The organism is Anaerococcus urinomassiliensis (assembly GCF_900128425.1).
Lineage (GTDB): Bacteria > Bacillota > Clostridia > Tissierellales > Peptoniphilaceae > Anaerococcus > Anaerococcus urinomassiliensis.
Window position 1 is genome coordinate 230,687 of the sequence record NZ_LT635782.1, and the last position, 57,671, is coordinate 288,357.

General features: G+C 32.7%; 48 protein-coding genes, 2 pseudogenes and 1 riboswitch (2 of these 51 running past the window's edge). Of the genes and pseudogenes, 40 read left to right on the plus strand and 10 right to left on the minus strand.

The genetic code is table 11. From position 1 onward, the window contains the following. The 4 genes from BQ7474_RS02125 to BQ7474_RS02140 all read left to right on the plus strand — a co-directional run. On the plus strand, positions 1 to 2,071 hold the 3' portion of the coding sequence (locus BQ7474_RS02125) for a protein kinase domain-containing protein (protein WP_073997407.1). 1,931 nt of this gene lie to the left of the window's left edge; the window shows 2,071 of its 4,002 coding nt (coding positions 1,932-4,002); the start codon falls outside the window, past its left edge; it ends in the stop codon at positions 2,069 to 2,071. A gap of 355 nt (positions 2,072 to 2,426) precedes the next feature. Then, positions 2,427 to 4,115, plus strand: a complete 1,689-nt coding sequence (locus BQ7474_RS02130) for an ABC transporter permease family protein (RefSeq protein ID WP_073997408.1) — start codon at positions 2,427 to 2,429, stop codon at positions 4,113 to 4,115. Positions 4,116 to 4,117: 2 nt separating this feature from the next. Then, a complete protein-coding gene (locus tag BQ7474_RS02135; RefSeq protein WP_073997409.1) occupies positions 4,118 to 5,254 on the plus strand; it encodes an ABC transporter permease family protein in 1,137 nt (378 codons plus the stop codon). After that, positions 5,255 to 5,911 (plus strand): ABC transporter ATP-binding protein, encoded by a 657-nt coding sequence (locus BQ7474_RS02140; RefSeq protein WP_073997410.1) that lies wholly within the window; start codon positions 5,255 to 5,257, stop codon positions 5,909 to 5,911. An 81-nt stretch (positions 5,912 to 5,992) separates the two neighbouring features. Here BQ7474_RS02140 and tpx read toward each other — a convergent pair whose 3' ends face one another. Beyond that, positions 5,993 to 6,490, minus strand: coding sequence for a thiol peroxidase (gene tpx / locus BQ7474_RS02145; RefSeq protein WP_073997411.1), 498 nt, complete (start codon positions 6,488 to 6,490; stop codon positions 5,993 to 5,995). A 227-nt stretch (positions 6,491 to 6,717) separates the two neighbouring features. Between tpx and BQ7474_RS02150 the strand changes: the two genes are divergently transcribed. Beyond that, positions 6,718 to 6,993, plus strand: a complete 276-nt coding sequence (locus BQ7474_RS02150) for a PTS transporter subunit EIIC (protein ID WP_073997412.1) — start codon at positions 6,718 to 6,720, stop codon at positions 6,991 to 6,993. A gap of 19 nt (positions 6,994 to 7,012) precedes the next feature. Here the strand turns inward: BQ7474_RS02150 and BQ7474_RS02155 are convergent, their stop codons facing one another. Together BQ7474_RS02155 and BQ7474_RS02160 are read right to left on the minus strand one after the other, a co-directional pair. Beyond that, on the minus strand, positions 7,013 to 7,864 hold the full coding sequence (locus tag BQ7474_RS02155; protein ID WP_073997485.1) for an IS3 family transposase: 852 nt from the start codon (positions 7,862 to 7,864) through the stop codon (positions 7,013 to 7,015). Beyond that, positions 7,828 to 8,394, minus strand: a complete 567-nt coding sequence (locus BQ7474_RS02160) for a helix-turn-helix domain-containing protein (RefSeq protein WP_073997051.1) — start codon at positions 8,392 to 8,394, stop codon at positions 7,828 to 7,830. The genes BQ7474_RS02155 and BQ7474_RS02160 overlap by 37 nt, the downstream gene beginning before the upstream one ends. A 51-nt stretch (positions 8,395 to 8,445) precedes the next feature. Between BQ7474_RS02160 and BQ7474_RS02165 the strand changes: the two genes are divergently transcribed. The 4 genes from BQ7474_RS02165 (at position 8,446) to BQ7474_RS02180 (ending at position 12,634) form a co-directional block, all read left to right on the plus strand. After that, positions 8,446 to 9,789, plus strand: a complete 1,344-nt coding sequence (locus tag BQ7474_RS02165; RefSeq protein WP_073997413.1) for a PTS transporter subunit EIIC — start codon at positions 8,446 to 8,448, stop codon at positions 9,787 to 9,789. A gap of 26 nt (positions 9,790 to 9,815) precedes the next feature. Next, positions 9,816 to 11,144, plus strand: coding sequence for a 6-phospho-alpha-glucosidase (locus BQ7474_RS02170; protein WP_073997414.1), 1,329 nt, complete (start codon positions 9,816 to 9,818; stop codon positions 11,142 to 11,144). A gap of 89 nt (positions 11,145 to 11,233) precedes the next feature. Next, a complete protein-coding gene (locus BQ7474_RS02175) occupies positions 11,234 to 11,881 on the plus strand; it encodes a MurR/RpiR family transcriptional regulator (RefSeq protein ID WP_159429542.1) in 648 nt (215 codons plus the stop codon). Then, entirely contained in the window at positions 11,882 to 12,634 is a 753-nt protein-coding gene (locus BQ7474_RS02180; RefSeq protein WP_073997416.1) for a MurR/RpiR family transcriptional regulator, read from the plus strand. 12 nt (positions 12,635 to 12,646) lie between these two features. Here BQ7474_RS02180 and BQ7474_RS02185 read toward each other — a convergent pair whose 3' ends face one another. Further along, positions 12,647 to 14,101: an FAD/NAD(P)-binding protein gene (locus BQ7474_RS02185; protein WP_073997417.1), complete on the minus strand. Its 1,455-nt coding sequence runs from the start codon at positions 14,099 to 14,101 to the stop codon at positions 12,647 to 12,649. A gap of 162 nt (positions 14,102 to 14,263) precedes the next feature. Here BQ7474_RS02185 and rpsL point away from each other — a divergent pair, with 162 nt between their 5' ends. From rpsL to BQ7474_RS02230, 8 genes and pseudogenes are all read left to right on the plus strand, one after another. Next, positions 14,264 to 14,677, plus strand: a complete 414-nt coding sequence (gene rpsL / locus BQ7474_RS02190; RefSeq protein ID WP_073997418.1) for a 30S ribosomal protein S12 — start codon at positions 14,264 to 14,266, stop codon at positions 14,675 to 14,677. A gap of 139 nt (positions 14,678 to 14,816) precedes the next feature. Beyond that, complete coding sequence (gene rpsG, locus BQ7474_RS02195) at positions 14,817 to 15,287, plus strand: 30S ribosomal protein S7 (RefSeq protein WP_073997419.1); 471 nt, start codon at positions 14,817 to 14,819, stop codon at positions 15,285 to 15,287. Positions 15,288 to 15,301: 14 nt separating this feature from the next. Continuing rightward, a complete protein-coding gene (fusA, locus tag BQ7474_RS02200; RefSeq protein WP_073997420.1) occupies positions 15,302 to 17,374 on the plus strand; it encodes an elongation factor G in 2,073 nt (690 codons plus the stop codon). A 19-nt stretch (positions 17,375 to 17,393) separates the two neighbouring features. Then, positions 17,394 to 18,590: an elongation factor Tu gene (gene tuf, locus BQ7474_RS02205; RefSeq protein ID WP_073997421.1), complete on the plus strand. Its 1,197-nt coding sequence runs from the start codon at positions 17,394 to 17,396 to the stop codon at positions 18,588 to 18,590. A 326-nt stretch (positions 18,591 to 18,916) separates the two neighbouring features. Beyond that, positions 18,917 to 19,299, plus strand: a pseudogene (gene tnpA, locus BQ7474_RS02210) (IS200/IS605 family transposase). 137 nt (positions 19,300 to 19,436) lie between these two features. Next, the gene (gene istB, locus BQ7474_RS02215) at positions 19,437 to 20,180 is read left to right on the plus strand and encodes an IS21-like element helper ATPase IstB (protein WP_073997422.1); all 744 of its coding nucleotides are present in this window, start codon (positions 19,437 to 19,439) and stop codon (positions 20,178 to 20,180) included. Between the two features lie 98 nt (positions 20,181 to 20,278). Next, positions 20,279 to 21,458, plus strand: a pseudogene (locus tag BQ7474_RS11135) (IS256 family transposase); the annotation flags it as partial. Positions 21,459 to 21,856: 398 nt separating this feature from the next. Then, entirely contained in the window at positions 21,857 to 22,735 is an 879-nt protein-coding gene (locus BQ7474_RS02230; RefSeq protein WP_073997424.1) for a helix-turn-helix domain-containing protein, read from the plus strand. A gap of 1 nt (position 22,736) precedes the next feature. On the opposite strand, the gene BQ7474_RS10975 is transcribed toward BQ7474_RS02230, so the two are convergent. Then, a complete protein-coding gene (locus BQ7474_RS10975) occupies positions 22,737 to 22,868 on the minus strand; it encodes a hypothetical protein (RefSeq protein WP_268873857.1) in 132 nt (43 codons plus the stop codon). 389 nt (positions 22,869 to 23,257) lie between these two features. On the opposite strand from BQ7474_RS10975, the gene BQ7474_RS02235 reads away from it, so the two are divergent. The 9 genes from BQ7474_RS02235 to pepD all read left to right on the plus strand — a co-directional run bounded on the left by BQ7474_RS02235 (position 23,258) and on the right by pepD (position 34,420). After that, complete coding sequence (locus BQ7474_RS02235; RefSeq protein WP_073997425.1) at positions 23,258 to 23,437, plus strand: hypothetical protein; 180 nt, start codon at positions 23,258 to 23,260, stop codon at positions 23,435 to 23,437. Between the two features lie 128 nt (positions 23,438 to 23,565). After that, the gene (locus BQ7474_RS02240; protein WP_159429543.1) at positions 23,566 to 24,999 is read left to right on the plus strand and encodes a radical SAM protein; all 1,434 of its coding nucleotides are present in this window, start codon (positions 23,566 to 23,568) and stop codon (positions 24,997 to 24,999) included. Between the two features lie 11 nt (positions 25,000 to 25,010). Further along, the gene (locus BQ7474_RS02245; RefSeq protein ID WP_073997427.1) at positions 25,011 to 25,841 is read left to right on the plus strand and encodes an ATP-binding cassette domain-containing protein; all 831 of its coding nucleotides are present in this window, start codon (positions 25,011 to 25,013) and stop codon (positions 25,839 to 25,841) included. After that, positions 25,838 to 27,007 carry a hypothetical protein gene (locus tag BQ7474_RS02250; RefSeq protein WP_073997428.1) on the plus strand — a complete coding sequence of 390 codons (1,170 nt, stop codon included), beginning with the start codon at positions 25,838 to 25,840 and terminating at the stop codon, positions 27,005 to 27,007. Before BQ7474_RS02245 ends, BQ7474_RS02250 begins: the two co-directional genes overlap by 4 nt. After that, positions 27,004 to 28,179, plus strand: coding sequence for a hypothetical protein (locus BQ7474_RS02255; protein WP_073997429.1), 1,176 nt, complete (start codon positions 27,004 to 27,006; stop codon positions 28,177 to 28,179). The genes BQ7474_RS02250 and BQ7474_RS02255 overlap by 4 nt, the downstream gene beginning before the upstream one ends. 260 nt (positions 28,180 to 28,439) lie before the next feature. Next, positions 28,440 to 29,924 carry an ATP-binding cassette domain-containing protein gene (locus BQ7474_RS02260; protein ID WP_143179977.1) on the plus strand — a complete coding sequence of 495 codons (1,485 nt, stop codon included), beginning with the start codon at positions 28,440 to 28,442 and terminating at the stop codon, positions 29,922 to 29,924. A 342-nt stretch (positions 29,925 to 30,266) separates the two neighbouring features. Next, on the plus strand, positions 30,267 to 31,793 hold the full coding sequence (locus BQ7474_RS02265; RefSeq protein ID WP_073997431.1) for a YfcC family protein: 1,527 nt from the start codon (positions 30,267 to 30,269) through the stop codon (positions 31,791 to 31,793). 15 nt (positions 31,794 to 31,808) lie between these two features. After that, entirely contained in the window at positions 31,809 to 33,020 is a 1,212-nt protein-coding gene (gene pepT, locus BQ7474_RS02270) for a peptidase T (protein WP_073997432.1), read from the plus strand. Further along, positions 33,020 to 34,420 (plus strand): beta-Ala-His dipeptidase, encoded by a 1,401-nt coding sequence (gene pepD, locus BQ7474_RS02275; RefSeq protein WP_073997433.1) that lies wholly within the window; start codon positions 33,020 to 33,022, stop codon positions 34,418 to 34,420. Before pepT ends, pepD begins: the two co-directional genes overlap by 1 nt. A 256-nt stretch (positions 34,421 to 34,676) precedes the next feature. Here pepD and BQ7474_RS02280 read toward each other — a convergent pair whose 3' ends face one another. Continuing rightward, complete coding sequence (locus BQ7474_RS02280; RefSeq protein WP_073997485.1) at positions 34,677 to 35,528, minus strand: IS3 family transposase; 852 nt, start codon at positions 35,526 to 35,528, stop codon at positions 34,677 to 34,679. Further along, positions 35,492 to 36,058 carry a helix-turn-helix domain-containing protein gene (locus tag BQ7474_RS02285; RefSeq protein ID WP_073997434.1) on the minus strand — a complete coding sequence of 189 codons (567 nt, stop codon included), beginning with the start codon at positions 36,056 to 36,058 and terminating at the stop codon, positions 35,492 to 35,494. Before BQ7474_RS02285 ends, BQ7474_RS02280 begins: the two co-directional genes overlap by 37 nt. 50 nt (positions 36,059 to 36,108) lie before the next feature. On the opposite strand from BQ7474_RS02285, the gene BQ7474_RS10385 reads away from it, so the two are divergent. From BQ7474_RS10385 to ribH, 8 genes are all read left to right on the plus strand, one after another. After that, complete coding sequence (locus BQ7474_RS10385) at positions 36,109 to 39,045, plus strand: Ig-like domain-containing protein (protein ID WP_143179978.1); 2,937 nt, start codon at positions 36,109 to 36,111, stop codon at positions 39,043 to 39,045. 142 nt (positions 39,046 to 39,187) lie between these two features. Further along, a complete protein-coding gene (locus BQ7474_RS02310) occupies positions 39,188 to 40,450 on the plus strand; it encodes a YkvI family membrane protein (protein ID WP_073997435.1) in 1,263 nt (420 codons plus the stop codon). A gap of 107 nt (positions 40,451 to 40,557) precedes the next feature. Next, positions 40,558 to 42,060 carry a PTS system trehalose-specific EIIBC component gene (gene treP, locus BQ7474_RS02315; protein ID WP_235821461.1) on the plus strand — a complete coding sequence of 501 codons (1,503 nt, stop codon included), beginning with the start codon at positions 40,558 to 40,560 and terminating at the stop codon, positions 42,058 to 42,060. Between the two features lie 8 nt (positions 42,061 to 42,068). Further along, positions 42,069 to 43,730, plus strand: a complete 1,662-nt coding sequence (gene treC / locus BQ7474_RS02320) for an alpha,alpha-phosphotrehalase (RefSeq protein ID WP_073997436.1) — start codon at positions 42,069 to 42,071, stop codon at positions 43,728 to 43,730. A gap of 86 nt (positions 43,731 to 43,816) precedes the next feature. Beyond that, a riboswitch (FMN riboswitch) is annotated at positions 43,817 to 43,930 on the plus strand. Positions 43,931 to 44,027: 97 nt separating this feature from the next. Beyond that, positions 44,028 to 45,101 (plus strand): bifunctional diaminohydroxyphosphoribosylaminopyrimidine deaminase/5-amino-6-(5-phosphoribosylamino)uracil reductase RibD, encoded by a 1,074-nt coding sequence (gene ribD, locus BQ7474_RS02325; RefSeq protein ID WP_073997437.1) that lies wholly within the window; start codon positions 44,028 to 44,030, stop codon positions 45,099 to 45,101. Next, positions 45,082 to 45,699, plus strand: coding sequence for a riboflavin synthase (locus tag BQ7474_RS02330; protein WP_073997438.1), 618 nt, complete (start codon positions 45,082 to 45,084; stop codon positions 45,697 to 45,699). Before ribD ends, BQ7474_RS02330 begins: the two co-directional genes overlap by 20 nt. Positions 45,700 to 45,704: 5 nt before the next feature. Further along, positions 45,705 to 46,910: a bifunctional 3,4-dihydroxy-2-butanone-4-phosphate synthase/GTP cyclohydrolase II gene (locus BQ7474_RS02335; protein ID WP_073997439.1), complete on the plus strand. Its 1,206-nt coding sequence runs from the start codon at positions 45,705 to 45,707 to the stop codon at positions 46,908 to 46,910. Continuing rightward, complete coding sequence (ribH, locus tag BQ7474_RS02340) at positions 46,910 to 47,368, plus strand: 6,7-dimethyl-8-ribityllumazine synthase (protein WP_073997440.1); 459 nt, start codon at positions 46,910 to 46,912, stop codon at positions 47,366 to 47,368. Before BQ7474_RS02335 ends, ribH begins: the two co-directional genes overlap by 1 nt. Positions 47,369 to 47,421: 53 nt before the next feature. Here the strand turns inward: ribH and BQ7474_RS02345 are convergent, their stop codons facing one another. Both BQ7474_RS02345 and BQ7474_RS02350 read right to left on the minus strand, forming a co-directional pair. Next, positions 47,422 to 48,324, minus strand: coding sequence for a diacylglycerol/lipid kinase family protein (locus BQ7474_RS02345; protein ID WP_073997441.1), 903 nt, complete (start codon positions 48,322 to 48,324; stop codon positions 47,422 to 47,424). Positions 48,325 to 48,353: 29 nt separating this feature from the next. Beyond that, entirely contained in the window at positions 48,354 to 49,280 is a 927-nt protein-coding gene (locus BQ7474_RS02350; protein WP_073997442.1) for a helix-turn-helix transcriptional regulator, read from the minus strand. A gap of 127 nt (positions 49,281 to 49,407) precedes the next feature. On the opposite strand from BQ7474_RS02350, the gene BQ7474_RS10980 reads away from it, so the two are divergent. Genes BQ7474_RS10980 through BQ7474_RS02365 form a run of 4 tightly spaced genes read left to right on the plus strand, consistent with a single transcriptional unit; the run spans position 49,408 to position 52,533 of the window. Beyond that, positions 49,408 to 49,530: a hypothetical protein gene (locus BQ7474_RS10980; protein WP_268873858.1), complete on the plus strand. Its 123-nt coding sequence runs from the start codon at positions 49,408 to 49,410 to the stop codon at positions 49,528 to 49,530. A gap of 18 nt (positions 49,531 to 49,548) precedes the next feature. Continuing rightward, complete coding sequence (locus BQ7474_RS02355) at positions 49,549 to 49,842, plus strand: lactococcin 972 family bacteriocin (RefSeq protein ID WP_073997443.1); 294 nt, start codon at positions 49,549 to 49,551, stop codon at positions 49,840 to 49,842. 59 nt (positions 49,843 to 49,901) lie between these two features. Further along, complete coding sequence (locus BQ7474_RS02360; RefSeq protein ID WP_073997444.1) at positions 49,902 to 51,887, plus strand: DUF1430 domain-containing protein; 1,986 nt, start codon at positions 49,902 to 49,904, stop codon at positions 51,885 to 51,887. A gap of 1 nt (position 51,888) precedes the next feature. Next, entirely contained in the window at positions 51,889 to 52,533 is a 645-nt protein-coding gene (locus BQ7474_RS02365; RefSeq protein WP_073997445.1) for an ATP-binding cassette domain-containing protein, read from the plus strand. Between the two features lie 106 nt (positions 52,534 to 52,639). Here the strand turns inward: BQ7474_RS02365 and BQ7474_RS02370 are convergent, their stop codons facing one another. Beyond that, positions 52,640 to 55,384 carry an ABC transporter ATP-binding protein/permease gene (locus BQ7474_RS02370; RefSeq protein ID WP_073997446.1) on the minus strand — a complete coding sequence of 915 codons (2,745 nt, stop codon included), beginning with the start codon at positions 55,382 to 55,384 and terminating at the stop codon, positions 52,640 to 52,642. 83 nt (positions 55,385 to 55,467) lie between these two features. Here BQ7474_RS02370 and BQ7474_RS02375 point away from each other — a divergent pair, with 83 nt between their 5' ends. Continuing rightward, positions 55,468 to 56,526 (plus strand): alpha-amylase family glycosyl hydrolase, encoded by a 1,059-nt coding sequence (locus BQ7474_RS02375; RefSeq protein ID WP_073997447.1) that lies wholly within the window; start codon positions 55,468 to 55,470, stop codon positions 56,524 to 56,526. Between the two features lie 68 nt (positions 56,527 to 56,594). Then, positions 56,595 to 57,671, plus strand: partial view of a nucleotide sugar dehydrogenase gene (locus tag BQ7474_RS02380; RefSeq protein WP_073997448.1) — the 5' portion only. The gene runs 81 nt beyond the window's last position; the window shows 1,077 of its 1,158 coding nt (coding positions 1-1,077); its start codon is at positions 56,595 to 56,597; the stop codon falls past the right edge of the window.

The following is a 57,671-nucleotide window of genomic DNA, read 5'->3' on the forward strand; positions in this document are numbered from 1 at the left end:
GATAGCCCAAGGATTTAAACTTCCAAGTGAAGCTGAGCTAAATTCTTATGCCTATTTTGACCAGAAATACTATATAGACTTCCAAAACAAATTCCATCCACTTATCGTCAATACCCATATAGATAGGGTCAAAAAGGGAGAAAACGACGAATTAGATGAGATTTCCGTTCATATCAACAATTTGATACAAGAAAAAACAATCTACAAGGAAAAGCAAATCAAATCAAGGATATTAAATATATTGAATAATACTTTCTGGAACGATAACAAATATCTAAAAGAGCTAAGACCCTTGTGGGTAAAACTTGTAAAATTGTCCTACAGCATAATGGAAAACGAGTATTATTCAAACAATACGTTAAATCGTTTAACCTATGAAATAGAAGAAATACTCCAAAAAGCCAAGCCGGATTTGAGTATACTTACAAATGATTACTATTATATTAAAGATGACTTAAACTTACTGATTACGAGAAATCAAACATTTGATACAAGGACAATAGATTACATGATAGTAGATTCTATACCATTTATTTCTACAAACAATATAAAGACTATCTTTAAGCCATTTTTAGATGATGATGAAAATCTTTGGGCTAATATCATTGCAGCAATCAAATTTGATCCTGAAAAACTCATATTTTTATCAGATGAAGATGTTGATAGCAACAAGATCAATAGGATAGAAAACTTTTTGAGAAATAAGAGATTGCAAAAATCTATGAAAATCGAAGTGATTCCTTATGAAAAAATGCAACTTTACAATAAGGAACATTCATTAGTTGATTTGACCTTAAATAGCCATTTAGACGGTAAAAGATCCGAATTTGCAGGTCTTCCATTTGTAGAATATATAGGATCAAACAAATGGAATGGAAGCTATAAGGCTCTGGACTTTTACAATGGCAGATCTTCTCTTACTGTTGAAGAAACTTTCTTCCTAAATAATGCTCAAGTCTATGATAATATAAGCCTAACTAATATAACTAGATTGATTAACCACTACTATGTGATTTGGAAAACATATCTGAAACTAGATTCCAATGATTGGGATCAATTTGCTAGGGCAATAAAATCTAGTGAAAATGATTATATATTATACTTAGATCAATTCGAAAAAGAAGAAAAACATTCCTTGATAGAAGTTGGGGATTTTACATTTAGAAGAAACGACGCTTCCAAATACCTTTCTCTAAAACATCTTTTGGATGAATTAGTCAAAGAAGAGATAATTTATAACTATGAATTCCCAACCAATCCTGGCAAGATAAAAATTGATTCATATAATGATCAGATGTCTATTGTCTTGGGAGAATTTATATCAAGAAATATTTGTGAATACAATCTAAGCTTTCATCTGGTAAAAACAGAAATAGCTAAGAAAAACTACAAATACTCCTATTTTGTAGTATCTGATAAACTAGCTTTTGAATACGAATACCAGGTGGAAAACCCAGAAGAGTTTGCTAATATAAGCAATGAAATAATGAATGAGTATGATTCAACAAATGAGTTAAGTAACGTTAGAATATTTAACAAAATAAATGATCAAGCATATGTTAAGGCCAAAGAAAAGTCTGTTGTATTTTCCTACGAATTTGGAGATATAGTTTTCAGGGAATTCTTTAGGAATTATAACAATAAAGGCAATATCCTCAGGGTATTTACCTACTTTGAGCTTATAAAATATGCAGATTACTTTGACGAGATAAAATTAAGAGTAAACCTGAGATGGAAAGCTTATGATGACTATAGGGAGGACAGTCTACCTATAGAAAACTTCTTGGATATAGTTTGTACAAAGGGTTTTACAACTATAATCATTTCGACCATTGAAAGACATATTAAAAATGAAGACTTATACGAAATCAATAACCACGCCAAACAGTTTGGTATGGACGCCAAGCCTGTACTAATTGCAACAAACTCTCACGATGATACAAGTCAGATTAAGATGATTGCAGCAGCTGCAGGAGTATTCTTCATAGATAGAGATATGATCAAAGATAATGGTGTAGTTGATTACATCAAAAATATTGCAAAAGGTGAGAAAGAATGGTGGGATATATAGTTTAAAAAATCTTGCCATTTAAGTGAAAATATTTGTATTTATTTTTAAATCAAATAGAGATTTGTTGATATTGAACTAAGGTATTCCTAATTATTTGGTCTAATAGATTACTTAATAAAGCCATATATAAAGTAATACATTGATTTTATTAGTAAATATGGTAAAGTCTTAACAATATATGATATTAAATTACCACTAACTGGTTCTAGAATAGGATTGTCTGGTAATGATATATTTGAATTGTATTTAATATTTTGCAATTATTTTTCACTAAAAATAAAATTGGAAGATTACTATGATTTTTATACTATAGAAAGAATAGCTATAACAATAATAAGACAAAAGGATAGGAGATATGAAGTTTAAAGATGAATTGAAATTAATTTTTAGGAAGCCTTGGAAATTTGTTATAATGCTAGTGATTTCTACTATAATTTTATTTTCCTTTTTACTTATGGTCTTTAATTTCCTTACATCTAGGAATAATTTGGATAGGATGAAAGATAATTATGCTCAAATTTCGACGATAGCTATTGCAAAACCTAGTGGAGATGGGAAGCCTGTAGAGTATACAGAGATTGATAAGGATTTAATTGATGACATTAATAAGTCTAGCCTTGTTGATAAGGTGGACATTAGAGATACCATGGCTGCTAGAATTCCTGGTGTCAATAATTCAAATATCGCCTTTGGTAGTCCATCATCAAATAGTATAGCGGTCTTTAAAGGAAAGATTGAAGAAGTAACAGACAGGCAAGATTTTGGTGCAACTGAAGGGATAAATGCTATTGTTACAATAGAAAAGATAATTGTAGCTAAAGATAGTTGGCTTAGAGAAGGGGAAAGCGTTAACTTATCTATAAATAAGAGCAAAGATGCACGTATTAAGCTTAGTAACGACAAGTCTTACGTATTTATAGGTGTTTGCGAGCCAACGAGTCTTGGATATATGCGTCAGAACCTATTGGTTAGCAGAATTAGCGAAAATTTGATGATGGAACAAGGCAAATTAAAGGAGCTTACATATTTATACACAAAGGGTGTTTTAGAAGACGAAGAAGATTTGGAAAAAGACTTTATTTCTCTTTTGAAGAATGAAATCAAAAATCAAGATGACCTTTATACTCTTAGACTTGTTTCTGATATGAATATGGTCTTGCCTGTAGCTAATGAAAATATGTTTTTACTTGAGGGTAGGCGGATTTCTGAAGATGATTTTGGTAAAGACCTTTGTTTGATCTCTAGCGATTTGGCAAAAAAACACAATTTTAAACTGGGAGATAAGATAGATATAGAATTATCGACTGATATATATAAGAGCTATAATGGTTATGTATCAGCATTTCCATCTATGCTTGATGAGGGCAAGTACGATTTTGACGAAGCTAGAGTTTTCGAAGTAGTAGGTATATATGATTTTTCAGACTTAAATATTGAAAATAGTCCTATGCTTTTTTCCTTAAATGATATATTTATTCCGAAATTTAAGGAAGAACTAAACACAAGTTTTGTCACACCTCATAACTTGTCTTTAAAAATTGGGGTGGACAATATAGCTAGTTTTGAAGAAGAACTCCTACCAGAAATCGAAAATGCTGGCTACAAAGTAGTGTCAGCTGACAACAATTGGTCTAAGGTAGAGTCATCCTTTGATCTTATAAAAAAATCCATGGTAAAGAATCTTATTTATGGATTTGCGATTGGCATAGTAGGGATATTTATTCTAGTATTTGTAAATACTACATTAAATAAAAACGAATATGTTCTAAGAAGAATTTTTGCAGGAGATAAAAACCATATAAATCAAAGTTTAAAAGTAACTTTAATGTTAGCGCTTTGCATAGGTTTGGTAATAGCCCTTGGATCTATCTTTGGATTTGCTGATAAGCTTGTATCTAATAAAGATATGATTCTTATCTTTAACAAGATTGACTATTTAATTTTACTTCTTACAGGGCTTATATTCCTAGCCCTTGCTCTAATTATTAACCAAAAGAGAATTAAAAAGTTAGAGAAAAAAGACATAGTGGAGTTGATGCAATAATCATGATTAAAACATTTTTAAGAAAACCTATTTATCTTATTCTTTATACAATATTAATATTACTTGGATTTTACGCCATGGCTGAGATTAATAATAATATTAAATCAGATAAAAAAGAGTATAAGTATATTTATGAAAACACTGAAATCAAGGGTCAAGTCAAGGAAGCTACAAGTGTAAGTGGAGAAGTAAGGCTAGACTATTATGATCTTTATCCTATGTTTTTGCAAGAGGAAATACAAGAAATCTATACCAGAGCTTTTGCCAAAGGCTTCATGGATATAGATAAAATCGCTAAGATTACCGATACTGATGAAGACGGTCGAGTAGATGTATTTGCATCAAATAATGTTGGTAAGCTAATTGAAAGAAACTTCGTATCCTATGACGGAGATACAAAGCTAAAAAAAGGTGAAGCCCTAGTATCCAAAGATCTTGCGAATAAATACGGTCTTAAAAAAGCTGAAAAATTTACACTAAAGATAGATACAGATAGCAAAGAAGACTTATATATGGATTTACTGGTCAAGGATTTTGTAAATCTCAATGAGTCGGTGATAGCATTAGATTCTGTAATTGTAAATAATAAAACTATGTTTGATGATAATCTCATGGGAAATAGCTTTTATAAAGAGGCTTATGGATCTTATTTAGGCTTTAACTTTAAAATCAATCCTAAATATAATAATGATTATGAAAGAATTAAGGAAAAAATCGATAATATTTTAGGAACTAAGTATATTGCTCCAACAAATGCTAAAGATTTTTATAATGTGATAAAACCCCTAGGAGAGAAAATAAAAGAAGAGGAGAAGTTTCTTTTCATCATAAAAATAGCGCTAGCGATTTTTTCCTCTTTGATATTGTTTCTAAAGGTGAAAGAGGAGAATGTCTCTATACTAATTAGAAAGATTTTTGGAGAAAGTGATGTAAAAGTATTTGCTTCATACTTTTTAAGTCTGGGATTGGTAGTACTTCTTATAAATGGATTAAGCTTTGCTATTGTAAATAAAATATCGTATATTTCCCTTAATGATCTTGCTATAAATCTATTGATAAATCTTGTAGTATTAATTGCTGGCTTATTTTTAATAATTTACAAAGATATTTTTATCCTATATCAGAAAACGGAGGATTAAATGAATAAATTGGAGATATCAAATGTTGGATATGTATATAATAAATCTGACAAAATTATTTTAAGAGATGTATCAGCAAGTTTTCTAGAGGGGACTGTGTCATCTATTGTAGGAGAATCTGGGGCTGGAAAATCTACACTTTTATATGTAATATCTGGCTTTAGCAAACCAAAGGCTGGCAAAATTTACTATAATGGAAAAGAAGTCGAAGATTTGAGGGACTATAGGAGAAATATAGTATCAACAATTAGCCAGTCCTATATGCTATTTCCTACAAGAACAGTTTTAGAAAATGTGATGTATCCAATGTTGCTTGATAAAATAGACAAAAACGAAGCGAGAGATAAAGCCAAAGACCTATTAAAATCAGTAGCAATAGATAATATTCATTTTGATAAATTACCCGAAAAATTATCCGGAGGGGAGAAGCAAAGAGTCGCCATAGCTAGGGCTCTTGCGGCAAATTCAAAGATAATAGTGGCAGACGAGCCAACTGGAAATCTAGACGATAAAAATTCCGAAGAAATCTATGCTATATTTGATAGGCTTGCTAAAAAAGACGGGAAAATCGTTATAATTGTAAGCCATGATAAACACCTTTCAAAAAAGGCTGATTACCAGTATGAGATGAAGGATGGGAAATTAAATCAAATATAGATTAGGTTATGGAATTACTTTTTTGTTGCGTTTCATAAAAAAAGAGCTTAAGGTTTAACACCTAAGCTCTATTATTATTTACTAGATTAGTTTTTTAACTTCTTCTAAAGCTTTGTCAAAATCAACTTCATCTGTAACTTCTGGTACGTATTCTACGTAAGCTACTTTTCCGTCTTTATCAACAACTACAACGCCACGAGCTAGCAATTTGTTTTCATCCATAAGGAATCCGTACTTTTCGCCAAATTCACGATTTTGGTAATCAGAAATCATAATTGTATTTTCTATATCTTCGTTAGTGCAAAATCTAGCTTGAGCAAATGGTAAGTCTTCAGTAATTGTAACTACATTTACACCATCTAAAGCTGCTGCTTCTTTGTTAAATCTTTTTGCTTGTAAAGCGCAAACGCTAGTATCAAGAGATGGAGCAACTGAATATACAATAACTTTTCCCTTGTAATCTTCACTAGACCATTCAGAAAGGTCGTTTTTTGTTGCCTTAAATTCTGGAGCTGTATCTCCAACTTTGATTTCATTTCCAATTAAATTTACTTTGTTTCCTGCAAATGTTATATCCATTTTTAATCTTCTCCTTTAATCTAAAAGTTTCCATTGATACTTATACCCAAATATATAAAAATATTTAAATTATTTAGGAAAATACTTTTGATGTGAAAATTCACAAAAACAAAATATTTTCGATTGGATGAACATAAATACCTAAATACCAACGTTTGTTGACAATAGTACGAGCTGATAATATTATATAAGTAAATAAAATTCGTTTTCAAAGGAGGAAAAAACATATGATGGAGAAAATCCAGAAGTTTGGTGGAGCGATGTTCACACCTGTTATGCTTTTTGCAGTGTCAGCTTTACTAATTGGCTTTGGTACCTTGTTTACAACAGAAGTAATCATGGGGCCTATAGCTTCAGAAGGAAGCTTATGGTTTGGTATCTGGGATATGATTCTATCAGGTGCCTGGGTTGTATTTAATCAACTTCCATTACTATTTGCAATAGCACTGCCTATAGGACTAGCAAAAAAACAAAATGCTCGTGCAAGTGATGTGTACCCATAAAACTGGACACAATATTTAATTAATTATTAGTGGATGCTAACCTATATTTTGTAGGCGGCATCCATTTTGTTTTTGATTGAATCCTTTCGTTGTTGTAATAGTAAATATATTCCTCTATTACTTTTGAAAATTCTTCAAAAGAGCTATAGCTCTTTTCATATCCATAATAAACTTCATTTTTTAGCCTTCCAAAGAATGTTTCCATTATGGAGTTATCATAGCAATTCCCTTTTCTTGACATGGATTGTCTTATACCATGTCTTTTAAGCTCATTTACATAATATTCATGTTGGTATTGCCAACCTTGATCTGAATGTAGAATTAAGTTATCTAGTTTTGGAAATTTATTAAATGCTTTTTCTAACATATTTGATATCTGATTTAAGTTGGGACTTAAGGATAGGTCGTAAGAAATAATCTCATTGGTATACATATCAAGTATTGGAGATATGTAGCACTTACCCCAAGAGAATTTAAATTCTGACACATCAGTAGTCCATTTTTGTAGAGGTCTATCTGCCTTGAAATCTCTATTTATTATATTATCAGCTACTTTACCTACCTTCCCCTTATATGAGTGATATTTTTCCTTAGATCTTTTTCCAAATAGTTTTAGCTCATGCATTATTCTTTGAACTCTTTTATGATTTATGACATAACCTTGATTTATCAGATCCATATATACTCTTCTTACTCCATATCTTCCTTTGTGTAAGTTAAATATTTGAGTTATTTTATCTGCAATATGACTATTCTTAATCTTTATATTATCAACTTTGTTTATTTCAAAATAGTATGTTGATCTTGGCATATCAATAGCTTTTAAAAGATATTTTAGTCTGTATCCTTCTTCTTTGAGTTCTTTGACAATCGCTGCTTTTTCGCCTTGAGTTGCGCAGCGTAACGTTCTTCTCTCAAGGCGATCTCTTTTTTTATTATTTCGTTTTCTGCTTTTATATATTCATTTTCTGCTCTAAGTTTTATTAGTTCTTCTCTTTCAGATTCATTAAGTTCTTTTGCTTTATGGTTATTATTATTTTTCATACTTGTATTTTTAGATTTACGGCCTTTCTTTTTATTCACAAGACCATTATATCCATAATTTTTATACTTGTTAACCCATGAATAAAGTTGTCCATCATTGATTCCATTTTCGATTGCTATAGATTTTATGGAATTTCCAGCTAACACTTTAGATATCATTTCTAATTTCTCATCAGCAGTCCAATTAATATTATTTCCGTGTTTTAAAATTTCTGGTCCATGAAGTTCTTCTAACTTAAACCATGTTCTAATTGAATCATGAAAGTTTTTTTCTTTAGCTCCTTCAGGTGTATCAGGCCATTTACCTTCTCTATACAATTGTACGCATTCTTTTTTGAATTCATAACTATATTTCATAAAAATACCCTCCTTACTGGTTTGTCCAGTAAAGAGGGTACATATCAAAGCATGGAAGCTTTTGTAATATACTTAGTTTTCTTAAACTATGTATCTACAATACTAAAACACTGGGGAGGCACTTTTGGTGTAGATTTTAGCCAAGAAGTAGGCGGAGCTAGCGGGCTTGCAATGATAGCAAACATAAAAACCTTAGATATGGGTATGATGGGAGCCTTAGCTATTTCAGGTATAGCTATATGGATACATAATAGGTACTTTGATAAGAGACTTCCTGAAGCTCTAGGAGTATTCAAAGGATCAGCCTTTGTACTTGGGGTTGGATTTATATTGATGATTCCTGTTGCCTTTCTTGCGGTTTTAATTTGGCCTAAGATTCAATCAGGAATGAATGTTTTTAGAGATGTGATATTAAATTCTGGAACGTTGGGAGTTGGTATATTTGTACTTTTAGAAAGACTTCTAATTCCATTTGGTCTTCATCACTTGTTATATGCTCCAATGTTTTATGATAGCTTGGTTGTACCGGGTGGTATCTATGCTTATTGGGCACAAAAGCTACCAGAGATTGCAGCGGCAACTGGTTCTCTTAAGGAGATTGCTCCTTATGCACAACTTACAGCTACAGGCTGGTCAAAAATCTTTGGTTGTGTAGGTGTAGCTTTTGCCTTTTATAAGACTGCCCTTCCAGAGAATAAAAAGAAGATAGCAGGTCTTATGATACCAGTAGCCTTAACTGCAGTCCTTAGTGGTGTCACAGAGCCAATAGAATTTACCTTCTTATTTATAGCTCCACAATTGTTTGTGGTCCATGCAGTACTTGCAGCTATACTATCTATGGTAATGAACATATTTGGAGTTGTCGGCATCTACTCTGGAGGAGTTATAGAAATGGCGTCCTTAAACTGGATACCACTTGCGGCTAACCATTGGAAAACTTACTTGTTGATGCTAGTTATAGGCCTAGTTGCTATAGTAGTTTGGTATTTTGTCTTTACTTTCCTTATAGAAAAGTTTGACTTTAAGACACCTGGAAGAACTTCTGATAAGGATAGTGCAAAACTTTACTCTAAGAAAGAATACAGAGAAAGAAATAATACAAGTAAAGATGGTGCGAAAGCAGATAAAAAATCTACTGGAGATAAATTTGAAACTATGGCCGATGAAATTCTAATTGGCCTCGGTGGTCCAGACAATATCAAGGACTTCACAAATTGTGTAACAAGACTTAGAGTCAATGTTGTTGATCCTAGCAAAGTAGAAAGTGATGACTATTTTAAGGGAATCGGAACTTATGGTACCGCAAAAAACGGTAATTCTGTCCATGTAATTGTAGGAATGGATATCCAATATGTTGCAGATGCATTTGGAGAAATTTTGGAAGAAAACGAATAAGTAGGCAAAAAGAAAAGGAGAAAATTATGGCAAACAAATATTCAATCGTAATTGCAGGTGGTGGATCAACATTTACACCAGGAATCGTAGGGATGTTACTTGATAACTTGGACAAATTCCCAATCAGATCAATCAAGTTATATGACAATGACGAAGATCGCCAAGCAAAAATTGGTGGAGCTATGGAAATTATTCTAAAAGAAAGACACCCAGAAATTAATTTCCAATATACAACAGATCCTAAAGAAGGATTTACAGATGTAGACTTTGTCTTAGCTCAACTTAGAGTTGGTAAATACGACATGCGTGATAAGGATGAGAAAATTCCACTAAAGCACGGTGTATTTGGCCAAGAAACATGTGGACCAGGTGGAATAGCTTATGGTATGCGTTCAATTGGTGGAGTACTAGAAATCATTGACTATATGGAAGAATACTCACCAGATGCATGGATGCTAAATTATTCAAACCCAGCAGCTATAGTAGCAGAAGCAACAAGAAGACTAAAACCAGAATCAAAAGTAATTAACATTTGCGATATGCCAATCGACCTAATGTATAAGATGGCAGATATGGTCGGACTAAAAGAATGGCAAGAACTTGACTTCTCATATTATGGACTAAATCACTTTGGATGGTTTACATCTATTAAAGACAAAGATGGAAATGACCTAATGCCACAAATCAAAGAGCACGTAAGTAAGACTGGATTTGCTGATGGTATAGGAAGTGGTCAACACATAGAAGAATCTTGGATGGAGACATTCACCAAGGCAAAAGATGTCTACGCCCTTGACCCAGAAACAATTCCAAACACATACTTAAAATATTACTTCTACCCAGACTTCGTACTAGAACACACAGATCCAAATCACACAAGAGTTGACGAAGTACGTGAACACCGTGAAAAAGATGTATTTTCAATGTGCCAATCAATAATCGATGCAGGAACAGCAAAAGATGTTGAAATAGAACTAGATGCTCACGCAACATATATAGTAGACCTTGCGCGTGCCCTAGCAGAAAACACAAAAGAAAGATTCTTGCTAATAGTACCAAATGATGGCGCAGTACCAAACTTTGACCCAACAGCAATGGTAGAAATCCCATGCCTAGTTGGTAAAGATGGATTTGAAAAAATCAACCAAGACTACATCCCACAATTCCAAAAAGGACTTATGGAACAACAAGTATCAGTAGAAAAACTAGTAGTAGAAGCTTGGATTGAAGGTTCTTACCTAAAACTATGGCAAGCACTAACTCTATCAAAAACTGTTCCATCTGCAAAAGTTGCAAAAGCAATCTTAGATGATTTAATAGAAGCAAACAAAGAATACTGGCCAGAACTTAACTAATAATAAATAATGGAAGCACAGATCCTATTTGCGTATAGTATATGCAAATAGGATTTTTTATTTGAGGTGATAGTATAGATATTTCAAATTTGATAAAGAAAAATGAACAAGACCTAAGTGCTACAGATATGATAATTGCTAAAGAAATTCTAGATAATGGTATAGATTATAACATGTCTATCAATGAATTAGCTAAAAAATGTTACACATCTAGAACCAGTGTTTTAAGATTTGCAAAAAAATTAGGTTTTTCGGGATATAGTGAACTTAAATTTTTTGTAAACGATAGTGACTATGAATCTAAAAACTACCAGTACTTAGAAGAAGACCTTGCCGACATATTTAAATCAATGAATAAATGTGAAAAAATAATGATTTATGGCAATGGTGGATATGAAAGTATTGTGAAATCAACTATAAAGTATTTTCTAGAGGAGCTTGGGATCCTCGCTGAAGTATATAGTGGTGGGGAAGAAATTACCGCCTTTACTGGGAAAATGTTGGAAGATTCAGGCGTTTTTATAGTAGATTTTTCAGATAATTTTCTTGCTAAGAAGCTAATGCTACAAATTGCCAATATAGATTGCCTGAAAATCAACATAGGACTTCCACAAACCAAAACATACAAGGCGGATTATAGCATATATTATAGAGATCAAAAATCCGAATTTAAATTTCTAAGCTTGTATATAAAACATTTGGAAGAATTTTTCAAAAAATATAAGAGGCATCTATAAATGATTTTAACTGAATTGGTTACAGAGTATTATGAAAAACTTAATAAAAATGATTTGAAAATTTATTCTTATATAATGATCAATAAGGCTAGGTTCATTGAAAAAAACATAAATGAACTTGGAGAAATTTTAGATTTAAGTCCTTCTTCAATAGTAGGATTTTCCAAAAAGCTTGGCTTAGATGGCTTTAGTGAGCTTAGATATGTGGTCAAATGGTCGACTTCTTATGAAGCGAAATTTGATGAAAATGAGATAGAATACACAAAAAACGATATAAATCTAACTATGTCAATGATGATGGCCCTAAATTTGAATGAATTTTATGAAAAATTATATGAGGCCAAAAGAGTATTTGCTATAGCTAGTGGTCACACACAGAGAAATGCTACTGATGAGTTAAAAAGGAATTTCCTTACCGTCGATAAATCTATATTTTTACTTGATAAGTCTACACCAAGGTCTATTACCAGCCTTATAACTAAGGATGATATACTCTTTGCTTACTCCCTATCAGGAGAAAATGAAGATATATTAGACTTCATAGATAATCTTAAGGAAAGGCCGATTATAGTATCAGTAACAAAACTTTCCAACAATAGATTATCGCAAATATCGGACTATAGTATTCCCTTTGTGACCCACGAGGTCTTTGAATATGAGAGCAGGACTAAAATTTCTCCAATATCTCAGTTTTATGTTGTGAATGATTTTTTGATCTTAAAGTATATATCATTTTTAGAAAACCACAGCTAAATGCTGTGGTGTCTATATTTTGTCCATAAAATCATTAGCAGCTAATTGGCCTGACTTTATTATCGATCTTAAGTCGTTGTTTAGAACGTCTGTACCACCTGCCCACATGCCGTTAAGGTAGAAGTTTTCCATAAGCCCATACTTTTTATTTACAAGTCTATATGATGGGTAGGCCACCCTTATAAATTTGCCATTTATGTCATCTTCTATATACTTTCTTTTGTAGAGATTAGCTAATAATTTATCGACTTTGATTGCGGCTAATAGGTTTTTCTCAAAGCCTTGGGCATTTATAATGACATCGATTTTAATTTCTTTTTCATTATCACTTGTTACTATAAATTGACCTTGTGAATCTACTTTTATATCGTCAGTAGCTCTGATAACTTTTATCTTGGAGTCCTTATAATCTTCAATAATATTTTGCATGGTGATTGTTGGAGTTTTTGTAGCTATGAATTCGATCATTTCTAGATACTTCTCGTCTACTTCTACTTTATCAAGACCATTTAAACTGTTATATATAAGAGCAGCATAGCCAGTTAACTGCATGGTGTATGTTTGGGCAAAACTTAAGCCAAGGTCATTTTCCATTAGGGCCGTGGTGTAGGACTTGATACCGGTGTTTTTGTATTTATCATAAGTTTCTATTAGGTTGTGTCCGTATTTTGAGAAATCATTTGATACTTGATCTTTGATTTTACTTAAGCTTACAAAACCTTCTTCATTCTTATTTTTTTCTATCCATTTTTCATCAATTGAACAAATATCATCATCTATATAGTAAGGTATATCTATTGGAGGAAAGCCATTCTCTTTAGTTAAAAAATATAGGGGATAGGTAAATTTTTTAAAATTTGTAAGATATCTATATATATCAATTGATGTTGGACCGGCTCCTATTATCCCGATTGTCTTTGAATCTGGGATGTTTTTGATTTTTTCATCTAATGGGTAGGGATCGTATATAAAATTGGCATTTTCTTTTAAATTGTAGGAATCTTTGTAGTAAGATTGGCCAATAGCTAGGAAGATAGAAGCAAAGTTTTCTTTTTCGACTTTTGCATCACTTACAATTTTGTATGTTGATTGTTCTTTATAGATATCTACTACTTCATTTTTGTGAATTATGACGTTTTCATTGGCTATATACTTTCCAAAGCTATCTTTTATATAATCAGCAAATATATTCCTTGGAACCATTCCTTCTATTTTCTCATTTTCTTTATTATTTTGGCTAAGCCAATTTTTAAAATGATTTGGATTATCCATATCCAAGGACATATATCTTTCGTGTACGTTTAAAACTTTGTAATCTGTATCTTTCTCATAGGCTATTCCTACTGATAGTTCTTCATTTTTTTCAAATATATGGATTTTTATATCACTAGTATAATTTTTATGACTAATAATTGTTTTTAGGATATTAGCTCCACCCACGCCAAAACCTACTATAGCTATGTTCATTATCTACTCCCTTTTTGTTTTTTGAAGTTAATTATTCTAATTATTACCCAAATTTGTATAAATTAAGTAAATTATTTGACACTAGCCTTTACACATAGTAAAGTTATTAAGTATTGGCGTGAGATTCGCCAAGATTAATTATAAAAGAAAAGGAGGTGCATTATGCCTACAATTAACCAACTTGTTAGAAAAAGCAGAAAAAGTGAAAAATCTAAATCAAACACTCCAGCTTTGGGTTACAACTACAATACTTTAAAAAGTAGAACAACTCCTAACCAATCACCACAAAAACGTGGAGTTTGTACATCAGTTAGAACTGTAACACCTAAAAAGCCAAACTCTGCTTTACGTAAAGTAGCCAGAGTTAGACTAACTAATGGTGCTGAAGTTCTTTCTTACATCCCAGGTATTGGACACAACTTGCAAGAACACAGTGTTGTGCTTATCAGAGGTGGTAGAGTTAAAGACCTTCCAGGTGTGCGTTACCACATCATAAGAGGTACTCTTGATACTGCAGGAGTAAACGGACGTAAACAAGCTAGATCTAAATACGGTGCTAAAAAAGACCAAAACTAGGATCTAAAACTTAGTGCATAATGTACCTATAATATAGAAATAAAGATTATAAATTTCGGTATATGCATGCACACTAACAACACATGATTAGTTGAGTACTAATGATATTACTTAATAATTGGTAAAGGAGGGAAGCAAAGTGTCAAGAAAGGGACATATACCAAAAAGAGAAGTAATGCCTGACGCTAAGTATAACGATAGAGTTGTAACAAAACTTATCAACAACGTTATGCTTGATGGCAAAAAAGGCATTGCAACAAAAATTGTTTACGATGCATTTGACATCGTAGCAGAAACAACAGGCAATGACGCGCTAGAAGTATTCTACCAAGCTATGGAAAATATTATGCCAACACTTGAAGTTAAAGCACGTAGAATCGGTGGTGCTAACTACCAAGTTCCAATGGAAGTTAGACCAGAAAGAAGACAAACTTTAGCTTTAAGATGGTTAGTAAACTTTTCAAGAGCTCGTGGTGAAAAAACTATGGTTGAAAGATTATCTAAAGAAATCTTAGATGCATCTAACAACGCTGGTGCAGCTGTCAAGAGAAAAGAAGAAATGCACAGAGCTGCAGAAGCAAATAAAGCATTTGCACACTACAGATATTAATTTTAGGGGGATAAATGCCTAGACAAGTAGCACTAAAAGATACTAGAAACATAGGAATCATGGCCCACATAGATGCGGGTAAAACAACAGTTACAGAAAGAATCCTATATTATACTGGTAAAATTTATAAAATTGGTGATACTCATGATGGTACAGCAGTAATGGACTCCATGGACCAAGAAAAGGAACGTGGTATTACAATCGGTTCTGCTGCAACCACAGCTTTTTGGAAAGACCATAGAATAAATATTATCGATACTCCAGGACACGTGGATTTTACTGTAGAAGTAGAAAGATCACTAAGAGTTCTTGATGGTGCGGTAGCTTTATTTGACGCAAAAAGCGGGGTAGAACCACAATCTGAAACAGTATGGAGACAAGCTGATAAATACCACATCCCAAGAATTTGTTTCATCAACAAAATGGATGCTACTGGTGCAGATTTCTTCATGTCAGTGGAAACAATTAAAGATAAGCTAAAAGCTAATGCAGTTCCACTAGAAATTCCTATAGGAGCTGAACAACAATTCCAAGGCGCAGTTGACCTTGTCAAAATGCAAGCTGTAACATACAACACTGAAGATCTTGGTGCCCACCCAATGTTTTCAGAAATCCCAGCTGAACTAAAAGACCAAGCTGAAGAATATAGAAACAATCTTCTTGAAGAATTATCAGAAGTTGATGATACAATTATGATGAAATATCTTGAAGGAGAAGAAGTAAGCGAAGAAGAAATAAATGCTGCTATTAGAAAAGGAACAATTGAACAAAAGATTTTCCCATGCTTACTAGGGTCAGCATACAAAAACAAGGGTGTTCAACCACTACTAGATGCAATCATCGACTATATGCCATCTCCAATAGATGTACCATATATCACAGGTACAGATCCTAAAGATGAAGAAGTAGTAATGGAAAGAAAACCTGGAGATAATGAACCAACAGCAGCCTTAGCATTTAAAGTTGTAACTGACCCATATGTAGGTAAGTTAATATATACAAGAATTTACTCAGGTTCAATAGAATCAGGTTCATATATCTACAATGCAACAAAAGGTAAAAGAGAACGTGTTGGACGTATCATGCAAATGCACTCCAACAAACAAGAGGAAATTCCAGTAGGTTACGCAGGAGACATCGTTGCTCTTCTTGGACTAAAAGATACAACAACAGGTGATTCCTTATGTGATCAAGATAATCAAATTATCCTTGAAAAAATGGAATTCCCAGATCCAGTAATCTCAGTTGCAATCGAACCAAAGACAAGAGCATCTCAAGATAAGATGATTATTGGTCTACAAAAACTATCTGAAGAAGATCCAACATTCGTAACAAAATCTGATGAAGAAACAGGCCAAACAATAATCTCAGGAATGGGTGAGCTTCACCTTGAAATCATCGTAGATAGACTGCTAAGAGAATTCAAAGTAGAAGCAAATATCGGTAACCCACAAGTAGCTTACAGAGAAGGTATCACAGCTGAAGCAGAAGCACAAGGTAAGTTTGTAAGACAATCTGGTGGTTCTGGTCAATACGGTGATGTTCATCTAAGAGTTACTCCAGGAGAAGAAGGCTCTGGTATTACATTCGAATCTAAAATTGTCGGTGGTACTGTACCAAAAGAATATATCAGACCAGTTGAAGAAGGTGTACGTGAAGCGGCAGCTAGCGGTATCCTAGGTGGTTACCCAATGGTTGACATGCACGTTGTTCTATACGATGGTTCTTACCACGAAGTAGACTCTTCAGAAGTAGCCTTCCACGTAGCAGGATCAATGGGTCTTAAAAATGCAGTAGAAAAAGCAAAACCAGTTCTATTAGAACCAATTGAAAAAGTTGAAATTACAACCCCGGATGAGTATCTTGGAGATGTAATGGGTGACGTTTCATCAAGACGTGGTAAAATTGATGGTATGAATCCAAAAGATGGTATCCATGTACTAGATGCCTTCATTCCACTATCAGAAATGTTTGGATACGCAACAGACTTACGTTCCAAAACACAAGGTAGGGCAACATACTCAATGCAATTTGACCACTATGCTCAAGTACCAGAATCAGTAAAAGAAGAAGTACTAAATAAATAATTAATACGAGGAGAAATAAATGTCTAAACAACAATTTGAAAGAAGCAAACCACATATTAATATCGGAACAATCGGTCACGTAGACCACGGTAAAACAACAACAACAGCAGCAATCACTCAAGCCCTAAACAAAAAATACGGCACAGGTGAATACGTAGACTACGAACACATCGACAAAGCTCCAGAAGAAAGAGAACGTGGAATCACAATCAACACATCAGTAGTAGAATACGAAACACCAAATAGACACTACGCACACATCGACGCCCCAGGCCACGCTGACTACGTTAAAAACATGATCACAGGAGCAGCCCAAATGGACGGCGCAATCATCGTAGTATCAGCAGCAGACGGTCCAATGCCACAAACAAGAGAACACATCTTACTAGCAAGACAAGTAGGCGTACCAAAAATCGCAGTATTCCTAAACAAAGAAGACCAAGTAGACGATGCCGAACTAATCGAATTAGTAGAAATGGAAGTAAGAGACCTACTAAACGAATACGAATTCGACGGAGACAACTGCCCAGTAGTAGTAGGATCAGCACTAAAATCCCTACAAGAAGGTGGCGAAGGCCCATGGACAGACAAAATCCTACAACTAATGGAAGAAGTAGACAACTACTTTGACATTCCAGAAAGAGACAACGACCAACCATTCCTAATGCCAGTAGAAGACGTAATGACAATCTCAGGCCGTGGAACAGTAGCAACAGGAAGAGTAGAAAGAGGAACATTAAAAGTAGGCGACACAGTAGAAATCGTAGGCCTAACAGAAAAAACAACAAGCGCAGTAGTAACAGGCGTAGAAATGTTCCACAAATCACTAGAACAAGCAGAATCAGGCGACAACGTAGGAATCCTACTAAGAGGAGTACAAAGAGACGAAATCTCAAGAGGACAAGTACTAGCAAGACCAGACAGCGTACACCCACACACAGAATTCGAAGGCCAAGTATACGTACTAACCAAAGATGAAGGAGGCCGTCACACACCATTCTTCAGTGGCTACAGACCACAATTCTTCTTCAGAACAACAGACGTAACAGGCGACATCCAACTAGAAGAAGGCGTAGAAATGGTAATGCCAGGCGACAACGCAACATTCAAAATCAGCCTACAAAAACCAATAGCCCTAGAAGAAGGCCTAAGATTCGCAGTACGTGAAGGTGGAAGAACAGTAGCATCAGGCGTAGTAACAAAGGTTATTAAATAATTAAGGCTCTATGTCAAATAGTGTTGGTAAATAATAATTAACCAAATACTTTTCCATGGATAGGAATTCCTATCCATGGAATTTTTTTGCGTTCACTTAAGTGAGTTGAGCGAACGAATGTGAGCGAAACAAAAAACCACCTGCTATGCAGGTGGAGGGATTAAGCTTTAGCTTCAAGACCAAAAAATTCTCACTTGTAATATAATTGTGATAACCACATGCACAATAAAAACAAGGAGAATAAATTGGACAACAATAGTTTATCACATACAAAATGGAGATGTAAATATCATATAGTATTTGCCCCGAAATTTAGAAGACAAGAAATATATGGGAAACTAAAAAAAGACATAGGTCAAATACTACGAGAACTATGTCAAAGAAAAGGAATAAACATAATAGAAGCCCAGATCATGTCCATATGCTTATAGAAGTACCACTAAAATATAGTATCTCAGAAATAATGGGATATCTAAAAGGAAAAAGTTCACTAATAATATTTGATCGACACGCAAACTTAAAATATAAATATGGAAACAGACATTTCTGGTGTAGAGGTTATTACGTGGATACAGTAGGGCGAAATGAGAAAATGATAAAAGAATATATACAAAATCAACTAAAAGAAGACTATTATGCGGATCAAATAAGTATCAAGGAATACTATGACCCGTTTACGGGAGAGTCAGTAAAAAGAAGCAATAAATAAACTGCTTAAGCAGAAGCTGAGAAAGTGGTGCATGTGGAGATAATACTCGGAGCCCCAATAGGGGCGTGCCGGTATTCGCGCCTTCTAGGCGCTGTGCAAACTACCAGCTAAGCTGGTAGTTTTGATTGGAGGCTAATATGAATATTAAAGAAGCTTCTAACATACTTAAGCTCTCTTATCTAAGAGAGTCATATGAGGATTTAATAGAAGAATCATCAAATCTAAACTTATCTAACGAAGACTTCTTAAAACTTTTCTTAGAAAGAGAGGTAGAAAGAAGAAAAAACAACGGGATAGCAAGAAGAATAAGAAATGCTAAATTTATCAACAAGAAATTCTTAGAAGACTTTGATAAAACAAAATATTCTCTAGAACTAAACAAAAAATTTGAATATCTTGAAACACTAAAATTCATAGATAACAAAGAAAACATAATCATGATAGGAACACCTGGTTGTGGAAAAACTCACTACGCTACAGCCTTAGGCATAAAAGCGTGTATGAAAGGAAAAAATGTACTCTTTACATCAGTTCCCAACTTAGTAATAGAATTACAGGAGGCAATGAGTAAAAATCAAATTACTAATTACAAAAGAAAATTTGAAAAATATGATTTAGTAATACTAGATGAGCTAGGATATGTATCATTTGATAAAACAGGATGCGAAATATTATTTAATCTCCTCTCATCAAGAAATGATAAGGGATCAATAATATTAACCACAAACCTAAACTTTGAAAGATGGGAAGAAGTATTTAAAGATCCAATGCTAACGGGAGCAATAGTAGATAGACTTGCTCATAGAGCCCATATCATGGATATGTCTAGGGAAAAATCATATAGGATGGAAGATAGCATAGAGTGGTCAAAAAATATGTAAAGACGCCTTTCCCCTAGGGGAAAGCTAGTAAAAGATATTAAGTATTTCTTTACCATAAGTGGACCATTTTTCAATAATAACTGTGGACCATTTTTCGGTTGACATTTACAACAAGAAATGGTACAAGCAAGAAAACAGTTAGATCATCTTACGGAAATATAGATCTAAACATACCAAGAGATAGAGAAGGATCCTTTGAACCACAATCATTAAAAAAATACGAAAAAGACATATCAAACATAGAAAATCAAATAATATCAATGTATGGAAAAGGAATACCCTCACCTAATAATATCTGCAGCTCGTAAACTCGCTGGATATTATTGGCTGGGGCAGACCCTGACCACAAGAGATATATCAAGTCACATCAAAGATATTTATGGATTTGGCATATCAGAAATAATGGTAAGCAAAATAACCAACAAAATTCTACCAACCATAGAAGAGTACCCTCGCCTCAATCTTTCTACAACTCATTACATTCGTTGGAAAGAATGGGCTGGGGCAGTCCCTGACAAAATAGACCATTAGAAAAAGTCTACCCTATGGTATTTTTAGACGCCATACACTATCACGTAAGAGAAAACAACATAGTAGTCAAAAAAGCAGTATACATTGCCCTAGGCTACAACCTAGAAGGATTTAAAAAAATACTAGGACTATTGGTTGGAGAAAACGAATCAAGCAAATACTGGCTTTTAGTATTAAATGGTCTAAAAGAAAGAGGACTAGAAGATGTATTAATATTCTCAACAGACAATCTACCAGGATTTAGTGAGGCTATAGAAGCAGTATATCCAAGATCAGAAATACACCCCAAAAGCGTTGGGAAAATCATGTATAATACATCAAATAAGATACTCCACAAAGTATGTATCCTACAAAGACATAAAAGAATTAATGAAAGACCTAAAAGCAGTATACAAGACACCAACAGAAGACTTAGTCTTAACAAATTTAGGAGTCTTTGAAGAAAAATGGGGTAAAAAATATCCAATGTGTGTAAGCTCTTGGAAAAACAACTGGACAGAATTATCGACATATTTTAAATATCCAGAAGGAATAAGAAAACTGATATATACAACAAATGCTATGGAAAACTCCAATAGGCAACTAAGAAAAGTGACCAAAAATAAAACCATATTTCCAAATGACTATGCTCTACAAAAAAGCTTGTATCTGGCAATGGTAGATGTCTCAAGTAAGTGGACATATAGAATACGAGGCTGGGATCAAATCTTATCCCAATTATTAATATTTTTTGAGAGGAGGTTTTAATTAAGATAAAAATTTAGTATGAAATCGGCTGCAAATTTTCATGAAAATTTGACAGTTTATTTAAGTTGTGTAGAATTAAGAAAAGCTCCATTCCTATAGGAATGGACAAACATTGATACATAAAAAATGTATCAACCCTTGCCCTTATGTCAGGATTTAGGTTGATACACAAAATTATTTACAGACCCGTTTCATAGTAAAGAGGGTACATATTAAATCTTGAATATAGTTCAAGGAAGCTGGATCTATTATGTGTTTTATGTATAATACTTACAAATCTTTTAATTAACTATAAGCTACTTATTATGTATAATATATATAAGATAGTTTGATAAAGAGTGATTAGTAAAATGAATGATTATAAGATATACTGGGCTAATTGATTATAAGGAGATATTATGTCAGATGGAAGAATGGAATTTAGTAAAATTCTTAAAGATATAAGATATAGAAACAGGCTAAGTCAAGAAGATGTAGAGTGGGAATCTGTTATAAGCAGAAAAACTATTTCAAAGCTTGAAACAGCAAATTTCAAGGAAGCGAGTATAAGTTCACTCCTAGATTTATCAAGGATCTATGGAGAAGATTTGGTTTCTTTATATCTCAAGTATTGCTTTAAGTCAGATATTTTATTTAGAGAAATAATAGAAAGTCTTGATATGTCAGCTATCTTTATGACTTATGATGAACTCTCCGTCCTAAATAAAAAACTAGAAATAATAAAGCAAGATAGATATTTTAAAATGAAAGAAGAAGACATTTTAATAATAGAATTGTTTATAGATAGGCTAAGTGATAAGAGTATGACTATGAATACTTACAAAAATAGGTATGAGGATATAGTAAAATCAAAGCCGCTCAATATTCTAGATAAAAAATACTCGCCTATTGAGCTTAGAATAGTTATAGAGATAGCTCTTAAGCTTAAGGAGTATAAAGGGATCAGTATATATGATATATTGAAAGTTTTTTCAGAAAAAACAGAGGGTTCTTACTTGAATTTGATAGTATCTAATATTGATATTAATATGCTTATCGTAGAAAGCAAATATGAGCATGCTCTATTAATTATTAACGACAAAATTAGCTTTGCCAGTGAAAAAGGATATTATGACAGTTTAATATATCTCTACTATGATAAGTTTATTTGTGAATATAGACTAGGCATAGGTAACTATAGAGAAAGCCTAAAGAAATCTTTGTTTTTGGCAAAATTATGTAAAAAAGATGCATTGAAAAATTTAATAGAACAAAAAAGTAAACATCTTAATAAGTAGACTAACTTTCACTAAGTGGATTATCACTGCATGGAACTATTATAATATCTTTATCTTCTTCGGATGCATATACAGAGTCGATAAATCCTATACAAAGAGCTAAAGCTAGTAAAGTTGTAAAAATTTTTTTCATGAAAACCTCCTAATTGATTTAAAATTATTTTAATAAATTTGCTGATAATTTAATATCCAACTTGAGGGGTGGACAAGATAATAAGAATATGTTATAATACATGAATTTATAGATTATTTAAAGCTATGTATCATAAATTAGATTTTTTGTCAACCCCACAAGTGAGGTGTTAGTTGAATGAAGAATTTATTATAATGAAATTGTAAATTAATTTACCGCTATGTATTATAATACGAGGCTACTTAATTGGTATCGGAAAAAGTTGTCGACATTACTTTTCAGATAAAATGTTGTTACAGTAGCTATTTCTTACATAATAAAAGTTAAATTTCTATTAAGAATTATTTCTAATTATATAAGAAGTGGTTTAAAAATCTAAGGAGGTAGAAATGAAGCTAGTTAATGAGCCAAGAAACCGTGGAGGGGCTACACCTTCTGCAGGATGTGTTTGTTATAATTGGGATAATCACAAAGAAACAAAAGGATTTACTTCCTGGTTTAGGTGCAATTGTGGTTGCATGAACCATGATAATAGGATGGTAAATAGACAAGACGCTAGAACATCTTAATTAATATGGGGCTGTTGCAGGATTTTTCAAAAATTCCTTATTTAAAATAACTTTTAAGATTATATAAGTATGGAATTATTATGAATAGTTTTGCGGCAGCCATTTTTAAATCAGAAAGGAAACATAATATGAGTAGTAGATTAGGTACTGTGTTTTGTACTAAAAATAACAAATATTTCTATGATTCAGGTACAGGTAGAGTAATTAATTGTAGTGACACTGAGGCCTATGAGCTTGGTAAATATTTGGAAGGAAAGCTTAGTATAGAAGATTTAGATTCCTATATAAGAAAGTTTGTAGAAGATAATAATTTATTAAGAAAACCTATATATCAAAAATTTGATATTCCATCGAAAGAAGAATTTAAAAATCTCCTTAAGGAAAGTTGCGAACAAATTATAATAGAACTTACTGAAGATTGTAATTTGCGATGTGGCTATTGTATATACAATGAACACCACCCTGATTTTAGAGGATTTGCAAAGAATTCTATCAATTTCAATACAGCCAAGGAGACTATAGATTACCTATTAAAGGACTATAAAGGAAATAAATTTAATTTAACATTTTATGGTGGGGAACCACTTATAAAATTTAATTTAATGAAAAAGATAATAGATTATACAATTGATACTTATAAAAATATCAAAATATCAGTTTCCTTTACTACTAATTTAACTTTATTAACAGAAGAACAAATAGAGTACTTTAAAAATATAGATGCCTTTAGAGTATCCCTTATGGTAAGTTTAGATGGACCTTCAAGTATCCATGACAATTATAGAAGAGATATAAAATCTCGACCAACTCATAATATTGTCGAATCTAATTTTAAAAAGCTTGTTAATAAATTCTATAATAAAGAGAAAAATAGAACGATATCTATAAACTGTGTACTTACACCTCCGTATAATGTAGATAAATTCGATGAGCTTGATAATTATTTTTATAATACATTGAAGATACCTAAAGATATGAATTTAAATTATACATATGTTGATTCTGGAAATATGATTTATGATATTGATCAAGATTATGAATATAAAAGTCTAGAAAACTATCAAGTTGATAAGGTTAAAGATGACGAAAAAAATTATTATCCGTATCTGATTGCGAAAAAAATATACAGGATGAACAATAGAAGAGTTACTCAAGATAAGGATCTTATCGAAACAATAGGGTTACACGGAAATTGTATCCCTGGTAACAGAAGACTGTATTTACAGACTGATGGAAACTTTAGGATTTGTGAGAAAACTGGTAATGCAGTAAGTATTGGTGATTATAAAAATGGTTACTATTTTGATAAGATTTATAAATATTATTACGAGGATTATGTCAAATATTTCAAGAATCTCTGCTCTAATTGTTGGGCAAGTGACATGTGTGATATATGTTACGATTTAGTAATGGATGAAAAAGGGATAAAAGATAATCTTGATGAAGAACTATGTCCTATGGTTAGAGAATATTTAAAGGAAGACTTAAGTCAATATTTTGAGATTATCGAGCACAATCCTAATTATATTGAGGAAATACTAGGAAAATATAGTTTTTCTTAGGAGGAGTTAAGATGATTAAAATAAATAATTTGACAAAGTCCTATGGCGATAAAGTCGTCTTGGATGGGATAAACTTGGACTTAGGTAAGGGACTTTACGGTCTTCTTGGTGAAAATGGGGCTGGAAAGTCTACTTTGTTTAAAACTCTGATAGGTTATGAAGGAGTTGATAGTGGAGAAATAAAGCTTGGTTCTCAAAAAATTGGCTTTCTTCCCCAAAAATTTATAGGTTACCCTGACTTTTCTGTGGATGATTTTCTATCCTACATGGCGGACCTAAAATCAATTAGCAAAGAAAATATGACAGGCGAAATACAAAATGTCAAACAGATCTTTAATTTAGATGGATTTTCTAAGAAAAAACTTAAAAAATTATCTGGAGGCCAGCTTAGAAGGGTGGGTCTTGGCCAGGCCTTTTTAAATAATCCTGACATAGTATTGCTTGATGAACCCACTTCCGGTCTTGATCCAAGCGAGAGGATTAGGCTTAAAAACTTCATTGTAGAGATGAGCCACGATAGGCTTATAATCCTATCCACCCATATAGTTGATGATTTAACTTCCATAGCCAAGGAGATTTTAATTCTTCATAATAATAAAATTGCGATGGATGCTAGCGAAACTTCCTTAATTCAAAACTTAGAGGGCTATGTTTGGGAATGTCCTTATGATTTGTATTTGAAGAACCAATCACAAAACGATATCCTTTCAAAGGTCTACCAAAAAGAATCTAAAGATTTTATCAGGCTTATTAGTAAAGAAAAACCATTTGAGATGGCAAAGGCCATAGAGCCTAACTTGGATGATGTATTTTTAGCAGTTATAAAGGATTTTGACCTATGATTTATGAGTTAAAAAAGATTTTTTCAGGCCTTTTAGCTAAATTATCTGTAATATTATTAATAGTATTTATTTTTGCTATTAGTATATTTGCTTTTTCGAAATTTGAAGCAGACGTCGGGACCTATAAGGGAAAGGCTGGTTTTAATTATGAAGCGGGTTTAGAAGAAAAATATGAGGGAGAGATTGATTCTAATTTAATCAATACTTTTATAGACAGCGCAGACTTAAGTGGGGGAAAGGATAAGGCCTTAATATCTATGTATACAAAATTTCCAAGCCTATCAAATACCATTTTAAATGCCTACGAACCTCTCCAAGGTGGAAATACTAAGGCATTAGAGAATCTACTTGAGACTGGTGGTTCAGATTTTTATGATAGAAATGTCATGAATATAGAATCCCTGCTTGATGAAAGATTAAATACAACCATGCCAGAAAAAGAAAAGGCCATGGTCATAGAAAGGGCAAGCAAGATAGACAAACCCTATAAGTTTGAATATTTTGGAGAGTGGAATCTAATATATGATGTTTTTTCTGTGATAATACTAATAAGCTTTATCATTATTATTTTTCAAATATCGTCTATCTATAGTGTAGAAGCTGAAAACTCAATGGAAATTCTCCTAAGGTCTTTGGGAGGTAACCAAGTAAGGAAAATTATCTATAGGAAAATTGCGGCAACTTTTGTCCTTGTTACAAGTGAGGTCCTTATAGTATCAATAATTTTTACTTTGGTGAGTTTATATTTTACTGGTCTAAGAGGATTTAATACCCCTGTCCAGCTTTTCTATTTTAACAGTATTTACGATTATAGTTTTGGTCAGACTTATATCCTAATTATTTTAGGATTTTTATTAGGATCCTTAGCCATAGCCATGATGACTTTCCTAATAAATAGGTTTGTAAAAAGGTCCTTCCAAGCCTTTATATTAGCTTTGGCTGCCTTATTATTGCCGAAACTTTTAGGTTTTATTACGGCTAACAACAATATTTTCCTAAAAATCCTAAAGTCTATGCCAATAAACTTGATTCAAATTGGAGAGATGGTGAAATCACTTTATTTGGGTCTTTTTGGTAACTTGCAAATATTTAGTATCTACTTACTTTCTATTTTTATAATAGCCTTGACAAGTCTAATCCTAATATTAAAGGAGAGAAAGCTATGAAGTATGAATTTAAAAAAATATTTTCAAACCCTATCTTAATCCTACTTACAGGTCTAGTATTTTTTCTAACTGTGGGAGCTTGCTTATATAATATTTCTGATAGGAGGGTTGAGGTTTTTGAAGACGGAGAAAAAAAGGTCTTAGAGGGAAGAGCAGCCCTTGATTATTTATACAAAAATAGTGAAAGAACTGTCCTAGATGAGAAAACTATAGAAAATATCTTTACTAAATACGACGGTAAATCCTACGACTATGTGGCAGAAAGTTTCGCAAAAACAGATCCTAGTCTACTTTCTCATATATATTCTATTTATAAGAACCAGATGTTTGATGAAGAAGGCATCCTCCATAAGTCAAGGGTTTCTACCTTTGATATAGGGAAAGTGAATAAAGATTATACTATGGGATATATAAAGGAAACTCATATGTATACTGAAAAAGAATTGGCAAATACTGATAAGAAGCTCAGCAAGATAAATAAAAAAGTAGAACACGGCTTTACAGGTCATTTCAGAAACTTTTTTAACACATCTTATATAGGCTATTTTCTCTTTGCCTTTTTGGTTATAGTCATATCAGTCTACCTTGTATCTTTGGAAAACTGGTATGAGACAGATATAATCTTAAAGTCAATAAAAAACAAGGCGACCTTAAGGGTGGGAATAAATAAAATTGGGGTGATTTTTATCTTTGTAAGCGGGATTTTTATCTTAATAAACTTAGTCATGGTGGGGCTTACTATCGCACCCTACAAATTTTCTAATTTAGATATGATGATTCAGTCATCTGTAGCCTTATTAGATTCAAATATGGACCTAAATTATGGAGAGCTTATAGCTTTGATGATGGGCCTAACCTACATATCGACTCTAAGCCTAAGTATTTTTGCTGGATTTTTAGCAAGCCTAGTAAGAAGTTCTAAAGTATCTTTACTAATAGTCTTAGCAACGATAGGGATTTTATTTCCAAGATATTCCAATCCTTTGATAGATAAGATAGTTTCAATCCTACCCCAAGCAGGAATATTTTCTCCAAGATACCTAACAAACTTTTATTCTTATGAAGTCTTTGGGGTAGAAATTAGCAATGTAAATCTAATAATTATTACAAGTTTGATTTTAATCTTTGCTTCTATTGCTGGGATATTAATTAAATCAGCGAGGAAAAATTGAAAGAAAAGCTTAAAATACTGATTTATACACTAACTTATCTTGTAAAGATTGATTTTAAATATATAAGTCTTGTATTAATTAAGTCAGTCTTGTTTGGGATTAGGCCCGTGATTAATTTAAAATTAACCCAAATACTTCTTGATTCATTGACAAGGGGGCAAGAAATAGAGTTCATAAATATACTAATTTTTATAAGTGTTTTTACTTGCTTAACTGATTTAGTGGGTTTTAGTATAAAAAAGATAGAGGATTTTTCCTTGTTGGAGATTAATAAATTTATAAATATAGATATACTAAATAAAATCAAGAAATTAGACGCTAAAAAGTTAGAAACTAGTGAAACTTATGATATTATAAACAGAGTTAGGGAAGATTTTACAGTGGCCATGCTTGATAGTTTAAATATAATGTTGGATATATTTTCGGCAACCATAGCTAGTATATCCTACATTGTGATAGTTCTCTCCTACAATATTTTCTATCTATTAATTTTGATAGTGCCCATAATTAGGTTTTTAGTTGAGAAAAAATATGTTATTCTTGAATATAAAAATAGACTTAATAATACTCAGTTAGAAATTAGGAAAAACTATATATATGCTATGACAAGTGATAGTGAAAATTTTAAGGAGCTTAAGGTATACAAAGCATTTGATTTCTTTATAAGTATTTTTACACAATTATCAAATTGCATAAATAATACATATAAGAAAATCTACTATAATAAATATAGAAGTCTGTCAGTATTATCTATATTAGATAGTCTTGTCGATTTTTTTGCATCCGCCAATTTAGGTTTAAGAACGTTTAATGGAGTTATTAGTTTGGGAGATTTTATACTATATAATAATTCTATAGATAATATGAAAAATTCATTATTTACAATATTTCTTAATGGTGCACTTTTAAATAAGAACTTAGAAATTATTGAAATGGGAAAAGAGTTTTTTGAATTAGACGAAGAAATGAAAAGCTATGGTAAACATAATATTGAAGCGATAGATAATATAGTGATTAAGGATCTATCCTATTCTTATAAACAGAATAAGGTTCTATCTAATATAGATTTACGATTTGAGAAAAACAAATCTTATACAATAATGGGAGAAAATGGATCGGGTAAATCGACTCTTTTAAAAATACTTATGGGTATTTATGGGGATTATGGTGGACATATATATGTAAATGGGATTGATTTTTCTGAAATAGATATATTTTCTTATAGAAATCGCATTAATGTTATGTTTCAAAATTACATAAAGTATAGACTTAGTATCAAAGAAAATATTTTTCTAGACGAGAATGCAAAAGATGAGGAAGTCAGTAAGTATCTATCTAGCCTTGGTATGGATGGATTAATTGATGATATAAATTCAAATCTAGGTTATGAATTTGATGGAGGAAGGTGGTTATCTGAAGGACAATGGCAAAAATTAGCATTTTTAAGACTTATAAATAAAGAGTGCGATATGTATTTGTTAGATGAACCATCCTCTAGTTTGGATATTGTTTCTGAGAGAAAATTATTAAATGTACTAGAAAAAATATCTGGAATTAAAATTATGATATGTCATAGGTTCAATGAGTATATATTAAAATCTGACGAGATAATCATGCTGAAGGATGGAGAAATAATTGCTAAAGGTAACCATAATCAGATGCTTAAGGTATGTGAAGATTACAAAGACATGTATAAAATTTATATTGAGACTCGTCACTATAATAAATCCACAGATGAGTTATAATATTAGGACTATAAAAAAACTCCAACTTCTGAACTGACCCCAAAAAGTTGTACCAACCAACTTAAGGAGCTCAGTTTTTTGGCTCTATGTCAAATCGTGTTGGTAAATAATAATTAACCAAGTACTTTTCCATGGATAGGATATCCTATTCATGGAAATTTTTTAAGAAGATTCATTATACTCTAATTGCGCAATAGATACATTTTCAAGACTTTTTTAAAAATAACAAGCATGTACTCATATAGTAATGTTCATAGTAGCAACTAATTGACAAAATTTATATAAATGTTAAACTGTAATAGTGACATTTAACGTTTTCATAAAATTTTAGGAGGTTTAGTTATGAGCGAAGTTGCTAAAAAGAAGAAAAAGGAGAGAAAATTTCCTACTGCTTTTACGGTATTATTTATTGTATTAATAATTGCAGCAGTTCTTACTTATGTAATACCAGCTGGATCCTATGATAGATTACAATATGATAGCGATAACAGCCAGTTTGTAAGAATAGGAAGCGATGGAGAGGAAACAAGCTTAGAAGCTAGCCAAGAAGTGCTAGATGAGCTAAATGTAACAGTTCCATTGGAAAACTTTGTTAGGGGAGACATCAAAAAACCTGTTGCTATACCAGGTTCTTATCATCAACTTGAACAAAGTCCACAAGGTTTCTTTGATGTTGCTAGAGCGCCTATTGATGGTATAGCAGATTCTATAGGTATTATAGTCTTTGTACTATTACTCGGTGGTTGTATAGGAATATTAAATACAACTGGAACCTTTGATGCCGGTATGGCTGCCCTATCTAGAAAGACTAAGGGTAAAGAGTTCTTGATGGTAGCTATTATATCTTCACTAATAGCTCTTGGTGGTACAACATTTGGTATGGCAGAAGAAACTATTGCCTTTTATCCAATACTTATGCCAATATTCTTAGCATCAGGTTATGATGCTATGGTTACTATTGCTGCCATATATATGGGATCATCAATAGGAACTATGTTCTCAACCACTAATGCCTTTTCAGTTGTTGTAGCTAGTAATGCTGCTGGTATCAGCTTTAAAGAAGGTATGAATATTAGGATAATAACCCTACTTATTGGTCAAGCTATCAGTTTATATTATATATACAGATATGCTAAAAAAGTTAAAAATGATCCATCCAAGTCAATTATAGCTGACGAAATGCCTAGAATTAGGCAACAATATCTAGAAAATTATGACCCTGAACATACTGCACCATTTAATTTCAGAAGAATTGGTATGTTGGTTGTATTTATGCTAGCATTCCCAGTTATGATTTATGGTGTTATGAACCTTGATTGGTGGTTTGAAGAAATGAGTACCCTATTCTTAGTTGTGGGTATACTACTTATGATACTATCAGGACTAGGTGAACAAAAGGCTGTAAACTCATTTTTAGATGGTGCAGCAGACCTAGTTTCAGTAGCTCTAATCATCGGTGTGGCAAGAGCGATTAATATTATACTAGATGATGGTATGATTTCTGATACATTACTATACAATGCATCAAATATCATCAGCGGAATGAATGGAGTACTATTCTCAACAGTACAAATGGTTTTATTCTCATTCTTAGGAATATTTATCCCATCATCATCAGGACTTGCAACACTTTCAATGCCAATCATTGCACCACTAGCAGATACAGTCTCTATAGGTCGTGATGTAGTTGTTTCAGCATATAACTTTGGTCAAGGTTGGATGGCAATTATTGCTCCAACAGGACTAATCCTTGCAACACTAGAAATGGTTGACGTATCATATAATAAATGGATTAAATTTATACTGCCATTAATGGGTATAATATTAATCCTAAGCGTAGTGATGCTTGGCGTTCAAACAATGATTTAATGAAGTGGAGGATATATGTTAGAAAAATTTTTGAAATATGTAAGTTACGATACTCAAAGTGACGATAAGAATGAGTCTTGTCCATCAACTCCTGGCCAACTAGACCTTGCTAAGGTTCTAGTTGATGACCTTAAGGAAATGGGCATAGACAATGCTCACATGGATGAGCATGGCTATGTTTATGCTATTATAGAGGGAACCAATAAAGATGCTCCAACTATAGGACTTATTTCTCACATGGACACAGCCCTAGAGATAACAGGCAAAGATGTCAATCCACAAGTAGTTGAAAAATATGAAGGTGGTGACATCGTACTTAACGATAAGTACAAATTAACTGAAGAAGAATTCCCATTCTTAAAAGACCTAGTAGGTCACAAATTAGTTACAACAGATGGTACAACCCTACTTGGAGCAGATGATAAGGCAGGTATTGCCATCATCATGACAGTTGCCAAATATTTTATGGAAAATAGAGACCAAAAATTTGGCGATATCAAAATAGGCATTACCCCAGATGAAGAAATAGGTAGGGGAGCTGATCTATTTGATGTTGAAAGATTTGGTGCTGATTTCGCCTATACCATAGACGGTGGACCAGTTGGAGAATTAGAATACGAAAACTTCAACGCTGCAAGTGTTGATATCCATATCGAAGGAAAATCTGTACACCCAGGGTCAGCTAAAAATGTTTTGGTAAACGCCCTATTAGTAGCATTAGAATTAAACCAAATGCTACCAGTAAATGAGAGACCTGAATATACTGAAGGCTACGAAGGCTTCTATATGCTAGATGAAATCCAGGGTACATCTGCAGAAGTAGATATGGCTTATATAATAAGAGACTTCTTCACTGATACATTTAATCAAAAGAAAGAGATGCTAGAAAAATCAGTAGATTTCTTAAATGAAAAATATGGTAATATCATCGATATCAAGATAGAAGATTCCTACTACAATATGAGGGAAAAAGTAGAACCACATATGGAAATTATAGATCTTGCGAAAGATGCTATAGAAAAAGAAGGCATCACTCCAATAGTAAAACCAATCAGAGGTGGCACAGATGGAGCAAGACTATCATATATGGGACTTCCAACACCAAACCTATTTACAGGTGGTTACAACTACCATGGTAGGTACGAAATAGTATCTGTTGATATAATGGAAAAATCTGTAAATGTTATCAAGAACATAATCTTAGCAAATGCCAAAGGAGACAAATAATGGAAAATTTACAACCACAAAGAGTTTTTTACTACTTCAAAAAATTAATGGATATTCCAAGACCAAGTAAGCACGAGCAAGAAGTATCAGATTTTCTAATAGCTACTGGCAAAGAACTAGACTTAGAAACATACCAAGATGACTCACTAAATGTAGTATTAAAGAGAAAAGCATCAGCAGGTTATGAAGATGCACCAAAAGTAATACTCCAAGGTCACATGGATATGGTTGGATCAAAGACAGAAAACTCAGACCACGACTTTACAAAAGATCCTATCATACCTGTAATTGAAGGGGAATACCTAAAAGCAAAAGATACAACACTTGGTGCTGACAATGGTATAGCAGTAGCAATGGGACTTGCCCTACTAGAAGATGAAAACTACCAAGGACCACAAATAGAATTGCTTGTAACAACAGATGAAGAAACAAGTATGTCAGGTGCCATAGCATTAGCTGATGATGTCTTAGAAGGCGATTACCTAATTAACATAGATTCAGAAGAAGAGGGAATCCTCACAGTAGGATCTGCTGGTGGAATCACATTTTTCGTAGAGGAAGAACTAAAAGATTTAGAAGAAAAAGAAGGCTTCGAAATCAAACTAAGAGGACTTCTAGGTGGACACTCAGGTATGCAAATCCACGAAAAAAGAGGAAATGCAGTAAAAATCATCGGAGAATTACTAGCAAATATCAAAGATGAAATAACAATTGGCGAATTTAACTCTGGCAACCTAGACAATGTTATACCATCAGAAGGAAGCGTAAAAGTTTATGGAGTAGGTAAAGAAGTTCTAGAAGATGCTAAAAAAGAAATCTTAGAAAAACACACTGACCTACTAGGCAACATGGAAATTGAGATTGGCGAAACTTCTGGCAAATCTTATTCCAAAGACCTAAGTCAAAGACTAATCAAGATGATAAATGATATGCCTACAGGGGTTAACAGTCTTATGGAAGACAAGGAAACTGTAGAATCATCTGATAACCTTGCCCTAGTAAAAGAAAAAGAAGGCAAATTAGTAAGTGAAATTTCCCTTAGATCTTCAAACAACGAAAAATTGGAAGAATTAAGAGAAAAGATTGCCAAAGTTTTAGAAGAAACAAATTTTGCCTATAATATTGACTCAGAATATCCAGGTTGGGAATACAAAGAAGATTCAAAGCTTAGACCACTAGCACAAGAAGTCTACAAAGATCTTTATGGTAAGGAATTCGAAACTATCGTAATCCACGCTGGTCTAGAATGTGGTTGCTTCTATGAAAAATATCCAAATCTTGACATTATTTCCATAGGACCAAACATCACAGGCGCACACTCACCAGAAGAAAAGGTAGAAATCGCATCTGTACAAAGAGTCAACGAATACCTAAGAGAATTGCTCAAAGAAATTAAATAAAACTTTAGGATAAACTCAAATCTATTATGATTTGGGTTTATTTTAAGGCTATAAGAAAACATTTCGATAAATAAATAATTTATAAAAAATCATTATAAAAATTTGATGTTTTTTAATATAGAACGGGTATACTTTAGATGAAATTATGTGAAAATATTTCTACAAAAACGAAAGAAGGGACTATGAAAAATAATAATTCAAACAAAAAAGCTGTAACAATTTGATGTGTACCCATAAAACTGGACACAATATTTAATTAATTATTAGTGGATGCTAACCTATATTTTGTAGGTGGCATCCATTTTGTTTTTGATTGAATCCTTTCGTTGTTGTAATAGTAAATATATTCCTCTATTACTTTTGAAAATTCTTCAAAAGAGCTATAGCTCTTTTCATATCCATAATAAACTTCATTTTTTAGCCTTCCAAAGAATGTTTCCATTATGGAGTTATCATAGCAATTTCCCTTCCTTGACATGGATTGTCTTATACCATGTCTTTTAAGCTCATTTACATAATATTCATGTTGGTATTGCCAACCTTGATCTGAATGTAGAATTAAGTTATCTAGTTTTGGAAATTTATTAAATGCTTTTTCTAACATATTTGATATCTGATTTAAGTTAGGACTTAAGGATAGGTCGTAAGAAATAATCTCATTGGTATACATATCAAGTATTGGAGATATGTAGCACTTACCCCAAGAGAATTTAAATTCTGACACATCAGTAGTCCATTTTTGTAGAGGTCTATCTGCCTTGAAATCTCTATTTATTATATTATCTGCTACTTTACCTACCTTCCCCTTATATGAGTGATATTTTTCCTTAGATCTTTTTCCAAATAGTTTTAGCTCATGCATTATTCTTTGAACTCTTTTATGATTTATGACATAACCTTGATTTATCAGATCCATATATACTCTTCTTACTCCATATCTTCCTTTGTGTAAGTTAAATATTTGAGTTATTTTATCTGCAATATGACTATTCTTAATCTTTATATTATCAACTTTGTTTATTTCAAAATAGTATGTTGATCTTGGCATATCAATAGCTTTTAAAAGATATTTTAGTCTGTATCCTTCTTCTTTGAGTTCTTTGACAATCGCTGCTTTTTCGCCTTGAGTTGCGCAGCGTAACGTTCTTCTCTCAAGGCGATCTCTTTTTTTATTATTTCGTTTTCTGCTTTTATATATTCATTTTCTGCTCTAAGTTTTATTAGTTCTTCTCTTTCAGATTCATTAAGTTCTTTTGCTTTATGGTTATTATTATTTTTCATACTTGTATTTTTAGATTTACGGCCTTTCTTTTTATTCACAAGACCATTATATCCATAATTTTTATACTTGTTAACCCATGAATAAAGTTGTCCATCATTGATTCCATTTTCGATTGCTATAGATTTTATGGAATTTCCAGCTAACACTTTAGATATCATTTCTAATTTCTCATCAGCAGTCCAATTAATATTATTTCCGTGTTTTAAAATTTCTGGTCCATGAAGTTCTTCTAACTTAAACCATATTCTAATTGAAGCATGAAAGTTTTTTTCTTTAGCTCCTTCAGGTGTATCAGGCCATTTACCTTCTCTATACAATTGTACGCATTCTTTTTTGAATTCATAACTATATTTCATAAAAATACCCTCCTTACTGGTTTGTCCAGTAAAGAGGGTACATATCAATTTTGTCATTAGCTATGGTATTGGCTTTACCAATAACAAGTCATGCTGATGGAGAGAAAACAGAAGAAAATGTTCAAAATACCCCAAATTATACGGGAGTGGGTACAGAGACTAAGCTAGAAGCAGAAATAAGAGAAATTCTAGAAGAAGAACCAGAAATAACACTAAGTGTAGAAGAAGAAACTCCAGCAGTAGATTCAAAGGAAGAACTTCCAGAAGAAACATCTGCTGAAGAAACACCAGCTGATGAAACTAATACAGAGAATAAAGAAGCTGTCGAAGAAGAAAAAGAAGCATTCACACTAACAGATGCTCAAAGACAAGCACTAAAAGAAGCAGGCTACACAGATAGCGAAATAGAAAAAATCGAAGCAGAAATAGCTAATAAACTAGATGTAGACGCTAACCTTGATGCACAAGCATTAGTTGATGAAAAAGTAGCTGAAAAAACACCAGCACTAGAACTAGCTGAAGAAACTAAACCAGAAGCTGTAGAAGCAGGAGAAGAAACTGAAGCAGGAAGGGATATTTCCAATGATATCACAGAAGCAGAAATTCATGTAGGTGAAACTCAGACAACTGGAGTTTTAAATGCTGGAAATGGAGAAGGCTTACCTTGGTCTGTAGCTTTTAAGGCTCCTGATGATACGAAAGCTGGGGATTATTTTGATATAACTCTTTCAGACAATTGGTCATTAAAGGGAATCGAACCTGATACAGAAAATGCAGATCCTATAAAGATTAATGATAAAATAGTTGCAGATGGTAAGAGATTATCAAGACATCAAATCAGATATACTTTTAATGATAATATAACAAGCTTAGATGAAATAAGAGTTGCTGTCCAATACGGAGGATATGACGTAAAAGAAACAGTCCAAAACTCAAAAACCCAAACCTTTACTGTTAGTGTTGGAAACCATTCTGATTCAAAAGACTTGTATGTTGACTATGGTAAAGTAAATTATGATGACTATCAAAGGATACTAAATGGTACAAGCCAATACACACATTTTGATCCAAAAACAGGAGAATTTACCCAAGTATTTTATATAAATCCTGAATCTAGATATATAGGAAAATCAACAGGTGAAATTTTCAATGGAAGTGTTGGAGTTATAGTTGATGGAAGAGGCTTTGATGGTAATCAATCTGATGCATATTTTACTCAAGAAAATACAAGTGTTGAAGTAGTGAAGTTAGCTCCTAGAACTAATGTGCCTGATGCAGTTTATGAAAATCCAGTAGATGGAGATATTGATTCAAGCATTAGCCCAGTTATCCAAGATGGCAAAGTCTTTTTAGACTTTAATAGAAATGGCATAGATAATCCTTATATAATTACAGTTAAATCAAAAATTGATCCTAATGTTGAATATATAAATTTAGGTTCTAGAGCTACACTTTATGGTAATGGAACTTTAGATTTAGGACTTGTAAATCAAATTCAATTTAAAACGGGAAATACTGGTGGTTCAGGTGTAGAAGAAAAGAAAGGTTCATTCCAAGAACACCACATTTACCAAACAAAGAAACTAGATGGAACAATCGTAAAAGACGATGAAGTAAATAAAGATGTAACAGAAGGAACAGAAAAAGAAAACTACAAAACATCAAAAGAAGATAGAGCTGGTTACAAACTAATTGAAGTAAAATCAGTAAACGGCGGTCAATTCAACAAAGACGGAAGTCTAAAAGAAGCAGCTTACATTGCTGATACAAAACAAGAAGTAACCTACATCTATCAAAAAGAAGAAAAAGCTCAAACACCAATAGAAGAAACAGGAAAGTTCCAAGAACACCACATTTATATTACAAAAAATGAAAAAGGTGAGGAAGTTGACCGTAAAGAAGTAAACGGTGATGTGACTGGTGGAACAAAAGACATGACTTACACCACAGGCAAGAAAGAAAAAGACGGCTTTGAGTTTGTAAGAACCGAAAAACCAGTAAATGAACCAGCATACAAAGAAGATGGATCAGAAACAAAAGGCAACTACAAAGTAGGTGTAACTCAAGAGATTACCTATGTCTATGAAAAAACAGTAAAGACACCAACACCAGTAGAAGAAACAGGTAAATTTGTAGAACATCATATTTACATCACAAAAGATGAATCTGGCAAAGAGATTTCAAGGAAAACTGAAGACGGTAAAACTCAAGAAGGTATAAAAGACGAAACTTACACCACAGGCAAGAAAGAAAAAGACGGCTTTACCTTTGTAAGAACAGAAAAACCAGTAAATGAACCAACATACAAAGAAGATGGATCAGAAACAAAAGGCAACTACAAAGTAGGTGTAACTCAAGAAATTACCTATGTCTATGAAAAAACAGTGAAAAAACCAGTAGAACCATCAGAACCTGTAGAGCCAGGTACACCAGAAGATCCAGAGAAACCTGTAACTCCAGAGAAACCAGGCAATCCAGAAAATCCAGAGAAACCTGTAACTCCAGAGAAACCAGGTAATCCAGAAGACCCAGAGAAACCTGCAACTCCAGAGAAACCAGGCAATCCAGAAGATCCAGAGAAACCTGTAACTCCAGAGAAACCAGGCAATCCAGAAGATCCAGAGAAACCTGTAACTCCAGAGAAACCAGGCAATCCAGAAGATCCAGAGAAACCTGTGACTCCTGAAAAACCAGGTAAACCATCAGAACCTGAAAAACCAACAAATCCTGAGAAACCAGTAACTCCAGTAAAACCACAAGATCCACAATCACCAGTAACAGATAATAAACCAACTAAGGATGAAAAGGTAGAAAATCCAAAGACTCCAACAAAAACTATGGATACTATAAAGACACATGGATCTACTAAACAAGCTTCTAAGAATCCAAAGACTGGTTTAGGATCAAGTGTAGGAATTGCTGGAATAGCAATAAGTTCAATCCTAGCAAGTATAGGAGTTGAAAAGAAGAAAAAAGAAGATAAGTAAGAATAAATAATCTTTTTGATACAAGAAGCCATCTAATGTGTGGCCTCTTGTATTTTTTTATAATGTATGTAAACATAACATATTTATTAACAATCTTTGATATTCAGACATAATTATAGTATATTGTATACTCGGAGGAATTATGAGTAAAAAATCAATAGTTATTATGTTTGCTTATGTAGGAGTTGTTACTGGTGCAGGTCTTGCTTCAGGACAAGAGCTCCTACAATATTTTATTTCACTAGGGATACCAGGATTGGTTGGGGTATCTATAGTAGGCATACTTCACATATTGTTTGGGGGAGTATTGCTCCAACTAGGAAGTCACTACATGGCTACAGATCATTCTGATGTATTTGGAGAAATTACCAACAAATTTATTGGCAAATTTATGGATTTGGCACTTATTTTTACTTGCTTTGTTATAGGTTTTGTAATGATAGCAGGAGCTGGATCAAACCTAAATCAAGCCTTTGATATACCAAAATGGATTGGCCAGGTTGTTTGTGCCAGTATGATTATAATTGTAGGATTATTAGATTTTGAAAAAGTTTCAAAAATTATCGGTTCCTTTACCCCAATGATTTTAGTCTTTACTTTGATCGGTTCTATTTATACTTTCATAAATTACAAGCCAGATTGGTCATATTTGGATTCAGTTGCGAAAAGCCTACCATCAAACTTTAATAATGTAGTTTTTGCAATATTTAATTATTATGGTATGTGTTTGATGAGCGGAGTTTCAATGGGCTTTGTCCTAGGTGGAGAAGAACTTGACCCTAGGGAAGCTGGAATCGGCGGGCTACTTGGTGGAGCCATAGCTGGTATATTGGGAGTGCTTATTTCTTTTACTTTATTTATACGTGTAGATGAAGTTGGTAAGCTTGATATACCTATGCTAAGTGTTATCAATAGTATTCATCCAATCCTAGGCTTTTTGATGGCCCTTGTAATCTTTGGTATGATTTTTAATACTGGGATTTCACTTTTTTATGCCCTAGCTAGAAGATTTTCAAATGATAGCGAAAAAAGTTTTAGGATTATGCTTATTTCATTAACCCTTGTTGGTTTTGTATTAAGTTTTGGAGGCTTCAAAAAGCTAGTTTCCATATTTTATCCAATCATTGGTTATGTAGGAATGTTTATGATGGCCTTGTTGCTTATAAGCTGGTATAGGGAGAAATCTTCTATAAAGTACGAGAAATACAAACGTCTTGGTATCAGAAGTTATATGAGAAAAAAGATGGATGATAATGAAGATTTTTCCAAAGAAGATAAGAAAAGATTAGACAAATTAATTGACAGATCAAATATCGATAATGAACAGATGACCCAAGCAGCCGAAGATTATGTAAGAAAAGAACTTGAGGAAGAACAAGAGGATCAACAACTACAAGATGAATAGTTTGCAAACATATTTAGGAGAATAGATATTCTATTCTCTTTTTTCATACACAATAATAATTATCAAATAATTTACATCAATTTAACACGAAATTATATTGATAAATATTGTCAATTTTATATAATTGTATTATAATTATATTATTAATATATATAGGAGGAATTAAGGGAAAATATATTGATGATGCTCGTAAACTTCATGAGTATGTTGGCGGAGATTCCAATATCTCATCGGTAACTCATTGTGTTACAAGGATGCGTTTTGTTCTAAATGATCCTAAAAAAGCTGATATTGAAAAAATCGAAGCTTTGCCATCTGTTAAGGGAAGTTTTACTCAAGCAGGACAGTTTCAAGTAATTATAGGTAATGATGTTGACCAATTTTATAACGATTTTATATCTATTGCAAACGTTCACCAGGCCAGCAAGGCTGAAGTAAAAGAAGACGCTATGAAAAATCAAAACTGGCTGCAAAAAGTTGCATCAGTTTTGGCAGAAATCTTTGCACCACTTATACCAGCTATCATTGTTGGAGGTCTTCTACTAGGTTTAAGAAACATCCTAGGAGAGATTCAATTTGATAATTTAGGTGGTAAAACAATAGTAGAAAGCTCAAAGTTTTGGGCAGGAACTAATGACTTTTTATGGTTAATATGTGAGGCAATTTTTCACTACTTACCAGTTCACATTACCTGGTCAATCACACGTAAGATGGGTACTACCCAAGTTCTTGGTATTGTACTAGGTATTTGTTTAGTGTCACCAAGTCTACTTGCAAATGCTTACTCAATTGCAGGTGGTGGCGAAGTTCCAGTATGGGATTTTGGAGCTTTCCAAATTCAAAGAATTGGCTATCAAGCTCAAGTTATTCCAGCAATGCTTGCAGGATTTTCTCTTGTTTATCTTGAAAGATTTTGGAAAAAGCACATCCACCAAGCAGTTTCAATGATTTTTGTACCACTTTTATCACTGCTTCCAGCAGTAATCCTAGCTCACGTAGTTTTAGGTCCTATTGGTTGGAAGATAGGTTCTGCAATATCAAGTGGAGTTTATGCAGGACTAACAAGTGGTCTTAACTGGCTATTTGGTGCTGTATTTGGATTCTTCTATGCGCCATTAGTAATTACAGGTCTTCACCACATGACCAATGCTATAGACTTACAACTAGCCAATGACTTTGGTGGAACAATCCTTTGGCCAATGATTGCCCTATCAAACATTGCCCAAGGTTCTGCAGTTCTTGCAATTATCTACCTACACAAGGGCAACGAAGCTGAGGAGCAAATCTCAATTCCAGCAATGATTTCTGCATACCTTGGTGTAACAGAGCCAGCATTATTTGGTATCAATATCAAGTATGGTTTCCCATTCATAGCGGGTATGATAGGATCTGGACTTGCAGGAATGTTCTCAGTTTTAACCAAAACCATGGCATATAACATAGGTGTTGGTGGTATACCAGGATTCTTATCTATCAAAACAGAATCCATGATAACATTCATGATAGCTATGGCCATAGCAATAGTTGTACCATTTGTACTAACAGTGGTGTTTAATAAGAAAAAGATGTTCCAAAATAAGATTGAATTCAAAACACCAAGTTTTAAATAGGAAGCAAAATGAATTTAGGCAAAAAAGTAATCTATCAAATATATCCTAGATCTTACATGGATACTAATAATGATGGTATAGGAGACCTTAGGGGCATAGCTTCTAAGGCTTCTTATATTAGAGACCTTGGGGTGGATATGGTATGGCTCAACCCATTTTTTATATCCCCACAAAATGACAACGGTTACGATATAGCAGACTACTATCATATAGATGAGAAGTTTGGTTCAGAAGAAGACTTGGATAATCTCATCAAAGTTTTTGATGAAAATGGCCTAGGCTTAATGTTTGACATGGTATTTAACCATACGTCAACAGACCACGAATGGTTTCAGAAGGCCCTAGCAGGAGATAAGTACTACCAAGATTTTTACTACATCAGAGATGGCAAAGAAGATGGTTCACTTCCAACTAATTGGCAGTCCAAATTTGGAGGAGAAGCCTGGGCGCCATTTGGAGATACTGGCAAATATTATCTTTGCCTATATGATAAGACCCAAGCTGACCTAAACTGGCACAATCCAACTGTGAGAGAAGAATTATTTAAGATCGTAAACTATTGGATTGATAGGGGGATAAAGGGATTTAGATTTGACGTACTAAATGTCATAGGAAAAGATCAAATCTTAAAAGATTCCAATGGAAACATTGTCGAAGAAAAAGCTCTATATACTGATACACCGAGAGTTCACAAGTGGATAAGAGAACTAAACAATAATACTTTTGGTAAACATAGTGATATAATCACAGTAGGGGAAATGAGCTCAACAAATATTAGAAACTCTGTAATGTATTCATCCGATGATGACTCAGAGCTTTCCATGGTGTTTGCCTTCCACCACTTAAAGGTTGACTACGAAAATGGTGATAAGTGGACAGATGCTAGCTTTGACTTTATGAAATTAAAAGAAATATTTAATGATTGGCAAGTTGGCATGGAAGAAGGTGGAGGATGGAATGCTCTATTTTGGAACAACCACGACCAACCAAGAGCCAACAACCGTTTTGGAGATGTCAAAAACTACCCATATCAAAGTGCAACTATGCTAGCCCAATCTATCCATATGATGCGTGGAACACCTTATATCTACATGGGTGAAGAAATAGGCATGACAGACCCTAGCTATGAATCAATAGATGATTATAGGGATATAGAATCAAAAAATGCATATAAAATGCTAAAGGAAAAAGGCTTATCTGATGCTGATGCATTTAATATAATATCCAAAAAATCAAGAGATAATTCCAGAACTCCTATGCAATGGGATGATAGTGCCAATGCAGGATTTTCTAATGAAACTCCTTGGATTGCTGTCAATAACAACTACAAAAAAGTAAATGTAGAAGAGGCAAAAGAAGATCAAAGCTCAGTTTACTATTACTACAAAAAACTAATAGAGCTTAGAAAATCTGAGCTAGTAATATCTGATGGTACCTATGAGCCAATACTTGCTGACCACCCATCAGTCTTTGCCTACAAGCGTAAATATGATGATACAATTCTAGTCAATTTTAATAATTTTTATGGAGAAAAAGTAGAAATTGATTTGAAAAATGTATTAGTAAATATCGAAAATTTTGAATATTTACAAGGAAACTACCACCACAGAAAAATCAGCCAAAGGCTCAAACTTAACCCTTATGAGACGGTTTCCTTTATCAAAAGATAAGAAGTCTTGATAGCTAAAAAACAATTTTTGATTAAGGCTTGACAATATAACTTGATATGAGTTACAATAATTGTAAATAAAATAACATGATTCTTCAGGGCGGAGTGTAAGTCTCCACCGGCGGTAAAAGTCCGCGAGCGAAAGCTGATTAGGTGTAATTCCTAAACCGACAGTTATAGTCTGGATGAGAGAAGAAAAAATTTGTAGTACTCTTTTGTAGTACTCATTAATAAATCTCCGATAAGGTCCCTGAATTCAGGGGCTTTTTTCTTTGCCCTAAAGATTTAAGGAGGCAAGATGAATGATGAAAAATATATGAAACGATGTTTTGAACTGGCAAAAAAGGGAGAAGGTAGAGTTTTGAGAAATCCATTAGTCGGTGCAGTTATAGTAAAAGATAATAAGATTATTGGCGAGGGCTACCACCATGCTTATGGAAAGCTTCACGCTGAAAGGGATGCCTTTAATAACTTATCTGAAGATGCCAATGGAGCAAGCCTTTATGTAAATCTAGAACCCTGCTCCCACCATGGCAAGCAACCACCATGTGTTGACGAAGTTATAAGGCAAGGGATTAAAAAAGTATATATTTCAAACCTAGATACCAATCCTAAGGTAGATGGGATAAAAAAACTTAAAGATAATGGTATCGAGGTTATCAGTGGAGTCCTAGAAGAAGAGGGCAAGAAATTAAACGAATCATTCTTCTTTAATATGAAATACAATAGACCCATGGTTATTCTAAAATATGCTATGACCCTAGATGGGAAAATCGCTTGTGCTAATAAAGATTCCAAGCGGATTAGCAATGAAAGTTCAAGGAAATATGTCCACAGGCTACGCACTAAGTACGATGCAATTTTAGTTGGCAAAAATACAGCCATCCATGATAATCCCTCACTAAATTCAAGGATAAAAAATGGCATAGACCCTATAAGGATAATCGTAGATAGCAAGCTAGAAATGCCAAGAGATTTAAAGGTTTTTGACCTAAAATCTGATAAAAAAACTTATATAGCAAGTATAAGTGATAAAGAAAATCCCTATAAGACTGAGATAATCAAATGTAAGGGAAAAGATGGCCATGTAGATATCAATGATTTATTGGAAAAGCTTTATCAGATGAATGTAGGCTCTCTATTAGTTGAGGGTGGATCTACTATCAATAATGCTTTTTTAGAGGAAAATCTAGTAGATTGGATTTATGAATTTATTTCTCCTAAAATCATATCAGGAGAAAAATCGATTTCTCCTTTTACCGGTAAGGGATGTGAATTTATGAAAGATGCTTATAAATTTGAAATAGAAAATGTATCAATGATTGAAGGCGATGTTTTGTTAGAGGCTAAAAATGTTCACTGGAATATCTGAAGAAATTGGTGAAGTTGTAGGATTTAGCCAAAAATCCGACCATGTAAGTATTGAGGTACGTGCTTCTAAAGTCTTAGAGGGAACAAAGAAGGGCGATTCTATAATGACTGATGGAGTTTGCCTAACAGTTACCTCCTTTAGCGATAAGACCTACAGGGCCGATTTGATGAATGAATCCTTGAAAATGAGTAAGTTTGATAGGAATCTATTAGGTAAAAAGGTCAACCTAGAAAGAGCCATGAGAATAGATTCTAGGCTTGACGGTCACATAGTCCAAGGCCATGTTGACGGGGTTGGCAGAATCGTAGCTATCAACAAAAATGTCTACAGGATCAAAACAAGTAGGGATATTTCAAAATACATTGTAAAAAAAGGTTCGGTAGCCATTGACGGGATTTCCCTAACTGTATCTATGGCAGACAAGGATATATTTGAAGTATCTCTAATTCCAGAAAGCTTGGAAGCTACAACTTTTAAGTACAAAAAAGTAAATGATTTGGTAAATATAGAAACTGATATCATAGGCAGGTATATAGAAAAACTGACAAAGGATAAAGAAAGGGTGGATGAAAACTTTTTATTAGAAAATGGTTTTTAAAAATTATGGAAGAAATATTACAAGCTTTAAGAAATAACGAAATAATAATTGTAACAGATGACGAAAACAGAGAAAACGAGGGCGACCTCATCTGTGCTGGTCAAAATGTAACAGGAGAAATGATAAACTTTATGGCTTGCTTTGGCAAGGGTTTAATTTGCACACCAATAAGCCAAGAAGTTGCAGATAGACTAAATCTAGAGCCAATGGTAGCAGTCAATACAGACAATCACTCAACAGCTTTTACAGTATCAATCGACCATGTAGAAACAAGTACTGGCATTTCCGCCTTTGAAAGAGCAAGAACCATAAGAAGTCTATGCGAAGAATCTACAAAACCAAGCGATTTAAGACGACCAGGCCATGTCTTCCCATTAATTGCCAGAGAAGGAGGAGTTTTGGTAAGAGATGGGCACACAGAAGCAACAATAGACCTTATGAAATTAGCAGGTCTAAAGGAAGTAGGAATTTGTTGTGAAGTGATGGCAGAAGATGGGCATATGCTAAGAGGAGATGGCTTAGCAAAACTAGCAGAAAAATATAATTTAAAAATGACTAGTGTAGAAGCTATTCAAAAATATAAGCTAGAAAAACTTCGCCAGGAAGAAAAAACTATAGAACAAACAGATATAATCAACTTGCCAACAGATTATGGAATATTTAAGGCTATTTCATTTTTGGATAAGGAAAGCGGGGAAGAGCACCTAGCCCTAATCAAAGGCGATATTGAAAAAGAAGATGTTCTAACTAGAATTCACTCAGAATGCCTTACTGGAGATGTATTTGGATCAAGACGTTGCGACTGTGGATCTCAACTTCACAAGGCCCTAGAAAAAATTGATAAGAATGGGTCTGGAGTCTTAGTATATCTTCGCCAAGAAGGAAGAGGCATAGGTTTATATAACAAAATAAAGGCCTACAAACTCCAAGAAGAAGGATATGATACAGTAGATGCTAACATAGAGCTTGGTTTCCCAGCAGATATGAGAGACTACAAGGTAGGAGCAGAAATCCTTAGAGAGCTTGGGGTCAAATCAATTAGGCTAATGACAAACAACCCTGACAAGATTGAACAAGTTGAAGAATACGACATCAAGGTAACAGGCAGAGAACCAATAGAAATCCACTCCAATGAAACAGACAAGGTATACCTTAAGACAAAGGCTGATAGGATGGGACACAAATTAGAAGAATTTATAGGAGCAAATTAATGAGAGAATATAGTGCAGAATTAAGAAGTGAAGGTAAAAAATACGGAATTGTAGTAGCAAGATTTAACCATTTCATAACAGATAGGTTAGTTGAAGGATGCCTAGATACCTTAAAAAGACACGGAGTAAATGATGAAGAAATTGAAATTATAAGAGTACCAGGAGCATTTGAAATCCCACTAGCTGCAAAAAAAGCAACTTACAAAGATTATGATGCAATAATTTGTCTAGGAGCGGTAATCAGAGGAGATACACCACACTTTGAGTATGTATGTAGCGAAGTATCAAAGGGAGTAGCAAGTGTAAGCCTAACAACAGAAAAACCAGTAATATTTGGAGTAATCACAACAGATACGATAGATCAGGCAATTCAGAGAGCTGGTATAAAATCAGGTAACAAAGGAGCAGATGCTGCTCTATCAGCCATAGAAATGGCAAATTTAATGGATCTTATATAAAAATAAATGCTCTTGCAAATATCTTACATTGCAAGAGCATTTATTTATTTATCTTATTTTACAAAATAGGCCCAGTTGATAGCCTTACCTACGATTTTAAAATTTATGATATTGTCCATAAAAATTTCACCGTCAATATTTCCAATAAATTGTTTCTTTGAATATATTTTGCCAGCAAGGACCTTAAATTCATCAAGATATTTTGAAGATTGGTGTTTGCCCTTTTTGTATTTTAAGATTAGGAGAAGTAATTGCCATTTTGGAAACTTTCTGGTTGTGACAAAATTTATAATTCCATCGTCAATTTTCGCATCTGGAGCTGGATTAAAACCAGATCCATAATAGCCACCATTACATATAGCAGAAACAAGAAACTCATCTTTTAATTCGATTTTAGTTGAATCCTCTAAGGTTAAATTTATAGAAAGATCTTGGTAGGTCAAGTTTTTGACCCTATCACTAACTGCCTTGAGATATGCACGTTTACCCAAAGACTTATCCTTATTAAGATAATCATAAGCAGTCTGTAAAACTTCGGTATCAAAGCCAAGGCTTGTCACATTTACACAATATTTGCCATTGACTCTTATAAGATCTATAGGTCTTATACTAATATCAAAAGTATCTTCAATCTTAAAATCTTTGTAATCAAAGTTTTTTGCAAAATCATTGCCCGTCCCAGTTGGAATAAGACCAACAGCAACATCATGACCGAGGCACAAATTGACAACTTCGCTGATGGTCCCATCTCCACCCAAAGTAATAATCACCTTATCTTGGTAAGAAGAAGCCAAAAATGCCCTTACAATTTCCTCAAGATGCCCTCTATACCTGGTCTCCTTGACAATTATCTCATCTTCTCTGCCATACTTTTTATATATATCTTCTATTTGTTTTTTACTAAAATGATATTCAGTAGCTCCTGCTGTGGAGCTTATTAAAAATAGCTTTGTCATAATTATATTATTACCCTAAATTAATAATATTAACTAAATGTACATTGATTATTAATTATTTTGTTTTTAATAAGTATAATATTGTGCTTAAAAAAGTCTCTATTTCCTGAAACGAAAAAATACATTAGAGAATCGTCCAAATCAAGATAAAAATCTTTAGTACCTTTAAAATAATTTACTAGACCTCTGTAAAATACAGATTGATAATATGTTACTAGGTGATTTCGTATAGAAGAGATTTTTACTAATTGAACAAGATATTTTACTGACATATTATAATCTTCTAGATTTTCTATAGATATCATTAATATGCTATATAAGTATTTCATCTTTAAATCTGGATAAGAATCTAAATTTTCTAACATATTTGAGAGTCTATCAATTGATAGAAGTGACGCTTTAATTATATCGTCTTCATTTTTAAATAAATCAGGATAAATAGTTTGAATAACTAAAAAAATTCTATAATCTAATATTTGATTCTCTTCTGATTTTACTTTATTTATCTTATAAGCTTCATTTAGCAAGGTATGTCCGCTTCTAATGTCATTTTTTATTATATAGTCCCAGGATTTAATAAATAAGCACTTCTTATAATATATTGTATTCTTTCTGATATTATTACTTAATAGATTAGCAGTTTTATAAATTTTTACATAGGACTCATAATCTCTATTATCCATATAATATAAGAATTGGCTAAATAAAATATTTATATGCAATTCTGGGTTATTTGAACTGGATTTAATAATAGAATCAATGGAAAAACCTAGAAATTCACTAATAAGACTTGCGGTAATTAATGATGGATAATTGTATCCATTTTCGATTTTTGAAAGAGCTCTTACAGAGATTCCTATTAAGTAAGCAAATTCTTCTTGACTATATCCATGTTGTTTTCTACCAATAGATATGAAATTACCTAATTCAACAGCAACGGGATCATATGTTTTCATTTGTAACCTCGTAAAACATTTAATTATTTTAACGTATATAATTTATATTACTCTAATTTAAAAATAGAACTATAGTTCGTGTATATTATAACTCTTCTGTGATAAAGTATTCTTGAAAGGAGAAGAATTGAAAAGGTTTTTAGGTATTTTATTAATAGGAGTTATGATTGTTCCATGTGAGGATAATAAAGATAACAGTATTATCCAAGTTTTAAGTGAGAAAGAAAATATAGCTATTATGTATATTTAATAATTAAAGGAGACTAACATGAAAAAAATTAAAACTTTATTATCAGTTGTTTCATTATCAATGCTTCTAACATCAGTGGCATTTGCATCAGTAGAGGTAGATGGTGGCATTTGGTCATATGGTGGAGTTCATGAGGTAGGTAACTGGGGTGCTTTTTCTAACTACTACCATCCTAGTAGATATCATTACTCAAGAGTAGTAAGAGGGAGTGATTCCAAAGATGATACAAGATATGCAGGTGCAGGTAATACATCAGAAGCTTTTATACACACTAAGATTGGAGAAAAAGCATATTTTGACTACGGATTTTAATTTATAGTAAAATATAACTAGGCGGTTCATTTACTGCCTAGTTTTTATAAGGAGATATTATGAAAAAAATTGTAATTTTCATATCATCACTACTAACGAGTGCTCTTTTGTACTTTTTTATAAGTGGGACACAAAGTCAGATTATATTTTCGTCGTTTCCAACTGTAGATTTATACTATGTAAATCCTGAGATTGATAAGTCTGATTTTGAAGAAGATTTAGAAGCCTTGGCTAATAAAAATGATGTTATTATTGCTAAAAGGATAGTTATTCCACAAAAAAGCGGAGAAGTTAATTTTTATTATAAGACCTTTGGCGATAAGGAAGCTCCTTCTTATATAAACATTGCTTCTGATGAAGTGCTAAAGATTAACGATGACTTAGCTGCAACTTATATTATAATAGGCCAAGCTTTAAGCCAGGACGAATTATATAATTTTTTATCAACAAATGGTAACCAAACTAGAAAATTTGGAGATGGATCTTCCCTAGAAAATGTAATTGTGCTATTTGGATATCCTGCTATGTTTTTTATACTTGTGGTAAGTTTCTTTGTTATTTTAGCTATATCTATAATCAATAGACTAAATGAAACTGCAAAATATGGTATAAAACTAATATCTGGACAGAGAAAGTCAATGCTATTATTTAAAGATTTTATAGATGATTTGATCACTGTTATTTTGGCTTTTCTAATGAATGTGATTATTTTTGGCATTTTATTTAAAGTACATAATATTTTTAACGAACCTATAATGAGATATTTTTTGATCGCTCTTATAATTTACTTATTAGGTATTGTACTAGTATCATTAATAGTTTCTTTTTTATTTTTTGCTATAATTAAATATAAGAATCTTATGCAAATTATCAAGGGGAGGCTGCCAATAAAGTCGATTATGACTGTATTGGTTATTTCTCAAATCTTATCGTTTATAATAGTGGCATATCAGTTTAGACTTGCAAGTTTTTCCTATCCACAGATTAAAACTCTTGAGACTTCAGCTAGTAAGTGGGATGAATATCCTGATTTAGTAAATATTACTTTTAATTTAAATTCTCACGCAGATTCCCTTGAAGAGGATTTAAAGAGATGGAATCAATGGTATGAATACTTAGATGATACTTTTGAAGATGATAAGTGGATACTAGCTTATAGCAATATTGCTAATTATTTTGGATCGGATATTGAGGCTACTAGAGCTAAACTAGATAAGTATAATCCAGATGGAAATACCATAATTGTTTCCAATAATTATCTAGAAAAAGAACAGGTAGATCATAAAACTGACTTTTCTGATTTGAAATATGGAGAGTTTGGACTAATATTGCCTGAGAAGTTAAAGGCTAATGAAAAAGCACTTGTAAAAGTATATGAAGATTATGTTAATGAAAATTTTGGTGGTGATGGTGATTTTAAGGCAAAGGTGGAATATGTTAGTGATAATCAAAAAAGATTTATCTTCAATACAACAATTATTACAGACAAGCAGTATTTAACAGATCCTGCTATTATAGTTATAAGTCCAAAATCTACAGGAGCTAGTGATCGTAGTTTGATGTTTTGGAATAATATGATAAGTAATTTTATATTCTTTGATAACTATGAATATTGCCACAAATCCCTTGAAGATCGCGATCTTTTAAAGTGGGTTTCTTATATAATAAATAGCAGAAGTGATTATTATGAGAGATTGTCAGACGAAATAAGAGATATTAGGTTTAGCATAATTGGAAGTATTTTTACTATACTTACATCCTTACTCTTGTTTAACAGTATTGTTATAACTTACTTCAAAGAATTTAGAAGAGAAAATTTCATAAAGAGAATATCTGGCTTGAGTTTCTTTGGTATCCATAAGCGTTTTATTATAATACAGTGTATTATATTTTTCCTTAGCTTAATTGCTTCCTATAAGCTAACCGAGGACTGGCAATCTAGCCTAGGAACATTTTTAGTCTTTGTTTTGAATTCATTTATAATTTTATATGTTCAAAATAAAAAAGAGAATAAGCAAAGTATGACAATTTTAAAGGGGGAATAGGATGATAGAAATTAGAAACTTATCTAAAAGCTTTGGTGATAGAAATCTTTTTAACAATATCAATATTAATTTTTATGACAATAGGACCTATGCCATAGTTGGAGAAAGTGGTTCGGGCAAGACAACTTTACTAAATATTATAGCCAAACTTGAAGAAAAAGATAGGGGCACCATAGTATACAATTCTACTGATTTAGATAAGATTGATGAACATATATTTTTTAGGGACTATCTAGGGTATTTGTTCCAAAATTTAGGATTAATCGAAAGTGAAAGTGTAGATTATAATCTAGAGCTAGCATTTGTTGGAAAGAAGCTTAATAAAAGCGAAAAACTTAGATTAAAAAAAGAAGCTTTAGATAAGGTTAATTTATCGCATATAAAGCTAGATACAAAAGTTTACACATTATCTGGTGGCGAGAGTCAGAGAGTTGCCTTATCTAAACTTATCTTAAAACAACCTCCTATAATTTTAGCTGATGAGCCAACTGCATCAGTAGATCCAATGAATGCCGAGGAAATATTAAATATTTTATTAGCAATGAAAAGTGAAGGTAGGATTATAATAATCGCCACCCATAGCAAGGACATATGGCAAGCAACTGATGAAGTGATTTCTATAGATGAATTAAAAGGTGAAATATAAAGAAACTTTTGTAAGTTATCCAAGAAAAGACGAGGAAAATGTGGAATCTCACATATTCTCGTCTTTTTGCTTATATCTATATGCTTTTTTAGCTTATAATGGAATTTTATTCTTCTCTTAAAGCCTCGACTGGGTCTTTCTTGGCTGCCATTGATGATGGTATGATTCCTGCAATTAAGGTTAGAATTACGGAAATTAATACCAATATACCTGCAGCTTGGGCTGGTAATTTTGACGAAATATCACTTACACCAGTTAGATTTCGAATCAAATTTGTAATAGGAATATTTACTAGCATTGTGACTCCTACTCCGATAAGACCGGATAAAAGACCGACTATAAATGTTTCTGCCATAAATACTTTTCTAATATCAGACTTGCTTGCTCCAATGGATCTTAGAATTCCAATTTCTTTTGTTCTTTCAAGTACTGAAATGTAGGTTATGATTCCTATCATGATTGATGAAACTACTAGGCTTACTCCTACAAAGGCTATTAGGACATATGATATGGCATTTATTATATCTGTTACTGATTTTGTAATAAGTCCTATCAAGTCATTATAGGTAATCTTTTCATTTTCTGTCTTATCCTTATTGTAATCATCGATAAAGGCTTTGATTTGTTCCCTATTTTCAAAGTTTTCTACATAGATATCAATCTCTGCTGGAGCATCCTTGCTTACTACTCCTAGGGACTCTAGGTTTTTGTTATAGGAATTGCCTGCTACAAATTCATCATAAATTTCTTTTAAAGTATCTTTATCATCTTTCTCTACAATATAGCTAGCAAGAGCATTTTCTTGGCTAGCTTCACCTTGATTTCCTGCACCAGTTTGATTATCTAAAGTAGCCATATTCATACCAGAAGCCATGGCTTGTTTTTGCTTTTCTTCAGCTTCTTTTTGAGCTTCTTCTGCTATTTCTGGTTTGTTTCTCATTAGCCACGTTGTAAGGGCTAGGGAATCCCTCTGGCTTAGGTTTTCTAGGAAATATTTGGATGAATCAATTTTTTCGCTATCATTACTTGCCTTAAATTTTATGTTGTTTAATACATTGACTTCTTTATTATCAATTTGAGCTTTAACAATTTCTGATTCATTGGCATGGTCTATCATCATATCTGTGAGACCTTCAGTAAATCCAATAGGTGCATTTACCACCTGGTTATCATCATTGGTTTTTCTCTTTGCTATACCAACGATCTTAGCTGGGACACCATTTTCTACTATATCATCAACTTTGACTTCATCATCAGATACATTTACAAAGTTATTTCCTTCTTTTTCATAGTAATCGGATGGGCTTACAAACTTAAATTCGTGACCTATTATCTTAGATGGGTCTAGGGATTTTTCATTAATCTTCACATCTTCATTGTTATCAAGTTTAGATAGAAAGTCCCTATAGTCTTTTGCAGGTAGGAAACCTAGTTCATATAGCCTAGATGTAAATACTTCATTGTTGTAGTCTGTAAATAACACTAGCTCATCAGCTTTTTCTGGCCACTTACCTTCTACTATTTCATATTCATCTGTTATAATCGGGCTAAGTTTGCCGTCTTCTGTTGTTATAAGCTGGCTAAAGTTTTTATTTTCTTGGTTTGGATTTAAAAACTTGGCAAATGGATCTTGGTTATCTTGTTCAAAATCATCTCCGCTTGTATTTACAAGCTCATTATTTGGATCTTTAGTATAGATATCAAAGTTCATATCATAAAGGTATGAGATAAAGTTTGTACCTATAGTTTCATTTAGCTTATCCTTTTTATCTTCGATATATTTTTTAAAAGGAGTTAGGTTGTTTTCCTTAACATTTGATGAGAACTTACTTCTGCGCTCTAAGATAAAGTCATTTCCATAGACCTTATCATCTGGGTGTGATTTTTCCTCGGTTTTTGGAGGGGTGAGAGCATTACCAATATCTAGTGATTCTTTTTGGATTTGGATTGGGTATGCTTTCAGCGCTTTTCTTTGACTATCTTCTATAAAGTCATTAGCACCTGTTGATATTGATAGGATTAGGGCTATACCAATTATTCCAATAGATCCTGCGAATGCAGTAAGTATTGTCCTTGCTTTTTTTGTTAATAGGTTATTAAAAGAAAGACCTATGGCTGTTGGAAGGCCCAGTTTAATTTTTTTTCTTGTGAAACTTGAGTCCGTTTCTTTTTCATTATAAGGGTTGGAATCATCTATGATTTTCCCGTCTTTGATTTTAACTATTCTTGTGGAATACTCATAAGCCAAGTCTGGGTTATGGGTTACCATGATTACTAGTCTATCTTGAGCAATTTCTTTTAAAAGCTCCATTATAGCAACAGATGTTTCACTATCCAAGGCTCCAGTAGGTTCATCTGCAAGTACTATTTCTGGATTATTTACTAAAGCCCTGGCAATTGCCACCCTTTGCATTTGCCCACCAGAAAGTTCTGCTGGTTTTTTGTCTATATGATCTTTTAATCCAACTTTCTCCAAGGCTTCTATTGCTCGCTTTCTTCTATCTTCTTTGCTAACTCCTGATAGGGTAAGGGCAAGCTCGACATTTGCTAGTATACTTTGGTGGCTTATTAGATTGTAAGATTGAAAGATAAAGCCAACCGATACATTTCTGTAGTAGTCCCAGTCGCTATCGGAAAAATCTTTTGTAGACTTTCCATCTATTAATAAGTCTCCACTAGTGTAATGGTCTAAGCCTCCGATTATATTTAATAGAGTAGTTTTACCACCACCAGATTGGCCAAAAATAGAGACAAATTCATTCTCCCTAAAAGCTATAGATACATCATCTAAGGCAACTTGCTTAAAGTCACCTGTCTTATATATTTTAGAAATATTTTTTAGTTCTAACATTCATACCTCTTTCCGTAATTATAATACTATACCCAGTTTCTTTATATCTGACAGGAAAAATGTAACATATAAATGAGGTATATATGGAAAATTTGATTATTTATAAAGAAAATAGGATAGAGGATATCAAGTCTATAAAATACTACAAGGATATAAGGGTAAGTGGGATTTTACTTGATAAATTTGATAAGATTGAAGATTTGGATAAAATATTTGACTTGACTTATTATTTAAAGACGCATGGTTTAAACTTAATCTTAAATATAGATGTTTTAAAAACCGTGGCAAAGTTAATAGACTATGACTTTACTTGGTCAAATCCTAAAATAAGAAAATCCTTTTACCAGTTCATAAACTTTTTGATAAAACGTGGGATAAGTGGTTTTTATTTTTCTAATCTTTATGAATTGATAGGAGATAATGCTTACCTTTCTTTAATAAAAGAGTTTAGTAAAAACACTATTAATAAAGATGGGATTGTTAGTATAGTAGAAACTAGTAAAAATCTGTATTTCTTAAACTACCTATCAAATCCTATTTATAATAATTTTTCATATGTTGATATAAATAATGAGAATTTACCTTTCTTAGAATATAAGAAGTATCTTAAAACTATCCAAAATGTGGATGATGACAAAAATATTAATCAAATATTAAGGTTAGATAAAACTTTCCTCTCTTTTATAAATACAAAAAATTATTCCTACCAGTCTATGAGTCTTCTTTGTGGCATAAGCTATTTTCACAGGGGAGCGGTGATAATTGAAAACTTGGAAGAATTTGGTTTTGCAAGTGATATTAAAAATACAAATGCTTATAAAATCTCCACTTATAGTAGAGATATCAAGGACTTCTATGAGGATATATTATCCTACAAAAACTCAATTCCTGCCCTAAGTATGGGAAGTTACAGGCAAATTTTTGCAAATGATTCGGATATCTATGCTTATATCAGAAGCTATAATGGAGAAAAAGTTGTTGTTTTTGGTAATTTCAGCCAAAAGGAAGTACTAGTAGACATCAGATTTCATTTTATAGACCTATACGATTTTTCTTATTTAATTGGCAACTATGGCAAAAGAAGAATAGTAAAAAATCTACTATTAAGGCCTTTTGAATTTGTGGCATTTGTTAAAGAATAATATATGATTGCACTTATTTGTAAAGTTAGCTTAAACTTGTAAAATATATCTATTAATAAGGAGAGTTTATGAAAATTTTAGTATTTGGATTGGGTTATGTGGGCTTGGCCAACGCTATCTTACTTAGCCAATCAAACCAAGTTATTGGTATAGAAGTTAATGAAGAAAGAATAAATTTAATTAATAATAAAAAATCACCTCTAAGAGATGAGTATATAGAAAGCTACCTAGCAGAAAAAGATTTGGATTTCACTGCAAAAAAAGAATATGAAAATGATTTAAAAGATGCTGACTTGGCTATACTTGCCTTGCCAACAAATTATGATGAAGAGACTAAATTTTTTGATACATCTTATGTTGATGAGGCAATAGGAAATATCAAGAGAATAAATAATGATTTGCCTATTTTGATCAAATCAACCATACCAGTTGGCTACACGGCTGGCCAAAGTAAGAAATATGCAAGTGACAGTATAATATTTTCACCAGAATTCCTAAGGGAAGGTAAGGCACTTTATGATAGCTTAAATCCATCTAGGATAATTGTGGGGGACAAAACTGAATTAGGTCAAAAAATTGCCAATTTATACAAAGACCAAGCTCTTAATAATCCAGAAATTTTATTTATGGATTCAACAGAAGCTGAAGCGGTAAAATTATTTTCCAATACCTATCTTGCTATGCGAGTATCATATTTTAATGAGCTTGACACCTTTGCAGAAATCAAAGGTCTTTCTACAAAAGATATTATAGAGGGTGTTTCTACTGATCCAAGGATAGGCAACTATTACAACAATCCATCTTTTGGTTATGGTGGATATTGTTTGCCAAAAGATACTAAGCAACTTTATGCAAATTTTGAAAATGTTCCAAATTCAATGTTTGGTGCAGTAATCGAATCAAATCAAATCAGAAAAGATTATATAAGTGATAGGATCCTTAGAGATAAGCCAAAGACAGTTGGTATCTATAGGCTTACCATGAAAAAGGATTCTGATAATTTCAGAAAATCGGCTATTTTTGATGTCATAGAAAATATTAAAGATAAGAGCGAAGTAGTAATTTATGAGCCAAATCTTGATATTGATTGTTTCGAAGGACTAAAAGTAGAAAATGACCTAGAGGAGTTCAAAAAGCTAGATATC

What these genes read in the sequence shown, in the direction of transcription:
- treC (WP_073997436.1), top strand. Translation starts at nt 42,069, where the DNA reads ATGAATTTAGGCAAAAAAGTAATCTATCAAATATATCCTAGATCTTAC.
- ribD (WP_073997437.1), top strand. Translation starts at nt 44,028, where the DNA reads ATGAATGATGAAAAATATATGAAACGATGTTTTGAACTGGCAAAAAAG.
- BQ7474_RS02135 (WP_073997409.1), top strand. Translation starts at nt 4,118, where the DNA reads ATGATTAAAACATTTTTAAGAAAACCTATTTATCTTATTCTTTATACA.
- BQ7474_RS02235 (WP_073997425.1), top strand. Translation starts at nt 23,258, where the DNA reads ATGAAGCTAGTTAATGAGCCAAGAAACCGTGGAGGGGCTACACCTTCT.
- BQ7474_RS02170 (WP_073997414.1), top strand. Translation starts at nt 9,816, where the DNA reads ATGGCAAACAAATATTCAATCGTAATTGCAGGTGGTGGATCAACATTT.
- BQ7474_RS02345 (WP_073997441.1), bottom strand. Translation starts at nt 48,324, where the DNA reads ATGACAAAGCTATTTTTAATAAGCTCCACAGCAGGAGCTACTGAATAT.
- pepD (WP_073997433.1), top strand. Translation starts at nt 33,020, where the DNA reads ATGGAAAATTTACAACCACAAAGAGTTTTTTACTACTTCAAAAAATTA.
- BQ7474_RS02180 (WP_073997416.1), top strand. Translation starts at nt 11,882, where the DNA reads ATGATTTTAACTGAATTGGTTACAGAGTATTATGAAAAACTTAATAAA.
- BQ7474_RS02365 (WP_073997445.1), top strand. Translation starts at nt 51,889, where the DNA reads ATGATAGAAATTAGAAACTTATCTAAAAGCTTTGGTGATAGAAATCTT.
- BQ7474_RS02250 (WP_073997428.1), top strand. Translation starts at nt 25,838, where the DNA reads ATGATTTATGAGTTAAAAAAGATTTTTTCAGGCCTTTTAGCTAAATTA.
- fusA (WP_073997420.1), top strand. Translation starts at nt 15,302, where the DNA reads ATGCCTAGACAAGTAGCACTAAAAGATACTAGAAACATAGGAATCATG.
- BQ7474_RS02240 (WP_159429543.1), top strand. Translation starts at nt 23,566, where the DNA reads ATGAGTAGTAGATTAGGTACTGTGTTTTGTACTAAAAATAACAAATAT.
- BQ7474_RS02160 (WP_073997051.1), bottom strand. Translation starts at nt 8,394, where the DNA reads ATGAAATATAGTTATGAATTCAAAAAAGAATGCGTACAATTGTATAGA.
- tuf (WP_073997421.1), top strand. Translation starts at nt 17,394, where the DNA reads ATGTCTAAACAACAATTTGAAAGAAGCAAACCACATATTAATATCGGA.
- BQ7474_RS02140 (WP_073997410.1), top strand. Translation starts at nt 5,255, where the DNA reads ATGAATAAATTGGAGATATCAAATGTTGGATATGTATATAATAAATCT.
- BQ7474_RS02265 (WP_073997431.1), top strand. Translation starts at nt 30,267, where the DNA reads ATGAGCGAAGTTGCTAAAAAGAAGAAAAAGGAGAGAAAATTTCCTACT.
- BQ7474_RS02230 (WP_073997424.1), top strand. Translation starts at nt 21,857, where the DNA reads ATGTCAGATGGAAGAATGGAATTTAGTAAAATTCTTAAAGATATAAGA.
- BQ7474_RS02245 (WP_073997427.1), top strand. Translation starts at nt 25,011, where the DNA reads ATGATTAAAATAAATAATTTGACAAAGTCCTATGGCGATAAAGTCGTC.
- tpx (WP_073997411.1), bottom strand. Translation starts at nt 6,490, where the DNA reads ATGGATATAACATTTGCAGGAAACAAAGTAAATTTAATTGGAAATGAA.
- BQ7474_RS02335 (WP_073997439.1), top strand. Translation starts at nt 45,705, where the DNA reads ATGGAAGAAATATTACAAGCTTTAAGAAATAACGAAATAATAATTGTA.
- BQ7474_RS02360 (WP_073997444.1), top strand. Translation starts at nt 49,902, where the DNA reads ATGAAAAAAATTGTAATTTTCATATCATCACTACTAACGAGTGCTCTT.
- BQ7474_RS02310 (WP_073997435.1), top strand. Translation starts at nt 39,188, where the DNA reads ATGAGTAAAAAATCAATAGTTATTATGTTTGCTTATGTAGGAGTTGTT.
- BQ7474_RS02255 (WP_073997429.1), top strand. Translation starts at nt 27,004, where the DNA reads ATGAAGTATGAATTTAAAAAAATATTTTCAAACCCTATCTTAATCCTA.
- BQ7474_RS02130 (WP_073997408.1), top strand. Translation starts at nt 2,427, where the DNA reads ATGAAGTTTAAAGATGAATTGAAATTAATTTTTAGGAAGCCTTGGAAA.
- BQ7474_RS02165 (WP_073997413.1), top strand. Translation starts at nt 8,446, where the DNA reads ATGGAAGCTTTTGTAATATACTTAGTTTTCTTAAACTATGTATCTACA.
- rpsL (WP_073997418.1), top strand. Translation starts at nt 14,264, where the DNA reads ATGCCTACAATTAACCAACTTGTTAGAAAAAGCAGAAAAAGTGAAAAA.
- BQ7474_RS02330 (WP_073997438.1), top strand. Translation starts at nt 45,082, where the DNA reads ATGTTCACTGGAATATCTGAAGAAATTGGTGAAGTTGTAGGATTTAGC.
- BQ7474_RS02355 (WP_073997443.1), top strand. Translation starts at nt 49,549, where the DNA reads ATGAAAAAAATTAAAACTTTATTATCAGTTGTTTCATTATCAATGCTT.
- ribH (WP_073997440.1), top strand. Translation starts at nt 46,910, where the DNA reads ATGAGAGAATATAGTGCAGAATTAAGAAGTGAAGGTAAAAAATACGGA.
- BQ7474_RS02285 (WP_073997434.1), bottom strand. Translation starts at nt 36,058, where the DNA reads ATGAAATATAGTTATGAATTCAAAAAAGAATGCGTACAATTGTATAGA.
- BQ7474_RS02185 (WP_073997417.1), bottom strand. Translation starts at nt 14,101, where the DNA reads ATGAACATAGCTATAGTAGGTTTTGGCGTGGGTGGAGCTAATATCCTA.
- BQ7474_RS02150 (WP_073997412.1), top strand. Translation starts at nt 6,718, where the DNA reads ATGATGGAGAAAATCCAGAAGTTTGGTGGAGCGATGTTCACACCTGTT.
- pepT (WP_073997432.1), top strand. Translation starts at nt 31,809, where the DNA reads ATGTTAGAAAAATTTTTGAAATATGTAAGTTACGATACTCAAAGTGAC.
- BQ7474_RS10975 (WP_268873857.1), bottom strand. Translation starts at nt 22,868, where the DNA reads ATGAAAAAAATTTTTACAACTTTACTAGCTTTAGCTCTTTGTATAGGA.
- BQ7474_RS02375 (WP_073997447.1), top strand. Translation starts at nt 55,468, where the DNA reads ATGGAAAATTTGATTATTTATAAAGAAAATAGGATAGAGGATATCAAG.
- BQ7474_RS02370 (WP_073997446.1), bottom strand. Translation starts at nt 55,384, where the DNA reads ATGTTAGAACTAAAAAATATTTCTAAAATATATAAGACAGGTGACTTT.
- istB (WP_073997422.1), top strand. Translation starts at nt 19,437, where the DNA reads ATGAATATTAAAGAAGCTTCTAACATACTTAAGCTCTCTTATCTAAGA.
- BQ7474_RS02350 (WP_073997442.1), bottom strand. Translation starts at nt 49,280, where the DNA reads ATGAAAACATATGATCCCGTTGCTGTTGAATTAGGTAATTTCATATCT.